This window comes from Streptomyces sp. NPDC044063, from assembly GCF_056434285.1.
In genome coordinates this window covers 119,060-176,730 of sequence record NZ_JBWKFM010000001.1, presented here as the reverse complement: position 1 = coordinate 176,730, position 57,671 = coordinate 119,060, and the positions used below count along the sequence as shown (strand labels likewise).

Here is a 57,671-nt window from a genome sequence, read left to right as displayed (position 1 = left end):
CTGGTTCGCCGGAGTGGACACGGCCTTCGGCGACAATGTCCGCCGCTACTACGAGAGGGCCCGCGAAGAGGACCTCCTGTGCAGTCACACGCTCATTCCGCCGCAGGTCAACCGTGCCGTCGCGGGCCCCCGGCAGGCCGCCGGGAACGTCTCCGCGCGCATCGTGCGGGAGGACGACAACGGCGTGGTGATCCGGGGCGCCCGGATGCTGGCCACCATCGCGCCCTTCGCCGACGAGCTCCTCGTCCTCCCCTCCACCCTGCTGCGCGGCACTCCCGAGGACAGGGCCTACTCGTACGCCTTCGCGGTCCCGATGGACGCCCCGGGGCTGCGGTGCGTCGCCCGCGAACCGCTCGATCACGGCCTGCCGCGCCACGACCACCCGCTCGCCTCGCGCTTCGAGGAGCCGGACTGCGTGGTCGTCTTCGACGACGTGCGCGTGCCGTACGAGCGGTGCTTCCTGCTGGGCGACGTCGAGCGGTGCAACGAGCTCTTCGCCCGTACGTCGGCCGTGGTGCACATGTCCCACCAGGTCGTCGCCCGCACGGTGGTGAAGACCGAGTACGTCCTGGGCCTGGTGTCGCTGCTGACGGAGGCCATCGGCATCGAGGGGTACCAGCACGTCCAGCAGGACGTCGCGGAAATCATCACCACTCTGGAGACGCTCCGGGCCTTCCTGCGCGCCGCCGAGGCCGACGCGCAGGTCAACGAGTACGGCGTGCTGACCCCGGCGTGGGCCCCGCTGAACGCCGCCCGCAATCTCTACCCACGCCTCTACCAGCGCTTTCCGGAGATCCTGCGCAAGCTCGGTGCCGGCGGTCTGATGGCCACGCCCACCGGTTTCGACGTGACCGGGCCGGCCGCCGCGGACATCGACGCGTACCTCCAGGCCGCGACGCTGACGGGAGCCGAGCGTGTGAAGCTGTTCCGGCTGGTGTGGGACACGTGCGTCTCGGCCTTCTCCGGCCGGCAGGCGCTGTACGAGTACTACTTCTTCGGCGATCCGGTACGCATGGCGGGCGCGTACGTCGCCTCGTACGACCGGGAGCCGTACAAGGCCAGGGTGCGGGCGTTCCTCGACGGATACGAAGCGGGGCGCGGGCCGGACGGGCAGGAGCCCGCATGAGCCCCTCCACGCCGCACCCGCCCTCCCTCATCCGGCACTGGATAGCGGGCGAACCCGCCGCCTCCGCCGACGGCCGCGCCCTCGACGTCACGGACCCCGCCTCCAACCGGCCCTACGCGCGGCTGGCCGCCGGCGGCCCGGCCGACGTCGGGCGTGCCGTGGAGGCAGCCCGCACCGCCTTCCCCGCCTGGTCGCGCACCACGCATCTGGAGCGCGCCCGTGTCCTGCACCGCATCGCGGAGGCCGTCGAGGAGCGGCACGAGGAGCTCGCCGCCTGCGAGTCGTACGACTCCGGGCTGCCCATCGGCCAGGCCCGGTGGCAGGCCCGGCGCGCGGCGGAGAACTTCCGTCACTTCGCCGGGGTGATCACCGCGCTCGGCGAGGAGGCCTTCCGGCAGGGCGACGAGCAGCTCAGCTACGTCGTCCGCCGCCCTGCCGGGGTCGCGGGGCTGATCACCCCGTGGAACACGCCGTTCATGCTCCAGGCGTGGAAGCTGGCCCCGGCGCTGGCCGCGGGCTGCACCGTCGTCCTCAAGCCGGCCGAGTGGACCCCGCTGTCGGCGTCGCTGTGGCCGGAGATCCTCGCGATGGCGGGTGTGCCGGCCGGTGCGGTGAACATCGTGCACGGTACGGGCGCGGAGGCCGGCCGTGCGCTCGTCGATCATCCCGAGGTGCCGCGGATCTCCTTCACGGGCTCCACCGCCACCGGCCGGGCCATCCTGCGTTCCTGTGCCGAGCACCTGAAGGCCACCTCCATGGAGCTGGGGGGCAAGTCCCCGGTCCTCGTCTTCGCCGACGCCGACGCCGAGGCGGCCGTCGACGCGGTCGTGTTCGGGGCGTTCTCCCTCAACGGGGAGCGCTGCACGGCCGGTTCCCGGGTGCTCGTCGAGCGACCGTTGTACGAGGAGTTCACCGGCCGTCTCGCCGAGCGGGCCGCCCGCGTACGCGTCGGGCCGCCGTGCGATCCGGCCACGGAGGTCGGTCCGCTGGTCCATGCCGAGCACTACCGGCGCGTCCTCGCGTACGTCCGCACCGGCCGCGAGGAGGCCCGCCTGCTCGTCGGCGGCGACCGGCCGGAGCATCTGCCCGAGGGCAACTACCTCCGGCCGGCCGTCTTCGCCGACGTGCCGCGCGGCGCCCGCGTCTTCCAGGAGGAGATCTTCGGGCCCGTGGTCGCCGCGGCTCCCTTCGAGGACGAGGACGAGGCCGTCGCTCTGGCCAACGCCACGTCCTACGGCTTGGCCGCGTACGTCTGGACCGCGGATCTGCGGCGCGGCCACCACATCGCCCACGCGGTCGAATCCGGCATGGTGTGGGTCAACTCCCACAACGTACGCGACCTGCGCGCCCCCTTCGGCGGAGTGAAGGCGTCCGGTCTCGGCCGCGAGGGCGGAGCCCGCAGCATCGACTTCTACACCGAGTCCACGGCCGTGCACGTCGCGCTCGGCGAGACGCACGCGCCGCGGCTGGGAGGAGGACCATGACCCCGAGCGCGCACCGCGCCCCGGATGTCGTCCGCGCCGCCTACGCCCAGCTCACGGTCACCGATATGGCCAGGGCCCGCTGGTTCTGGACGGAGGTGCTGGGGCTGCACGTGCAGTACGAGGACGGCGACACGCTCTGCCTGCGCGGCACGGACGAGCTGACCCACCACTCCGTCGTCCTGCGCGCGGACTCCCATGCCGCGCTGGACCACCTCGCCTACCGGGTCCGTACGGCCGAGGACGTGGACCGTGCCGAACGGTTCTTCGCCGGCCTCGGCCGCCCCACCCTGCGCGTGCCGGCGGGCCACGGGACACCGGGGGTGGGCGACGCCGTCCGCGTCGTCGACCCGCTGGGCTTCCCCGTCGAGTTCTTCCACGACATCGAGCGCGCCGAACGCCTCATCCAGCGCTACGACCTGCGGCACGGGGCCGAGGTCGCCCGGCTGGACCACTTCAACATCTGCACCCCGGACATCGGCGCGGCGTACGCGCACTACACCTCGCTCGGATTCGGCTGCTCCGAGACCATCGAGGGCGACGCCCACGAGCTGTACGCGGCGTGGATGTACCGCAAACCGACCGTCCACGACGTGGCCTTCACCGCCGGCCCCGGACCCCGGCTGCACCATCTGGGCCTGGCCACCCATGAGTCCCACCAGGTCCTGCGCACCGCCGACATCCTCGGCGCCCTCCACCAGGAGCACCACATCGAACGCGGCCCCGGCCGCCACGGCGTCTCCAACGCCTTCTACCTCTACCTGCGCGACCCCGACGGCCACCGCGTCGAGATCTACACCTCCGATTACTACACCGGCGACCCCGACTACGAGACCTACCGCTGGAACGTCCACGACGACCGCCGCCGCGACTTCTGGGGCAACGCGGTCATCGAGTCCTGGTACAAGGAGGCGTCCGCCGTGCGTGACCTCGCGGGCGCCCTTCAGCCGGTGTCCGAAGGCGTACTGGACGAGTCGAGGGCGCGGGTGGGGGCGGACGGGCTGGGCTGACGGCGTCAGTGCACGAGGAGAGAGACAGGCGACATGGCGTAACCCTATTGAGTGCTGTGCGCCATGGACGGCGCTTTCCGGTTGACGGAGTAGGTCCGTGCCGGCGGGGAAGGTAACGGCCGTCACTCCACCCGACGGGAGTCCGCATGACGATCAGCCACCGCACCATCGGCACCGGCCCGCACAAGGTCCTGGTCCTGCACGACTGGTTCGGCACCAGCGCGGCCTGGGGCCCGTTCCTCGACCATCTGGATCCCGAGGCCTTCGGTTACGCCTTCCTCGACTACCGCGGCTACGGCGACCGGCGGGACGTGGCGGGTGAGTACACGCTCGCCGAGATCGCGGCCGACGGGCTCGCCCTCGCCGACCAGCTGGGCTGGGACACGTTCTCCGTGGCCGGGCACTCGATGGGCGGCAAGGCCGCGCAGCGCATCCTGGCCGAGGTCCCGGGCCGGGTGCGCAAGCTGGTCGGCATCACGCCCGTCCCGGCGAGTGCCTATCCGCTCGAAGGCGACGCGTACGATCTCTTCCACGGCGCGGCGCACAGCCCCGCCAACCGGCGGGCCATCCTCGACATGGTCACCGGCCACCGGGCGTGCGACCGCTGGCTGGACGCCATGACGGACCGTTCCGTGGCCGGCTCCCGGCCCGAGGCATTCGCCGGCTACCTGACCGAGTGGAGCACCCAGGACTTCGCGGCCAAGGTGGCCGGCAACACGCTCCCGGTGAAGGTCTTCGTGGGTGAGCACGACCTGGCCCTGACCCCGGAGGCGATGCGTGGCACGTGGCTGGCCCACTACCCCCAGGCCGAGCTGGAGATCCTGCCCAACTCCGGCCACTACCCGATGCACGAGATCCCGGTCGCCTTCGCGACCGCTCTGGAGGCCTTCCTGCGCTCCTGAGCGGTGTGAGCGGGAGGGCCGGCCCGGGTAGAGGACGGTCATATGGTGCTAGGCACTAGGCATGGCGCAAAGCAGCCGGCCTTCGCGTCCTCGCGGAATCCGGCCCGACCTCGGGCAAGAAGCTGCGACGACGCCTCGGCCTCAGCTCCCTGCAGATCGCGGAGGAAGTGACCTTGCTGGTGGAGCAGGATTTGGTGGAGGTGCACCCAATCAACGGGGACGATGCCCTGCGGCTGACCGGAAGCAGCGCTATGACGCGCCGAACCGCGCACGCCCCTGACGCACTCCTAGCGCCTCCGTGACCGCGAGCAACCTTGGCTCAACGGATGGGAAGGGATGACGGCGGTCCGAACCCTTTGGAGGAGCTTCCATGATCCGTACCCGTCGCACCGTCCTCGCCATCACGGTGGGCACCGTTCTCGCCGTGCTGGGAGTCGTCGTCCCCGCCGCATCCGCCCAGGCAGCCCCTGCCGCTCCCGCGTCGACCGGTGGCGACGTGTGCCGGGGCGTGCAGAACGGGCTCAACAGCCTGGGCTTCGGCGTCGGCGGGACCTGCCCCGACTGAGGTCCTTCAACATGGCCCCCGGCGGGCGGGGCTCCTCGGCCGGGAGAGCGAAGCGTCTCACGCCTCAGCTCCCCGGCCAGGCGCCTCGCCTGTCGGTGCACTCAGCCCAGCACGAACGGCAGCCGCGCGGCGATATCGCCCAGCAGGGCCTTCTCCGCGTCGACCGGCGCCCGGCGGCCGGTGCCGATCAGCAGCGCGTCCTTGTCGGAGAACGAGGCGGGGAACGAGACCCCGGCGATCTTCTCCAGGGACGCGCGTGCCGCCGCGAGGGTCTCGGCGGGCGGCTCGGCGGTCGACGGCAGATGCGCGATCAGGTCCAGGTGGTGCAGGGTCCATTCGAGCACATACGCGGAGAGGTAGTCGCCTGCGGTCAGCACCTCGTCCTGGGTGCTGACGCGGGCGGCGGGATCGGCGAGTCCGGCGGCGCGGCCGGCGGCGGAACCGACGTCGTCCAGGTGGAACTTGAGCAGCCGCGGCTCGCCGTACGCGGCGGCCAGCCGGGGGATCAACGCGTCGAGCGGGTCCTCACCGGTCGGGGGTTCGACGAGCTTCCAGTACGTGACCGCGTCCACGGTCGGCTCGGCGTCGGCCGGCGTGACCAGGGTGATCAGAACGTCCTGGGCGTCGATGACCAGGTGGCACACCAGGTCCCGCACGAGCCAGCCGGCACAGCCGGAAGGCCGCTCGAAATCCCCGTCCGGGACATCCGCGACGGCCGTGCGCAGCGCCGTCCACGAGCGTGAGAAGAGATCCACCCGGGCACGGTAATGCCGGACCGGAACGACGGACAACCGTATTCCGGCGGCCGCCTCGATGTGGATCGGACCGCGTACCCTCGGCTCCGTGCCCCGCCACCCCAAGAAGCCTCGCCGACTGATCGCCGACGGTCGAACGTATCTGTGGACGCTCCGCCACGGTCACCGCGTGCTGGAGAGCGGCCGGTCCGCGGACTGCCACGAGACCCTCACGCTGTACCCGCAGCCGGCCGGCACCGGCGGCCCGCTGCGCATCGTCTTCACCGACGGCCCTGGGCGGTACGTCCCGGGCGGCTTCCCCATGGGCTCCGGAGACGTGGGATACGTACGGGGTGGCTCCCTGAACCTCCACGAACCGGGCGCCGTCCGGGCCCTGCTGGACGCGGCGACGGCCCGCGGGTGGGAACCCGGGGAGCGGCGGGCCGTGGAGGTGGACGGCTGGCCGCTGCTGGAGGTGGTCCAGCAGGCCGCACAGGAGGGGCGCCATCACCGCACCACCCGGCTGAGCCCAAGGGACGAATGAGGAAACCGTGAACAGGACGCCGTACTACACCACCCACTCCTGCACCGGATGCGGGGCCGCCGTCCACGGGCTCTACGCCCGATGGACATGCGGAGCCTGCGGCACGTGCTCGCCCTACTCCGAACCCCCCGAGGGGTGGGACAGCGAGATCACTCCCGACGAGCTCACTTCCGGCGTGATCGGATACGACGCCCCGGACGAGCTCGGGTAGCGACCACGTACCCAAGCGCTCATCTGAGCGCATCACCGCCAGGCGTGGGCAGGATCTTGCGCCAGCAAACCGGATCTACACTGTCCGTATGAACGAGAACCTTCCGCCGTGCCCCGAATGTGCTGGCGAGTACACCTATGAGATGGGCACGCTCCTGGTCTGCCCCGAGTGCGGCCACGAGTGGACGCCCGCGCCCGCCGAGGCCGCGGAGGAGACCGGCGACAAGGTGATCCGGGACGCGGTCGGCAATGTCCTCGCCGACGGCGACACCGTCACGGTGGTCAAGAGCCTGAAGGTCAAGGGCCACCCGACCGGCATCAAGGCGGGCACCAAGGTGCGTAACATCCGCCTGGTGGACGGTCCCGACGGCCACGACATCGACTGCAAGGTCGACGGATTCGGTCAGATGCACCTCAAGTCGAGTGTGGTCAAGAAGGCCTGACCACACCGCACTCTTCCGCGAACGGGGCTGCCCGGGCGATGCCCGGGGCCCTCGCACAGTCGACGTCCTCGACAGTCAGGTAGCGGCCGGACAGATCCGCGGCTGGGCCCGTGGCCAGGTGGAGGACAGCCGTGACCGCTCTAGAGAGCGGAACGGCCCGCCCTGCTTCGATCTGCTCGCGGAGCCAGCGGGCACGGCGTCGGCGCCAGGGATCGGTGGAGTCGACCTCGTCCAGCGCACTCGTGGTGAGTCCGGTCGCCACGATCCCGGGATGCAGGCTGAAGGCCAGGACTCCGTAGGGGCGGGCCTCGCTGGCGATGTTCTCGATGAACGTGATGCCGGCGGCTTTGGCGACGGAGTAGGAGGACAGAGTGGGCCAGCGGTGCCGCCCCGCGGCGCTGCTGATGCTGATGATGCGGCCACCGCCATGACGGATCATCAGGGGAATCACGGCGTGCGCGGTGGCGACAGTGCTCAGTGTGTTGATGCGCACCGCCTCCCACCATTGTTCGACGGGGAGCTCCCAGGTGAGACCGATGGGGCCTTCGACGCCGGCGTTGTCGATGAGAACGTCGATGCGCCCGAAGTCGGCATAGATCTTCTGCATGGCGGTGCCGGCCGCCGTCATGTCGCTGACATCGGCGCACACCGTTGTGACCGGACCTCCCGGCTGCGTGGGCAGTGCCGCGGCGAGGCGCTCGAGCGCCGGGCGGGTGCGCGCGACAAGAGCCAGCCGGAATCCCCGTTCGGCACAGGCGGTGGCGATGGCCGCGCCGAGTCCGCCGGTGGCACCCGTGATGACGGCGACGGGCGAATCATCACACGATGACATGGGGCGTGTCCTCCTGCTCGGGTGCGCCGTAACGGCCACGTAGCGCGGCACGGTCGAGTTTTCCGGTGGCCGACAGGGGCAGCCGCTCCACGAAGTCGAAGGAGCGCGGCACCTTGTACCGGGCGAGCAGGCCGCGGCAGTGGCTGAGCAGCTCCTCGGTGTCCGGTCGGCTGTCGCGCCGGGGAACGATCACGGCGTGCGGGACCTCGCCGCGCCGACGGTCGGCACGGGCGATCACGGCGGCGTCCTCGACCCCGGGATGAGCGCGCAGGACGTCTTCGATCTCGGCGGGCTGCACACTGTATCCGCCGGTCATGATGGTGTCCTTGGACCGCCCGACGATGCGGACACAGTCGTGCGCGTCGCGGACCACCAGGTCGCCCGTACGCAGCCAACCGTCATCGTCGGTGACGGGGGCCAGTCGCCGGGAGCTCGTACGGTAGCCAGGGGTGACCTGGGAGCCTCGCACCCACAGCTCGCCGACCGTACCGGTCGGCACGGGTTGCCCGGGGGCCTGGGGGTCGACGACGCTGACTTCCAGGCCCGGGACCGGGATACCGGCGCTGTCCCGGCATGAATCGTCGGTGGGGCTCAGTCCCGCGCCGGCGAGTTCGGTCATCCCCCAGCTCTGCAGCAGTTCCACGCCGGTGCGCCGGTGCCAGTCGTGGCGCAGGTCGTCGGGTGCCTGCTGCCCGGCACTCAGGCAGCGCCGCAGAGCGGCCGGCCGCCACCCCTGACCGGCGGCCTCCAGCAGCCTGCGGTAGACGGTCGGCACCGCCTCGATGACGGTGACGTCCCGAGCGACCAGCTGCTCCAGCCACCAGGCCGGATCGAAGGCACGGGAGGAGGCCAGCAGCGTCGCCCCGGCCAGCAGAGTGGAGATCGCCGCGAGATGGCCGTACGTGTGCGCGAGGGGGATGGGAACGGCCACCACGTCATCGGGGTTACGGTGGCGGCGGCGCCAGATGCCGGTCGCGAGGTGGAGCGCCTGTTCCGTCTGGACCACGGGACGGCAGACGCCCGTCGATCCCGATGTATGCATGATCATGGAAGGGGTGTCCGCCGCACTCTGGGCGGTCGCCCGCCGCTTCGCGGCCCCTGTCGCGACGCCTGGGCCGCATCCGATGTGCCGTTCCGGCGTCACCGCGATCACGTCCACGCTCAGCTGTTGCCGGGCGCACAGCTCCTCGATGTCATCCGATCGTTCCGGGCTGGTCAGCAGCGCCCGGGGGCGGACATGCTCCAGCACGCGGACGATCTCGTGCTCGGTGAGCACGGCGTTCATCGGTGCCACTGCCATGCCCGCCTTGTGGGCGGCGAAGTACGCGGCGAGCCACGAACCGCCGTTGGGCAGGAGGAGCGCGGCGCAGTCCTCCGGCGTATGCGCCAACGGGCGAAGCGTGGCGGCCAGGGAGGAGGACCAGGAGTCCAACTCGGCGTAGGAGTAGGCCGCGGTCTCGTCAAGGACGGCGACACGCGCGCCGCCGGCGGCGAGCGCGTCGATCAAAGCGTCACGGAACATCTCAGGCACGCTCTCCAGCCGGCACTGCCGCCTCGGCCCGCATCTCGGGTGGAACGACCCGGGGGTTGAACAGTTCACGGATGTACGCCCACGGTCTGTCGTCGGCGTTCAGGGTGTAGGCCTTGAACGCGCAACGCGTGTCCGGTGCCTGCGGCCAGCTTGTCAGGCCGATCCGGCTGACGTGGCGGTTCATCGGCAGGCCCGCCGCGGCGAACGCGAACCCGATGGGGCGCGTACGGTCCCGCATCGCCGCGTCGATCCGTCCGTCCTGACCGGCCCGCGCCATCACGATGTTCGCCGACACCACCTCACCGGAACGGCCGACCAACCGGGTACGACGCACCAGGCACACATCGTCCGCCGCCAGGCGCAGCAGCCCGCGCGCGGTCGCCTCCACATGCTGCCCCGGCGTCATCTCGATGCCGTCCACCCACGGTGTGAGGGTCGCTTGTGTGAGCGCCTGGAGCAGGACGGTGGTCAAACCGTCACTGGCGAGCAGTATGCGTGTGACAGGCGACCGGAAAGCCGAGAGGTCGCCGGCGGGCAACGCATCACGAGTGTCTGCGGGAACAGTGAGGTGGCGCGTCGTGTGCTCTCCGGAAGCCCGGTCCAGGAACGACGGCTCGATCCGCGCCCACCGCGCGTCAGTCAACGGCACAGCCAGCCCAACGACCGAGTGATCCAAACGAAACTGCCCAGTCCGTAGGAAGCCGTGCGGGGCTGTCGGGTTCCGGGCCGCGGCACACGCCTTCCACACGCCCGGAATCCCGACCCCGAACTCCACTGCCCTATCGGTGCACTTCGCGCCTCATGGCGCAACCTCGACCGGCAGAAGCCGGGAAGGACGTCGACTCAAGCGGCCCTGTCCAGGTCCGCCAGCAGCCCTGCCCGAACGGCGGCGGTGTCCGCCCCGAGCCGGCCCAGTACGTCCGCCATCCCCTCTCCCCCGGCATCCAGTACGCCCAGCACGACGTGTTCGGTCCCGATGGAACGGTCCTTGCGTTCCAGGGCGGCCCGCAGCGACTGCTCCAGCGCCTTCTTGGCCTCGCGCCCGAAGGGGATGTGCGGCTTACGGGCAACCGGCGAACCACTCTTGCGGCCGCGCATGAACCCACGGCCCCCCTCCGCCGCGGGCGACGGGGGCATGTCCAGTGCGCCCGGCCCGAACACCTTCTCCGCCTGCCCGCGCACAGCTTCCAGGTCGATACCCAAGGCGCGCAGCGCCTCCGTGTCCTCCTCGTCGAAGGCGGCCGCGGGTGCGCCTGCCGCCGCCAGCACGCCCCGCAGCGCCTCGGGCGTGATCCCCAACCGGTGCAGCGTCGCCGCGCCGACAGCCTCGGGACGTGTGACGACGCCCAGCAGCAGGTGCGCGGGACCGATGCGCCCATGGCCCAATGCGCGCGCTTCCTCCTGCGCGCACACGACGGCCGCGCGGGCGTCCTTGGTGAACCGTTCGAACATGCCTAACCCCTCCCGGCGTGCTTCTTGTGGACGGCCTGCCGGCTGACGCCCAGGGCGCCGCCGATCTCCTCCCAGGACCAGCCCATGTGCCGCGCCCTGCCGACCTGCAGGGCTTCCAAGTGCTCGACCAGTCGCCGCAGCGCGGCGACGGCCCGTAGTCCCACGCGGGGATCCGCGTGCAGGGCGGCCTCGGCGGTACCGGCCGCCTCCCTCGCATCCGCGTCCGTTCCTGCCATGCTGTCAATGATGGTTGACGGCATGAGGGTTGTCAACCATCATTGACAGCCATTGCTATAGCCGTGATGCCAATCATTCTTATTCCTGAATGGCGCATGGGTCGGATAACCCGGACGGGTGATGTCAGCGACCGACACTTCCAAAAATCTTGAAATCGGCGGACTCTCGCTTCAAGGACCTTCGCGCCGGCGAAGGACCGAGAACGGGGGACGTATCCATGAACACCTTGAGGCGCGCACTGCGGCGCACCGTGAGACCGGTCGCGGCCTTCGGCGTCGCGCTCGCCCTCGCCACCGGACTCTCCGCCGAGGCCCAGGCGGCCAACGGCACGCTGAGCTACCGGGATTCGAGCGGGATCGACCACGCGAAGGACAATCCGACCGACGGCGTCTGCTACAGCTTCACCTCGGAAGCGGTCAGCGTCGCCAACCTCACGGACACGGACGGCAGGCTCTTCACCGGCAGCCTGTGCGAGGAGAGCACCTTCCTCATCAACATCCACGCGGGATCGTCCCTGACCTTCGGTGGGACCAAGCCCCGCAGCGCCAAGTTGGGGGGCTGACCGGCCATGCGCGGCACACTGGGACGGGTGGGGCGGGTCGGGCGGGTGGCGCTGGCCCCTGCCATGTCGCTCGCTCTTCTCGTCGGCTTCCCGGGCGAGTCACCGGCGGCCATCGGCCTCCTGACGTACACGGACTCACAGGGAGTGGAACACCAGCGGCAGAATCCGCTGGACGGAGACTGCATCTTCTTCGAATCGCCGGCGGTGAAGGTCAGCAACGGCACCGGGACGGATGCCGCGCTGTACCGGGACCAGAATTGCACGGAATTCCTCGTGTTCGTGTTCAAGGGGACGAAACTGCAATTCGGCGGCGACCGGCCGCAGAGCATCAAGTTCGGCTGACGGCAAGGACGGTACGCACGTCATGAACGCGGTATTCTCGCGGGTCGGCCGTGCGGGCCTGGCCCTCGGCACGGCCGTCCTGGACGTCGGCAGCGATTCGCTCAACAGCGTGCAGTTCGTGCCCTGACCCTTCCCACCGCTCGGCGGGCCGCCTGCCCTGGAGGCACGGCCCGCCGTCCTGTGCGCGGAGACGGGCGGGTCCGGCCGGGTTGGTCCCGGGATGGTCACGCGCTTCGCCGGACCGGTTCTCGGACGAAGGCGACGACGTCGTCGATGGCCGGCTCGTAGCCGTCGGAGGTGTCGACCGTCAGGGTGGGAACGTCCAGGCGGGGCACCCGAGGTGGCGGGCGAGTTCGTGGGCGAGGGTCGTCTTGCCGGTACCGGGTGATCCGCTGACGACGGTCAGAGTCGGTGAGGTCATGGCCCTTTCCATGGACGGGTGTCGGTCATGGCAGAGGTGAAATTCGGTGGGCGGCCGCGATGAGACACCGCTAGCGTACGGACGATGACGAACCAGCAGCCCACCGACGGCTTCTACCTCCGCAACGCTGCCACCGGCCTCGTCGTCCGCGACGGGCACGTGCTCCTGGTCCGCGGGACCTGGCCCGACCCCGGCTCGGAGACCTACTGGCTCCCCGGCGGGGGCCAGCAACCCGGCGAGACGCTGGCCGCCTGTGCCGAGCGAGAGGTGCTCGAGGAGACCGGAGTCCGCGTCGCGGCCGGCCAGATGCTCCTGCTGCGCGAGCGCATCGCCGGCAATCACCCCGAGAGCAACATTGCGTCGGACACCGGTCACCACCGCGTCGAGGCCGTCTTCTGGTGCGAGATCCTGCGCGAACCCGACACCCTCGGCGGCACCCACCACGACGACGTCCAGACCGGTATCGATTGGATCCCGCTCGACAAGGTCGCCGACCTGCCGATGGTCCCGCCGTTCCTCCAGCGAATGCTCCCCGGGCTCGCCGCCCAGGCCGCGGCCGGCACTGCACACACGTTCTACGCCGGAGACATCGAATGACGCCCCGGCCCGCCGGCGTAGTCCCGGCCTGAACGAGGTGCCGCGCCGGACGCACGGCGGCGGCGCACGCTGGAGCGCGCCCTTGGCAACGCGTCCAGCCGGCCATCGGCCCCCGCGCTCAGGGCCTGATCTCCAGGTCCCGGGCCGGGAACGCGTCGTCGTCCGCTTGCGCGGCGGCCTCGTTGTAGACCTCGGCGAGTACGGCGGGCATGCCCGCGTAGTTCATCGCTCGCAGCACCCGGTCGCGCAGCCCTGGCCAGTCGACGTTCCTGTCGTCGACCGTCGACAGGCCGCACATCCGCTTCAGTCCTGCCCGGGCGGTAGTGGCCCGGTGGGTCCTGGTGTTTCCGTTCTTCGGGAACGCGTCGGCGAGCAGCTTGGCGAGGTGCTGGACGTGCCGCTTCTGGGCCGCGGCGGTGGGCATCTTGCCCTTGTCGAGCGGGAGCACCAGCCCAGGGCCGGCGGCGGGGCCGTACTCGGGGAAGTCCTGGAGGTCCGGCATGCCCAGCCGGCCCAGGAGGGTGCTCAGCGGCTCCACCCGGCCGTGCCGGGCGTCCTTCCGGAGCTCCGTCACGAGGCCGTCCGGAGCGTAGGTGACCAGGGTGTTCGGTACCGCTGTGGCGGCCACCTCCTTCATCCATACGCCGCGGACCTCGTACTGGTCCGAGTCCTTCGCCTTGTCCGTGCTCTGGTTCAGGTTCTTCGGATCGTGGGTGGAATTGATCTGCTGCTCGCTCACCGCGTGGCCGGTCACCCGCCTGTACGTCTCCAGGGGAACGAGGAAGGACCGCACCAGCGAGGTGGTCTGCGCCGTCGGTGCGGCGGGGCCGCTCGGTGCCGCGCGGTTCTTCTGGTCCTGGTACGTGCGCATGTAGTGCATCGACCGCCAGGGACGGCCCATGTTGAGCCAGGCGGAATCCGTCTGGTTGCGGAAGTCGATGGCCCCGGCCCCTCCCTGGTGCACGTCCTTGTGCCGGCCGGCACCCATGACCGGCGCGAAGACCGTCTGATAGACGCGGACGCAGGTCTCGCCACCGTGCTCCTCGACGTCGATGTCGCCGCGATTGGTGAGGGAGGTCCTGCCTCCCGCCTCCACGGCGTAGCTGGCTTCCTGGTGGATCATCCTCTGTACGGTGACGGCAGCGCCGGATACGGGTGTCCGCCCGCTCGTCGCCCGGATCGCGTTCTCCTCGGCGGCGCGTTCGTCGCGGTCGTGCGGATCGCTGATCCGGAGCCCCGCCCCGTTGTCCGTCCCGGCGACCGGGCCCTGCCGTTGCTGGACGACGTGGGTGAGCTCATGCGCGAGGGTGCGCTGGTCCAGCGGGCCGTCCCCGATGACGACGTGGTCGCCCGAGGTGTAGGCAAGGGCGCCCAGTTCGGTGGCGGAGCGCCGGGCGGCGGCGTCGGTGTGCAGCCGCACGTCGGAGAAGTCGGCACCGAGGCGGGCCTCCATCTCCGACCTCAGCGGACCGGCCAGGGGCCGTCCCGGGGACGCCAGGGCCTGTTGGACGTGGCGGGCGACGGCCGCGTTCCCGGCGGTGCGCTGCCGGGCGAGGAGGTCGCCCGGCGCCAGCGGCAGCGGCAGCGGCTGCGGCTGCGGCTGCGAGACCGGGATGGCGCGGGCCTCGGCCTTCTTCTCGATGGGGCCGGCATTGCCGGTGGGGCGGTGCGCACGCATGGTGGGACCTCTCCGTGTGGCCTTCCTTCGAGCATCGTCTGCTGAGCGGCAGGATCTGCTTCGACTCCGTCGCATACGCGCTGCACCTGGCGGGAGCCGTCAGCGCGGCGGCGTACGAGGCGTGGCCCCACGACGTGGCCGGAGCGCTGCGGAACCTGGTGAACCGGTTGCCTGGGCGGGCGTCCCGACTGGTCGGTGCACGTGCTGCGCGACCTGCTCGACTCGCCGGAGGACGCCGGGCGGCCGCCCCAGGTGCGCGGGGAGAAGGGCCCCGAGTGGGCCCTGGAGAGCCACGTGTTCTGCCGGCCGGTGGGGGAGGCGGTGGCGCGGTTCGCCACCGGGTGAGGATGACGGGCAACGGGCATGTCGATCAGAGCAGTTCGGCCGGGAAGCCCGCCGGGACGGTCGCCCCGGCCAATGTCAACGTGCCGGTCCGCTTGTCCTTCCTGATGTAGCGCGCCTCGTGGTCGAACTCCTCCGCCACGTGGTGGTCCGGATCGCCCTTCGTGACCGACCGCCGGCCCTCCGCCGTCACGTGGAAGCGCACCCCGTACCAGTGATCGGCCGTCGGGTTGTCCTGGGCGTGCCGCATGCACGCCCAGAGCATCTTCTTGAGAGGTTCCTCGAAGGCCTTGTTGAACTGGCTGTTCGTCGCCGACGACATGGGCGTGAGGTTGCACGATGTGCCGGGACCGCCGAGGTGGTCGTTCCAGAGGTGACCGCGGACCCAGACCCTGCCGTCGCGGGCGATGAGGGCGTCGACGACGGTGCACTCCAAGGGGTTGGGCGGTGAGCCGCCGTAGCTGCGCTCCGGGGCCCGGGACCCCGGCCCCAGCGTGACGTGCACCGACCGGCCGCCGCCGACACGGTCGAAGGGGCCCCAGACGGGGCTCTCCCACACGACCTCGTTCTCCCAGCGGCCCAGCGTCGCCGTGCGTACGGGCCGGGGCGTGCGCTGGACGACGAGCGGACCGAGCGGCGCCCCGGCGATCAGCCTGCTGACGGCCGCGTTGCCCGCCCTGGGCTGCAACGCGGCCACGATCCGTGCGGACGACGGGGCTTCCGCCGCCGCGGACCGGCGCGACGACCCGACGGAATGCTCGTCTAAGTGGGCGTGATCGCTCCGGCGCATGATTCCTCACCATCTCGAGGCGATGCTCGAAGACTGGCCGATCCATTTTCTTCACGCAATGGACAACCGGCTATTTCTCGCCATGTCGTCGGCGCCTCGTGAAAAAACGTTCCCACGCGACGGAATATCGAATTCCAGATTTCCGCGGGATGGTACGCCTACCCAGCACCCCTGGTGAAGTAGCCCGAAAGAGTGAATCCCCTTGCGCTTGCGGCCTGTTGACGAGTCATGTCGAGCCGCTAGCATCGGTTTCCACGCACCGCCGTTCTGGCAAGTGCTTCCGGCACAGTCCAGCCCGATCATTTCACCGTCGGCGGCGCGGTGCGACGCGAACAGCCGTGAACCGCAATCGCAACGGATCCGGAGGATCGCACATGCCCATCGACGAATTCCCGATCGACCAGAGTGGCGGCACCAAAGTCCCTCACTCCATCACGGTCGGTCCGAACCGCTGGCTGTGGGTGACGACCGACAACAACGCCCTCGTGCAGATCAGCAGGAGCGATCCGACCGCCCAGACCGCGCACACCGATCTCATTCCGCAGTACACCGCCGGAATCATCAAGGATCCGACGGACCGGAAGGTCGTCTGGTTCGCCTCGCCGGCGGGCCCGCAGGATTACGACCCCATCTACGAGTTCGACGTCGAACAGCGCAGGGTCATCAACAAGCACAATCTCCAGCCCGACGCCCGGGCGCAGACCATCTCCAGCGTACGGTTCAAAACCGGCGAGGACCCGTCGTCCCCGGTCAAGGACTACATCCTGTTCGCCGAGCCCGTGTACACCAACGTGGGCTTCGTCGAGGTCGGCCAGAACGGTGCGAATTACCATTCGCTCCCCACGGGTACCGACGAATTCAACACATGGCTCTGGTCGGTGGCGGCCACCGTCAACGACCCGGACAAGCCGACGAAGTACACCTACTGGGTCACCGGGCAGGCGCACGACAGGCCCTACAGGAAGACCAACGGCCTGTACTGGTACACCCCGGCCGACGAGGGCGCGCAATGGAGGCGGATCCCGCTCCCCGGCAGCAACACCCAGGTGCCGATTCACGTCGTCTCCGGCCTCATCCAGGAAGGCTCGAGCAAGAATCCGTACCTCTGGATCAGTGCGCGCAACCCCAACCAGATCCTGCGGTACGACATCAAGAACAAGTCGTGGAAAACGAGCTCCAACATCAACGGTGAGCCACGTCAGTTGCTGTTCGGCCCCGATGGAAACATCTGGGTGGCCGGAACCGACAAGATCTACTGCTTCGAGAAGGACGTCTCCCGTCCGCCCATCCCGACCCCCCCGCTTCCGGGCGGCGAGGCCTACGGGATCTGCGTCGATGAGAACGACAAGGTCATCTGGTACACCAACCGCAAGACGAGCAAGATCGGCAAGTACCCGATGCCGACCGAAGGCAAGAGCTCCTTCGGCAAGACCCAGATGCTGGTCCAGTCGGTCAAGAACATCACCCCGGGCTCCGTGGCCGAAGTTCCCTTCGTCGCCGAATTCATGGCCGACGCCAGCCCGACCCCGGGAATCCCGCTCACCTGCCGGATCATTTCCGAGGAGGCGACGTTCCTCGACGGCCGCCGCGAATGCGTCATCGAGACGGACTGGACCGGCCAGGTCTCCTTCCCCGCCGTGCAGGCGGGCAAGGTGGAGGAGGAGGTCGTCCTGAAGATCGGCTGGGGTGACAACGAACCGCCCACCAGCGTGGTCCTCCACGTGCGCGACGAGCCTGACGACGACGAGGCGTAACCCTCGCACTCCCCCATCGCGACACGAGAGGAGCCCGGCCGTGCCGTCCGCAACCGGCAACATCCACGACCTCGCAGGCAACGCCAAGCCCGTGGCGCTCGCCTACAACCCCACCGACAGGAACATCTGGTTCATCACCCCCGAAGCGAAGATCGGCAGCTTCACACCCCGCGCCCCCTACGAGAGCAGGGTCTTCGACCCGATCTACTCGGGGAAGAGCGCGGAGGACCTGGTGCTCGGGGACCAGGCCGTCTGGACCTACATCCACGACACCGCGAGCGGACACGCCCTCTCGTGCGCCAGTGACGGCCGCTACGCGGTGCACAGTTCCGGGCAGGCGGCCGCCACCCGCGCCATGGCCATGGGATCGGACAGCAGCGGCGCGCGGCGCGTCGTCGCGACACTCGAGGGCAGGGGGGCTCTGCTCTTCATCGACGCCCAGGGCGGGGTCTCCTACTCGACCGACCACGGCAAGCCGCTGCACGGGCTGGCCGTCGACGACAGCAATCCCCAGGAGTACTGGGTCAGCTGCCCCGACCGTCACCACGTGGTCCGTTTCGACGCCTCGGTCGGGGACTTCGACCTGTCCCCCATCGACTTCGGTGGGCAGCTGAAGCCGCAGTCCGTCGCGCTCACCGGGACAGGCGGCAAGATCCTCTGGGCGACCACACCGGACGCCAAGATCATCCGCTACGACTTCGACACCAAGTCGCACAGGACCATCGACATCCCCGCGGTCGCGCACCGCGTCTACGGCCTTCCCGACGGCTCCGCGTGGTTCACGATGCCCACGGGCGACGCGGTCGGCTACTTCGCCCCTGGCGCGGCGACCCTGACCGGGACCATCCCGACCGGCAAGGGCACGGGGCCGTCGAGCCTCGCCGTGGACCGGGACGGGACGCTGTGGATCGGGCTCGCCGGGACCGGGCAGATGTTCCGCGTCTCGAAGGTCCAGCTGAACCCGGTCTCAGGACAGGGACAACAGGCCGTCGTCGGCACCTCGTTCCCCAACCCGCTGAAGGTCAAGGCGACCAGGCTGGACGGCAGCCCGGTGCAGGGAGCCACGATCACCTTCACGATCAAGGGCGACCAGGCCAGGTTCGACGGCGACAGGACCACCGACATCCGGACCACCCTGGCCGACGGCACCGCCACCAGCGCCCTGCTCCACGCCAAGCAGGTCGGACCGTGCGACATCTCGGCTCTGTGGGAGGAGGAAAGCGCCTTCACCCGCTTCGAGAACATCACCGTCACCCCGGCCGTGGGACCCGCCGACCACACCCGTTACCTCTCGGGCGCCGGCCAGGAGACGGTGCGTGGCGCGGAGTTCCCCGAGCGGCTCAAGGTCACCGTGGTGGACGCCAACGGCGCACCCGTACCGGCCGTCGACGTCATCTTCAGGATCGTGGACGACGACCTGGCCTCGTTCGACGGCGGCCCGATCGCCGTCGTCCCGAGTGACGACACCGGCGTGGCCGCCTCCCCCGCCCTGACGGCCGGCTCCGAGGCCGGGCGCGTCCGGGTCGAGGCCTGGGCGGCGGACACCTCCGCCGGAACGGTGTTCCGCGAGCGCGTTCTCTGACGACGACGGACCGGTGCGGGTAGGAAACAGACAGGAGAACCGATGACGCAGCAGACCCCCGGGTTACAGACCGAGTTCGACTTCGAACTGCCCTGTGGGTACGTCGACGGCGAGGGCACCGTCCACCGCCGGGGCCGCATGCGCCTGGCCACGGCACGGGACGAACTGGCGCCGCTGATCGACCTGAGGGTGAAGGAAAACCCGGCGTACCTGGGGGTCGTGCTGCTCAGCCTCGTCATCACCCGGCTGGGAAAGGTACCCGAGATCCACGCCGGCGTGGTGGAGTCGCTCTTCGCCACCGACCTGGCCTACCTCCAGGACTTCTACCGCCGCATCAACGGGCTGGAGGGCGACCGCGCGGTCGCCTGCCCGTCGTGCGGCTCGGCGTTCACCGTCCCCGAGCCCGTGCCCGGTGAACGCCTGGGGGAATCATGACGCACCCCGCCGACCGGCTCCGGGAGGAGGTCGCGTACATCGCCTACCACTTCCACTGGGCGTACGCGGACCTGCTGGCCCTCCCGCACGGGGAACGGCACGCGTGGGTGCGCGAGATCGCCCGGATCAACATGAGGCTGTCCGGGGACGGGGGCCAGTGATGTTCCCCTGGCCGTCCTGGCGCCGGCGGTCACCGCGCCCGGAGCGTGCCGCGTCGCAGCCGTCCCCGTACCCCCCGTTGCGGCCCACGACGACGGTGCCGCGGCCTGTGCCGCCGTCGTGGGCCCAGCGGGCGACGCTGCCGGGCAGTCCGCTGCCCGGCTTCCGGCGGTCGCTCGCGGCGTGGCGGCCGGTGCCGGCCGTGGCCCTGCACGGGCGGCTGCTGCCGCGTGGCGTGCGGGTGGGGTGCGGGAGGGCGGGCTTCTCCCGCGGGCCGACGTGGCGCCCGTACGGGGTGGGGGCGGCCCTGCCGTTCGTCGTACCGCCCGAGCCGCTTCCGGTTCCGGAGGAGCCGGTGCGTGTGTGGCACAGGGTGGTACGCGTGGTGGGAGGTGCCGTACGCGGCCGGGGCGCCGCCGTCCAGCGGTCCGCGGGTGGCGGGGGCACCGAAGCGGGCGGGGTCTTATGGACGTCGTACGGGGGCGAGCGCACGGCCCGTCGCGCCGAGCGCGGCGTGGATGTGGCGCGGGTGTCGGGCGCGAGGCCCGTGTCCGGGCTCCTGGGAGGCGTGGTGGGCGTGTTGTCCGTGTCTTCGCCTCCCGGGGCACCTCCCCGGCCTGCGAGGCTGACGGCGGCCCCGGCACGGACCGGGACCCGTCCCGGCACCGGCCTGCCCCGGGCCCTGCCCTTCGTGCAGGTGCACAGCCCGGGCGGCGTCCCTCCGTCAGCGCTGCCGCCGGCTCTTCGGCCGCCCGCCACCGCGCCGAGCCCCTCCGCATCCGCCCCTTGGCCAACGACCGCTTCGGAGACCCCTGTGGCGGCCGATCCCTCCGGGAACGCTCGTCGGGCCGCCACCCAGGTGGGCATGCCGGCGCCCACTCCTGACACGACTGTCGTCCTCCCAGTGACACCCACCCCCACCCGCCGCTGGGCTGTGCCCAAGGCGACGCCCGCGCGGGTTCTCGACCGGGCTGTCGCCCGGACGCTCCGCGCACCGGCTCCCCAGGCGCCCACGGCTCCCCCTAATGCCCTCGCCGGCCCTGTGCCGATCCCCGAGTCGACCGCTTCCTCCCCCTCTTCCGCACCACCCCGGCGACTGAGCGCCGCCATTCCCCCGGCACCCGCCGTACCGATTCCACGGCCCGGGCCCGGACGCGGGCCCGTCGCCTCCAGCACGTCCCACGAGCCCGCATACCCCACGTCCCGCTTCCCGGCGGTCGATCGAAGGCCGGGAGGCGCTACCGGAATCCGTCCCGCCCTTGAGGCACCGGACGGGCCGGGCAGGGCCGGAACTCCACTGCCCGGCACCCTCCACACCCCGTACGCCCCGGTCCCGTCCGACGACCGGATGGGGACAACACCCCGGCCTCGCATCGGGCTGCCCCTGCCCCATACACCCCCGACCGCCGTGCGCGTATCCCTCTCGCCCCACCCTCAGGGGCGCGAGGGCTCACCACCGGCCTCCGCCCCACCCCCGACCCCAGCGCCACCAGGGGTTCCCCCACCCCCCGATCCCGCCCTCCTCGCCCGCCGGATCGCCGAGTCCCACGCCGATGTGATCGCCCGCGCCGTCCTGCCCACGCTCGACGTGCCAAAGCGCACCAGCCTCACGGAGCACACCGGCCCCCCGGAACGCGGCGTCGACTGGCCGGCGCCGTACTGCCCGACCCCCGGCCACGCCCACCGTTGACGACATCGACGCCTTCCCTAACGGAGCCTCCATGCCGGACCAGGTCCAGCCGTTCGCCGTCAGTTCGTTGTTCCAGTTGACGATCGGCGGCAGTGAGCTCGGTTCGTTCACCTCGTGCGAGGGGCTGGGCTGTTCCATGGACGTCGAGGAGCGGACCGAAGGCGGGATGAACGGGCGGGTGTGGCATCTGCCGACCCGGATCCGTTACTCGAACGTCGTGCTCGGCAGACCGCTGACCAAGGACACCGTGCTCATCTGGGCGTGGATCCAGCAGCAGGTCCGTGAACCGCTCCGGCTGCCCGGGCAGTTGGTGGCACTCGGGCCGGACCGCAAGCCGATCGTCCGGTGGCTGCTGGACGGCGTGCTGCCGGTCCGGTGGAGCGGCCCGTCCTTCGACACCGAACAGTCCCTCCCCGCCCGGGAAACGCTGGAGATCGCGCACGACGGATTCCTCGGGATCACGCTCTGACCCTCCCCGACAGCGCGCGACCGCATGACAGAAGGGACCGCCGTCGATGGCCGTTCTGCCCCTGGGAGGCACCCCCGTACGGGCCTCTCTGGTGATCTACGACCCGCCCGCGGGCACCGGCGGCAACCCGGGGCCCGAGCGCGCCCGGGTCAAGCTGCACTTCAACCCGGATCGCCTGTCCGTCGGCAAGCAGGCCCGCTGGGACCGCAGCCGGGCGCCGTCCAACGCGGCTGCCGCCAGACCGCAGTTCATCGGCGCCGAGCCGCGGACGATGTCGCTCGACGTGTTCCTCGACGCGCCCGGGAGCGGCTCCGGTGTCCAGGGTGAGGTGGAGACGTTGCTGGGGTGCTGCGCGCCGACGGCGCGGAGCGCCGCCGCGAAGCCGGCCTCCGCGCCCTGGGTGCGCCTGGAGTGGGGGCGCTCCCGTACCACCGCCTTCCTGGCCGTCGTCACTCAGGTGAACGCCGTCTACACGCGGTTCGGGACGGACGGGACGCCGCTGCGCGCGGAGTGTTCGCTGACGCTGGAGGAGGTCGGCGGCTCGACTCGGCGGCAGAATCCGACCTCGGGCGCGGACGGACCGGTGGGCACGCACACGGTGGTGGCCGGTGACACGCTGCCGGGGATCGCGTGGCGCGCGTACGGGGACGCCGGGTCCTGGCGGGCGATCGCCCGCGCCAACGGGATCGACGACCCGGACCGGCTACGCGCCGGAAGCGAGTTGCTGCTGCCCGTGCTGGAGGACGGCCGGTGACGGAGCGGGCGTACGCGGCCGAGCCGGTGGTCGCCTTCGACGGGGTCGCGCTGACGGAGCAGTGGAGCGAGCGCCTGGCGGCGGCGGGGGTGGCGACGGCGACCGGGATGCCGGCCACGGCGTGGCTGCGGTTCCGCGATCCGGAGCACCGGCTGCTGTCGGAGGCGCGCGTCGCCGTCGGCACGGCCGTGACCGTCTCGGTGACCGCCGCCCGGCAGCGGGCCCGCACGTCCCTCTTCGACGGCGAGGTCACCGGGCTGGAGAAGGAGGTCGGGCCGGACGGCGCCTTCACCACCGTCCGGGCGGCGGACCGGGGGCACCGGCTGACGCGCGGCCGACAGGTGGCGGCGTACGTCGAGACGACCGTCGCGGAGGTCGTCGCGCAGGCAGCCGCCCGGCACGGTCTGCGGGCCGGCCGCGTCGAGGCCGGTGGCGGCCGGGTCCGGCATCTGTCGCAGCCCAACCTCACGGACTGGGAGCTGCTGACCCACCTCGCCGACCAGCAGGGCCTTCATCTCGCCGTCGAGGGCCGGACGGTGGAGCTGCGCAGGCTCGCCCCCGCCGCGCGGGCCCCCGCACCGTCGACGGGCGCCGACCGCAGCCCGTACGTGCTCCAGTACGGGGTGAACCTGCTGTCCCTGCGGACGGGTGTCTCCTGCGCCGGGCAGGTCGGCGAGGTGGAGGTGCGCGGCTGGGACCAGGCGGCCAAGTCCCCGGTGACGTCCCGGGCCCCGGCCTCCGCCAGCGAGCGGCTGCGGCTGGGCACGACGCCCGCGGAGCTGGGCAAGCCCTTCGGCGACCGGCCGGGGCTGCTGGTGGCGGGCCGTCCGTACACCACCGCCGCGCAGGTGGACGCCGCCGCCCGCGCGCTGGCCGACGAGACGGCCGCCACGATGGCGGATCTGGAGGCCATGGTCGCGGGCACTCCGGAGCTGCGCGCGGGGGTGCCGTTCACGGTGAGCGGCACCGGCGCTCCGTTCGCCGGGCAGTACACGGCGACGGCCTGTCTGCACACGTTCGACGGCGAGCGCGGCTTCCTGACCCGCGTCCGGGTCGGGGCGCTGCCCCCACCGGTCGTGCCGCCTCCGGCGCCGCTGTGCGGGTCGGGTGTCGCGGTGGGGATCGTGACGGACGTCCGCGAGCCGGGGCAGGGTCAGCGTGGTGCCGTACGGCTGAGGCTGCCGTGGCTGTCGCAGGAGTACGTCACCGACTGGGTGCGTACGGTGCAGTGGGGTGGCGCGGGCGGCGGGGGCGTGGTCGCGCCGGAGACCGGGGACGAGGTGCTCGTCGGCTTCGAGCACGGCCGGCTGGACCGGCCGTACGTGCTGGGCGGCCTCTACAACGGGGTCGACGCCCCGACGGACCACGGTCTGCCCCTGGTCGACGCCGGTACGGGCCGGCTGAACCGGCGCTCGGTCACCTCCCGGGCGGGCGACCGGCTGGAGCTGCTGAGCGCGACCGAGGGCCCCCAGGGCGTACGGCTGAGGTCCGGCGACGGGAAGCTGACCGCGCACCTCGACCGCAAGGAGACCGCGATCTCGCTGGAGGCCGGCGAGCTGCGCCTGCGGCTCGACGCGCGCTCGGGGACGGTCACCGTCGACGCCGGTACGTCGGGCACGGTGGTCGTCAAGGCGGGCACCGTGCGGATCGAGGCGGACGGACCGGGCGACCTGACGCTCACGGGCAAGAACGTGACCGTCGAGGGAACCGCCCAACTCACCCTCAAGGGCGGCAAGACGCAGATCACCGGTACTCCGGTCGACATCAACTGAAGGCAGGTGAGCGAAGTGGACCCCCTTGAGAGCCGCATCGGCGACATCATCGGCGCGGGCTGGGCCTTCCCCGGCGCCCTCACCCCCTCCGGCGAGGTGGCTCTGGCCACCGGCGGCGACGACGTGGCACAGGCCATCGGCCTGGTGCTCGGCACCGCGCCGGGCGAGCGGCCGATGCGGCCGGAGTTCGGCTGCGGCATCCATCAGCTGGTCTTCGACCCGCTGGACGCCGCGACGGTGGCGCGCGCCGACCTGGAGGTGCGTCGGGCCCTGGAGCGCTGGGAGCCGCGGATCGAGCTGGACGATCTGCTGTTCAGCACCGACTCCGACGACGAGGGTGTGCTCTACATCGACGTCCGCTACCGGCTGCGGACCACCAACGAGCCGCGCAACCTCGTCTTCCCGTTCTACACGCTGCCGCGGGAGGGGTGACGGCCCGTATGCAGGAGGCCCGTATGCAGGAGCTGCCGGTCCCCGACCTCGACGACCTCCGCTTCCAGCCGATGGTGGACGCGGCCAAGCGCGCCCTGCCGTCCCGGTCACCGTCCTGGACCGACCACAACGTCTCCGACCCCGGAGTCACACTGCTGGAGGCGTGCGCCGGACGGGTGGACGCCCTCGTCTACCGCGCCAACCGGATGACACCGGAACAGCGGTCCCGGCTGCTGGCGCTGATGGGCATCACACCGATGGCGGCGGTGCCGTGCCGCGTCGTCGTCCGCTTCACCGCCTCGGGCTCCGAGCGGGACATCCCCGCGGGGACCGAGCTGACCGTTCCCCGGGAGCGTCCGTTCGTGCTGCGCACGACGGCTCCGGTCCACGTTCCCGCCAACGGTTCCGCGACGGTCTCGGCCGTCGAGTGGCCGGAGGCGGTCACCGAGGACCTGGGGACGTCCGACGGCGCCCCCGGGCAGCGGTTCACCCCGTCCCGTCGGCCCTGGAGTCCGGCCGCGCCCATGGCGGTTCCCGCGCTCTCCCCGATCGGCGAAGTGACGGTGGACGGCCGCGCGTGGCCGGCGGCCGCGTCCTTCGCCGGGGCCGACCGGGACACCCCCTGCTACTGGTGGGACGACGCGGTGGGAGAGATCGTGTTCGGCCCGCTCGTCCCCTTCGCCGACGGGGAACGGCAGCTGGGGGCCGTCCCCGGGCCCGGGCTGACCGTACGCGTCACGTACACGGCCTGCCGGGGCGCGCGGGACACCGTCTCCCCCGGCACGGAGTTGCTCGGGGACACCCCGGCGGCCGTGGTCGAGGAGGTGGTCGCGCCCGGCCGGGACGCGGAGGACTGGCGGCAGGCGCTGGAGCGGGCGGCGCTCGGGCTGGCGCCGCCACGGCGGGCGGTGACCGCCGCCGACCACGAACGGATCCTCACCGAGCAGGCGTTCACCGTCGCCCGTGCCCTGGTGCTGGACAGCGTACGGCCGGAGGACCCCCGGGTACCGGCCGGGCTGTGCCCGCCGGCGCGGCCGGAGACCGTCACCGCGTGCGCCGTGGCCATCGGCGATCCGGATCGCGCCGTGCACTATTACCTGGACGCGGACGACAACGTCGCCCACTGGACGGTGTCCCTGGAGACCGGCCTGGCACTCCCCGGTGAACCCGCGGACGACCCGCCGGGGTTCGCGGCCAAGCGCCTCGACGCCGTGCTGGAGCCGGCGCGGGGCGTGCCGAGGCTGTGGTTCTCCGGTGACCTGTGCGCATGGACCGGGGACCCCGGCACGGCCAAGATCGCCGACGAGTTCCCGGGGCTGCCCGACCCGTTCCGCACGGGCGTGGACGCCGTGGCTGCCCTCGCGTACGGCGACAGTGACGAGAGCGACGACAACAGTGGCAGCGGCAGCGACTACGAGGTGTTCTTCTTCCGCGACGACAGCTTCTACCACCGGCGATTCACCTATCAGGACGGCAGGCTGCGTGCCTCGGGAGGACGCGGGGTGCGGTCCCTGATCTCGGAGTCGTTCCCCCACCTGTCCCCGCACTGCGCGCGCGAGCCCGACACGGTGGTGACCGTGAACGGGGTCTTCTCCTTCCTCAAGGGCGCCCGGACCGAGTCCACCCTGTGGCTCCCCGAGGACGCGGCGCTGCGCGTCCTGCTCGTCCCCCACCTTCCCGCCGACCCCGCGATCCCGCTGCGGGACGCGGATCTCGGCGTGACCCACGCCATGCTCGCGGAGGTCGGCGCCCTGCTGGACGGCGCCCGGCTGCTCGGCGACCGCCTCCAGGTGGCCCGCCCCGACTACCGGCCCTTCACCGCGCACGCCCGGATCCGTTCGTGGGCCTACACCGACCACAGCGTCGAGGAGACGAAAGCGGCCGCCGGACGTGCGCTGTACCGGTACTTCCACCCCACCTCCGGCGGCCCGGACGGCGGCGGCTGGCCCTGGGGCCGCCGCGTCCACGCCAGTGACGTCCTCACCGCCCTGGAGGCGGTGCCGGAGGTCCGTACGGTCCTCGACGCGTCGGTGGTGAGCGACCGGGACGCACCGGTCGTCGAGGTGCCCGACAACGGGCTGGTGCGGCTGACGTCCTGCGTGATCGACGTGACGGACTGAACCCCGGAAGGAGCAGGAACCGTGCTCGATGTGCCCGATGCCCCCCGGCCGCCGGCGCTGCCCGCCGTGTACGCCGGCGACCGCGTCGCCCACGCCTTCGCCGCCGGCATCGGAGCGGCCCTCGCGCCCTCGCAGGAGCGCCTGGACCGGCTCGCCGAGGTCCTCGACCCGTGGACGGCTCCCGCCTCCTTCCTGGACTGGCTGGCGCACATCACCGGCGCCCGCGTCGAACCCGATTGGACCGAGCTCCAGCTCAGGACGGCCATCGCCCTCGCGCCCCGGCTGGCCGCGCACCGCGGCACCCGGCACGCGCTGCTGCGCGAGGCCCGGGAGATCTACGGCTGGGACCTCGACGTCCAGGACCTCGGAGGCGTCTTCACGGGCGACCGGCGGCCGCCCGCGGGCCGGATGCTGACGGTGACGCTCGCCCTCGGCCACGGGGAGGACCGCCTGACGGCGGAACGCCGGCTGACCCGGCTGGTGGCCGCCCACTGCCCCGCGCACCTGCCGTTCAAGACCGTGGTCACCGCGGACCACTGACCCGTTCCCAGGGAGCCGTGAAGGATGACACCGTCACCCCCCGCCCATGACGGGCGCGACCGCGCGGGCATCGTCGCCGACGCGGTCCGCGCGGTGCGCGCCGACCTGCCCGCGTGGACGGGACGCGACCCCGCCGACCCGGGCCGGGCGCTGATCGAGTCGTGCGCCGACATGGCCGAGGCGTTACGGGACCGGGTCGACCGCGCCCCCGACCGGCACCGGCTGGAGCTGCTGGGCCTGCTGGGGCCGCGGCCCTATCCGGCGGCGCCGGCCCGTACCGACGTGCTGTTCCAGCTCGCGGCGCCCGCGCCCGAACCCGTGCGCGTCCCCGTGGGGCTGGAGGTGTCCACCAGTCCCCCGGCGGGGGCCGGCGAGCCGGTGGTCTTCAGCACCGTGGCCGAGGCCGTGATCAATCCGTGCGTCCAGGTCGTGGCGGGACGGTTCACGCAGCGGGGCGCGGCGGGCGGCGCGGTGGAGGGGACCCTCGTGCCGTTCGCCGAGGAAACGGGCGGTGGCGGCACGTTCGCGGGGCCGCCCTTCCACCTCAACCTCCCCTCCTACGAGGACGTGGCGCCGGGTGGCGACCGGCCGCCACCGGACCACCCCGCCACCTACGCTCTGGTCGCCCTGTCGGTCGCCGTCCCCGGCACGCGCATCGCCTTCGACATCACGCCGGACGGGGTCCTGGGCGACCAGGACGTCTGGGAGGCGTGGCAGGGAACGCACTGGTCGGCCTGCCGGACCGTCACCCGGGCCGTCGGCCCGGACGGCCGGATCCGGGTCACGCTCGACGTACCCGCCACGCACGCCCCCGCCAGGCTGCTCCTCGACCCCTCGGAGGGCGGGGGCGAGGGCGACGCGCGGACCCGGCAGCTGCGCGACGTCGGCCTCGTCCGGCTCGCACCACCGGGGACCGGTATCCGGGCACTCGCCCTGGATCCGGCCCTGTCGGTGACCGTTCCCGTGGTGCAGGCCCGGGTCGTGCTGGACGAGGAGCTGGGCACCGCGACCGGCGCGTGCGGCGAACGGCTGCGCTTCGCCCACCCGCCCATGCTGCGCGCCACCGACACCCTCGCCGTCGAGGCCGTCGACGCGGGACGGGCGTCGCGCTGGACGTACGTGCCCTCGCTCGCCGGATCGGGGCCCGGCGACCGGCACTTCACCCTGGACGCCCGCAGCGGGGAGGCCGTGTTCGCGCCGGTCGTCGGAACCGGCCGGGGCGCCCTGCGGCACGGCGCGCCCCTGCCCGCGGGAGCCACCGTGCGGGCCCCGCGCTATCTGACGGGCGGCGGGGCCGGGGGCAACGTCCCCGCGCGTACGATCACCGTCCTGCGGACCCCGCTGCCGTACGTGTCCGCCGTCACCAACCCCGCGCCCGCCACCGGTGGCACCGACGCCGAGACGCCCGCCGAGTGCGCCGAGCGGCTGCCGCTGGGTTCGCCGTTCCCGGAACGGGCCGTGACGCCGCGCGACTACGAGCAGCTCGCCCTGGCCGCCTCGGCCGGGATGGCGCGCATCCACCACGTGCGCACGGACGACGACGGGAGTCTGGATCCGGCGCGCAACTACGCCCTGGCCCGGCCTGCCGTCATCACGCTCCGCCTCGTCCTCGACCCGGGGACGCCGTCCCTGCCCAAGTTCACCGAGGTCACCACGCGGGACGGCGGCGTCGTGTTCACCACGCAGGACGAGGCCACGCGGGCCACCACCCGGATCGCCGGCGTGGCCCGGCTGTCCCCCGACCCCCACGTGACCGGGGCCCGTGACGTCCTGGCCGCCGGCGACTACCTGGGGGACGGGCCGGTCAGCGGTCCGTACCGTACCGGTGCCGGTGCCGGCGTCACCCTGGTGCTCGTCCGTCTTCCCGCCGACGCCGAGCTCGCCCAGCTGACCCTGTGGGTGCGGCCGGACCGGGCGGTCGAGGCCACGGACCGGATCGCGCTGTCGGCCTTCCTCCCGCGCAAGGGTGTCCCGTGGTGGGACCCCGACACCCCGGCGGCCTACGCGTGCGCGACCCCCGCCTCGGTGACCATCGGTGGCGCCTCCGCGCTCTCGCACCCCCTGCGGCTGGGCGGCTCCCCTCGCTGGAGGCCCACGATCGACCATCCCGCCACGCGCGTGGACGACGCCGTGGCCCGCCACGGCACCAACTACCCCACAGAGGACGGTGTCTGGCTCGCCCTTCAGATCCGCGACCCGAAGGCCACGGACTCCACCGCCTACACGATCGCCGTCGACGACGGCGCGACCGGCCCCGTCAAGGCCTCGCAGTACGCGACGCGCACCGACGCCTCGGCCTCGACCGGCGAGAAGGAGCCGGGCCAGGTGATCGCTCTGATGACCCCGCAGCTGTGCGATCCCCTCCCCACGACCGTCTCGGTCGGCGGCGAGGACTGGGACGTGCGGACCTCCTTCGAGTCCTCCGGGGAGACGGACCGGCACGTGGTGCTGAACGCCGCCACCGGCCAGGTCCACTTCGGCCCGGCCGTCGCCGACGGCTCGGGGCGCAAGGTCCAGCACGGCAGGATTCCCGAGCGGAACTCTCCGGTGACCGTTGCTTCCTACCTCTGCACCGCGGGCGGAAAGGGCAACGGCATCCCCGCGGACACGGCCTGGCACCTCCCCCCGGGTGTCGTGTCGGTCCGCAACACCGCCTCCGGCGAGGGCGCGGACGGTTTCACCGACACCAGCGGCGGCACCTTCCAGGCCGGCGTACGGCTGAAGGTCGTCCCGTTCGTCACCGCCGACGAGCGCGGCTGGTTCCCCTTCCCGATGCTCACCCCCACCCAGGACGCGTGCGACACCGTGCAGCGCTCCTTGCGCGCCCTGCACCCTGCGGGCGTCCCGGTGTGGCTGGAGACACCGCACTACGTGGGCATCCGCGGCGAGGCCCGCGTCGTGCCCGCCGACTATCTGACCACGACGGAACGCGCCGCCCTGGCCATGGCGGCCGAACGCGCCCTGTACCGCTGGTTCAACCCGGTCGACGGAGGGCCCGGCGGCAAGGGCTGGCCGCTGGGGCGACCGGTGTACACCGGCGAGGCGTACCGCGTCCTGGAACGCGTACAGGGCATCGCCCGCGTCGACTCCGTGATGCTGCACGGCTACGACATGGACACGGGGGCGGCGGTCGGGTCCCCCCTGCGCATCGGCTGCGGCGACGAACAGACCGTGTACTCCGTCGAGCACCACGTCACCGTGGCCGAAACCCCCTGAGCAGGAAGGGCCCTTCATGAGCAGGAAGACCGGAGCATGAACGGGACGACCGGAGCCGGCCCATGGCTCCTCACCCTCGACCGGGCCCTGGACCACGTCGTCGTGGCGGAGCTCGGGGCGGACGGCACGCCGGGCACGCCGGTCCAGGTGCCCGCGGGCAAAGACCCGCGTGCGCTCGCGCTCGGCACGGACGGGGCTCGTGCCTATGTCGCCGGATACGACGAGGGCACCCTGTCCGTCCTCGTACCCGGCGGCGGCTCCCCCACCACGGTGCCGTTGTCCGGTGCCGTGTGCGCGGTGGCCGCCGGGCTCTTCGGCGAGCAGGTCTGTGCGGCCTCCTGGACCGACGACGTGGTGCACGTCCTGGACAAGGACGGCGCCGGCGGTCACGCCGTACAGGTGGCCGGTGGCCCGTTCGCGCTGGCGGGCGCGCCCGGGGGCCGGTGGGTGTGCGTCGCGCACGACAAGGACGAGGCGGCGGCGCGCCGGCTGCACGTGGTCGATGTCGGCACACCCGGTTCGCCGACGACGGCGCCCGTCGCCATGCCGGCGTCCGTCCGCGCGGTGGCCGTCTCCCCGGACGGGAAGTTCGGTTACGCGTTGTGCGACGGGACCGGTGTCGTGGTCGTGGATCTCGCCCACGCCACGGCGACGACACCCCACGCCGTGGGCCCGGGCCCCGCCACGGTCGTCGCCGCGCACGACCGGCTGTGGATCGCCGACCAGGAGTGCGCCGAGCTGTGGGTGGCCGCGCTCGACGCCGGCACCGGGGAGCCGGGTGCCTTCACCACGCTCCCGGTCGCCCGGCGCCCCTCGGCGGTGCTCCTGTCCCCGGACGGCACGGTGGCCCATGTCCTCAGCCGGACGACGGGCGTGCTCAGCGCGGTCTCCCCGGCCGCGCCCGCCGCCCGTAGCGACCTCCCCGTCGGCGTGCTGCCCTCGGCCCTGGCGACCGGCCCCGACGCGCGGTTCGTGTATGTCACCGACCAGGCCACCGGGAAGCTCCTCACCCTCCGCGTGGGGCCGGCCGTCACGGGCCGGATCGACACCGGCGACGTCACCAAGCCCTTCGCCACGGGGGTCACCCCCGACGGGCTGTGGGCCTGCACCACCGACACGTCCGGCAACCGCGTCGCCGTCACCGATCTCCAGGCCGGCACGCACCGGGGCACCGTCGCCCTGCCGCCCGGGACCACGGCGTGGGGCATCGCCATGGGCCCCGCCCTCGCCTGCGTCACCAGCCCGGACACCGACCAGCTCATCACCCTGCGTCCGGCCGACGGCCACGACTTCGGGGACACGGCCACGGTGACGTTCAAACCCACCGCCCTGGCGAAGGACGCGAAGCCGCACGGCGTGGCCGTCACCCCGGACGGCCGGTACGCCGTGACCGCCGACTCCGGTACGGGGACCGCGTCCCGGGTGGATCTGAGGGGCGGGTCGTACACCCTCGGCAAGGACGTCGTGAAGTGCGAGATCCCCCTCGGCCTGGCGATCCGGAACGACACCCTCTACGTCGCGGACTACGTGGGCCAGCAGATGGACGTCCCCAAGGGCCGGATCAGCGTTCTCCGGCGTGCTCCCTCGGGGTGGACGTTCGACCACGCCATCGACAAGGACCAGGGACACTTCACCGGACCGCACGAAATCGCCCTCTCGGCGCGCGGCGACCATCTGTACGTCACCAACTACGACAGCCGCGGCAACCGGCCCACGAAGGTCTCCATCCTGCGGTGGAACGGCAGCGCCTGGGAGTTCCAGCAGGGCATCGAGCGGAGCGATCTGCCCCATCCGCACGGGCTGGCGCTGTCGGGTGAGGACGCGGAGAAGAAGGCGAAGCTGTACGTATCGAGTGCCGGTACGGGCAAAGTCGCCCAGTTCACGGTGACGGACAACTCCGACGTGGCGTTCGACTGTTGGCTCACCATCGAACAGAGCAACGACCTGCCCGCATCCCTCGCCCTGTCCCCGGACGGCGCCTATCTGTACGCGACCCACGCCTGGAAGGGCCTGGTGTACGGAATCGCCGTCCCTCAGAGCTCCAACACCACCATGACCGCGCTGGGCAATCTGACGATCAACGGCGTACGCGGCATCGCGTGCCGTGGGACCGACACCCTGTACGTGATCAACGAGAAGCGCTCGAACGCGGCCGGCCTGACCACCGTCACGCTGGACGGCACCCGGCTCGGGGCGGCCTCCGTATCCGAGCCCCAGCCCCTGACCGATCACCCCTGGACCATCGTCGCCGACGACGACGCGCTCTACATCGCGGACTACCAGCGCCAGGAGGTCGCCGTGCGAGGCAGCGGCGTCACGCCCATCGCCGTCACGTCCTCCGACGACTCCCGCCCCTGGGAGGTGGCCTGCGCCCCGGACGGCGGACACGCGTACGTCACCGACCGCTCGCCCAAGGCCCCTTCCGTGCACTGGGTCCACCTCGCCACCGCGCGGAAGACGGACACGCTGCCCGTCGGCGCGGACCCTGTGGGCGTGGCCTGTGCCCCGGACGGGCTTCGCGCGTACGTGGCCTGCGCCGGCGGCCGGTCCGTCTCCGTCCTGCGCCGACGCCCCGAACTCGCCGCCGACTCCCTCACCACCTCCGACCCCGCCGTCCCCCTGTCCCTGGCGGTCCACCCCACGGCCCCGTACGCCTACCGCGTGCACCAGGACGCGCTCTGTCCCGTCCGGCTGACCGGTGCCGACGACGGTCAGCGCCTCGCCGTCGCGGGAGGGCTGTGCGATGTGGCGATCCACCCGGACGGCGCCTTCGCCTACCTCCCCGGCACCGGGGACCAGGGCGCGCCCGTGCTCCACGTCGTACGCCTGGAGAACCCCGCGGCACCCGCCCTGGGGCGGGCGGTTCCCCTGCCCGGGGCGCAGACGCCCACCGCCGTCGCCCCGCACCCGCACGGCACCCACGCCTACGTGACGGGTGTCCTGAACGGCGCGGTGGCGCTGTGGGCCCTCGCGCTCGCCACCCCCGATGAGCCCGCAGCGGCCGATGTCTTCCCCCTGAGCCTTCCCTCCGTCCGGAGCATGGCCGTCGGCCCCGCCCACCTCTACGCGCTCACCGGCGAGGGCGCGGACGGCGCGGCCCTGCACATACTCGAACGGTCCGGACCGTCCGAGGCGCCCGTCGAACGCCCACGCGCCAGGCTGTCCCTGCCCGGCCGTCCCCGATCGGTCCGCGTGCACCCGCTCGGCGGCCACGCCTATGTCAGCACGGACGACCAGGGTGTCCACCTCCTCGACCTCACCGACCGGGGCCGGCCGCGGCTCACGGGAACGGTGTCCGCCGACGCCGGGGCCGTCGCCTTCCGGGCCGACGGCCGGGGAGCGTTCCTGGCGCAGAAGGACCGGATCCGTGGTCTCGGCCTGGGCGCCCCGCAGGTGCTGCCGGATGCCTGGCCGCTGTCCGGAACCACCGCGCCCCGGCGGCTGCTCGTCTCCGCGGACGGCAGGTCGGTGTACGTCACCGACGAGAACGGCGGTGACCTGCGCGTTCTCGACGCCGCCAGTGGCACAGTCCTTCACGCCCTCCCCGCGGGCACGGCGCTCGCGGGCCTCGCCCTGCGGCCAGGGACGACTCCGGTTCGGCAGCTGTACGTCGTGGACGAGGGCGCCCCGGCGCTCGTCGTGGCCGACATGGCCGAGCACGTACCCGTCGGCGCCGCCCTGGACGCCGGCCTCGACCTGCGGCAGGTCCACCTCGCGAAGGGGACGTCCTCGTGATCGACATCGTCGACAAGGCGCTGGAGAAGCGCGTCAAGCAGGACCTCGCGCCCATCGAATGCGCCATCGACTTCCGCCCCCCGTCCGGTGGCAAGGAACCCGGCCGGACCGTGGGCACGGAGAGCATCGGCATCTACCTCCACGACATCCGCGAGGACCTCGACCGCCGGCAGACGGGACTCGTCCAGCACTACGTCACGCTGCCCGACTCCGGTACCGACAAGCCGGTGAAGGCGGCCCACCACGACCCGCCCCGCTACGCCCGGCTGTCGTACCTGATCACGGCCTGGGCCCCGGACCCGAGGGCCTCCCACCACCTGCTGGGCAAGCTGCTGACCGGGCTGTCCACGGACCGGGAGTTCGAGCTCGACCTGCCCGGGGAACTCGAGGACATGGGTTTGGGCGCGCTCCTCGAGGTCGGCCGGCCGCCGGTGCACGACCGGGCCCTCCAGGAGCTGTGGTCCGCCGTCGGCCACGCGCTCGTCCCCGCCCTCCACGTCACCGTGACCGTCCCCCTGCTGAACTTCGTCGTCGAGGACTACGCGCACTGGGTCACCGAGCCGCTCGTCCCGGACGTGGAGCTGCCCCGAGCGGACCCGCCCCCGATCTGGGAGAAGTGGCCGCCGCGGAAGGACGGGGACTCGCCGTCATGACGACGACCCCGCTCCGGCCGCCCGCCCCCGCCGACGCCCTCCTCGCCCGGCTCGGCCTCCTCCGCGACCGGGTCCGGCGGGCGGTCGCGGCCCGGGCGCAGGACGATCCGCAGCCGCTGGACGACCCGTTCCGCGGCCTCTACGTCTCGGACGCGATGGCACCGCACCTCCTGCGGACCGTTCCCGGGCCGCTGCCGCCGGACGACGACGAGCGGCGTGCCGCCGACGACCTGGACGCCGCCGAACGGGCGGCCGAAGAGACCGGGGCCGTCCTGCCGCTGCGGGCCCTGGGTCTGTCCCCGCTGGAGACCGACCTCCTGCTGGTGGCCCTCGCCCCCGACCTCGACGCGGGCTACGAGCGCTGCTACGGCTATCTCAACGACGACGTCTCCCTGCGCCGGGCCACCGTCGGCCTCGCCCTGCACCTGTGCGGTCTGCACCCCGGCGAGCCACGCGGGCGCGCGGCCCTGGATCCGGCCGGGCCGCTGCGCTCGGGCGGTCTGCTGGAGGTCGAGAACGCCGACCGGCCGTACCTCACCCGCTCGTTGCGCGTCCCCGACCACGTGACGGACCACCTCCTCGGCCTCGCCGGGCCACCGCCCCCGCCCGCCGCTCCCGAGGACCCCGCGCACCGGCTGGCGCGTCGCGTCCTGCCGGCCGTCGGCTGGGACGACCTGGTTCTCCCCGACCGTCCCCGCGCCCTGCTGCGCGACCTCGTCCGCCGGGTCCGGCACCGCGAGCGCGTCCTCGGCGAGTGGAGGATGCGTCCCGGAGGCGGGCGGGGCCGGGGCGTCAGCGCCCTGTTCAGCGGTCCGTCCGGTACGGGCAAGACGCTCGCCGCCGAGGTCGTCGCCGCCGACCTGGGGCTGGAGCTGCGCGTCGTCGATCTCTCCGCCGTCGTCGACAAGTACATCGGGGAGACCGAGAAGCACCTCGAACTCCTCTTCTCCGCCGCCGATCCCGCCCGTGTGGCGCTCCTCTTCGACGAGGCCGACGGCGTCTTCGGCAAGCGGTCCCGGCCCGTGGACGCGCACGACCGGTACGCCAACACCACGACCGCCTATCTGCTCCAGCGCCTGGAGTCCTTCGACGGGCTCGCCGTCCTGACGACCAATGTGCACGACCACATCGACTCCGCGTTCCTGCGCCGGCTCGACCTCGTGGTGCCCTTCGGCCCGCCCGCGGCGGAGCAGCGCCGGGCGCTGTGGGACCGCTGTCTCGGGGCGTTCGTGCCGCGCGCGCCGGAGCTGGACCTGGGGCCGCTGGCGGAGGCGTTCGACCTGCCCGGGGGTGCCATCCGCTGCTGCGCGCTGACCGCGGCCTACCGGGCGGCGGAGACGGGCCGCCCGGTGGGCACCGGCGATCTGCTGGACGCGGTGCGGGACGAGTACGTCAAGCTGGGTCGGTACTTCGACGAGTCGGTGCTGCCGGGCTGAGTCAGGCCTTGGATCCGGCCCGTACGGGGCGGACGCGCGGGCAGGAGAGGGTGGCCCGGCCGGCGTATTCCTTCGACGGGTCGTTGGGTACGGCCGTGTTGGCCGGGTTCGAGGCGGGGAGCTTGGGTACGAGCACCAGGTCCAGCGGGCCGCCGTCGAGGGCGACCTCGGTGCCCCGCCGGGTGCGTGCGTGGTGTGACCGGTGGCGTGGCGAGACGGTCAGTCGTATTTCACCGATGCCGAGCACGGGGTAGTCGGGGGTGGAGTAGAAGACGTTGATCTTCAGTTGCTCGATGTCCTCGGGTACGCACGCGGTCATGTGTTCCACGGTGAACGCCGCCGAGCCGGGGAGCGGTGTCGGCACGGGGATGAGCGTTCCCTGGAGGCCGGGTACGGGTTTGGTCGAGGTGATCTGTGGCAGGGGGGTGACGGTGTCCCCCGCCCGTAGGACGAGTCGCAGCATACGGGCCCCTCGCGCCGGGGCGGTCCCGCCGGCCCCGCGGGTGTGCGGGGCCGGCGGGGCGCCGTCAGCCGGTCGAGCCGGGCTGGCCGGCGATCTGGGTGATGGTGAAGTGCACGAACTCGGCGGGACGCACGGGAGCCACACCGATGTCGCAGATGACCTTGCCCTCGTCCATCGTGTCGGGCTTGTTGTTGGTGTCGTCGCAGATCACATAGAACGCCTCGTCGGGCTTGCGGCCGACAAGGGCACCCTGACGCCATTGGTCGGTCAGGAACGACGTCACCGCATGTCGCAAAGCTGCCCACAACCGCTCGTCGTTGGGCTCGAACACCGCCCACGTCGACGACTGACGGATCGAATCCGAGAGATAGGACACCAACCGCCGCACATTCAGATACTTCCAGTCACGCGTCGACGACCGCGTCCGTGCCCCCCACACCAGCAGACCCCGGTCGGGGAAGACCCGCAGGCAGTTGACGCCCTCCCCGTTCAGCTCCCCGTGTTCGTCGTCGGTGAGGAGGGTTTCGAGCGCGAGGGCGCCGCGGAGGTTCTGGTTGGCGGGGGCCTTGAAGATGCCGCGTTCGGCGTCGGTACGGGCCCATACGCCGGCGATGTGGCCGCACGGCGGCATGGTGCGCTCGTTGGCGTCGACGCCCGGCACCGTGATCCACGGGTAGTAGAGGGTGGTGAAGGCGGCGTCGTCGGTGTCGGGCGAGGCGAGCTTTCCGGCGAAGGTCTTGACGTCGCCCGCCGTCAGGTCCGGGGGCGGGTCGAGGATCGCCAGCCGGTTGCGCTGCTGGGTGCAGTGCTTGAGGACCTCGCCCATCCTGCTGATGCCCTGGTCCTGGTCGGGCGGGGGCGCGTCGTCGACGATCACGTCGGCGGTCATGTCCCAGAGGCTGGGTACGGCGACCATGGTGACCTCGGGGACGGTCTCCAGTCCGGCGAGGCCTGTGCGGTCGTCCACGTTCCCCTTGAGGTTCTGGACGCTCACGGCGCTCGCGGGGCTGGTGAAGCCCACCACGTAACAAGTCCGTCCGCCGTTGGCGAAGAAGCCGTAGACGGCTTCGGCCAGCGGGAAGCACCTGCCCAGCGTCAGGGCGGTGGCCGGGTCGGACGTCGCGGCGAGCTCCTTGGCGATCTTCTCCATGCTGTAGCGCGCGGCGAACTCGCGCCAGCTTCCGATCTTCTGCGGGACCTTGCGCGCGGCCTCGTCGAACGGCGCGGGCGTGGCGTTCGGGTCGTCCGCCGGGAAGAACTTCGTGTAGCCGAGGAACGCCGGGACGGAGGTACTGGCCCCGGTGATGGTGCGCACTCCGCTGGGGAGCTCCTTGACGAAGACTCCCGGAGGATTCGGATCGGGCATCTGCGCTCCTTGGGACGGTGCGGGCCGGCTACTCGACGGTGATGTCCTCGTAGGTGATGGTCACCTGTTCCGTGGCGGGCCCGGACTCCGAGGCGCCCAGCGACGGACCCTCCCAGCGGGATGCCCAGGCGTTGCTGAGATGGATGCGGCGGACGGTCTGCTTCTTGGCGTCCTTCAGGGCGATGGTGATGTTCTGCCGCGCGGAGTCGAGGTCGGCGTTGACGAGCGTCGCCTTGATCCAGTCGGTGAAGGCGGTGCTCTTGTCCATGCCCCGGGTGATGGTGATCTCACCGGTCTTCCGGGCGCCGGGTTGTTTACGGATGATGAGTTCCCCGGTCGCGGACACCTGGCGGACCTCGACGACGTCCTGCTCCAGCTGGAGCCCCGACACGCTCTGGACGGTCTCCACCTGGAACTTGCCGAGTTCGACGGCGAAGGTGCTGCTGCTGAAGCTGTCACCGGTCAACATGTGGTGTGCCTCCTCCGGCTCGTTCAGCTGCTCTGACCGGGCTGGCCGGCGATCTGGGTGATGGTGAAGTGCACGAACTCGGCGGGACGCACGGGAGCCACACCGATGTCGCAGATGACCTTGCCCTCGTCCATCGTGTCGGGCTTGTTGTTGGTGTCGTCGCAGATCACATAGAACGCCTCGTCGGGCTTGCGGCCGACAAGGGCACCCTGACGCCATTGGTCGGTCAGGAACGACGTCACCGCATGTCGCAAAGCTGCCCACAACCGCTCGTCGTTGGGCTCGAACACCGCCCACGTCGACGACTGACGGATCGAATCCGACAGGAACGACACCAAGCGGCGGACGTTCAGATACTTCCAGTCACGCGTCGACGACCTCGTCCGCGCGCCCCACACCAGCAGCCCCCGGTCGGGGAAGACGCGCAGGCAGTTGACGCCCTTCGCGTTCAGTTCCCCGTTCTGTCCGTCCGTGAGAATGGTCGGGACGGAGAGGACACCGCGGAGGTTCTGGTTGGCGGGGGCCTTGAACACGCCGCGTTCGGCATCGGTGCGGGCCCACACGCCGGCGAGGTGGCCGCACGGCGGCACGGTGCGGGCTGTTCCGTCGAGCCCGGGGACGGTGATCCAGGGGTAGTACAGGGTCGTGAACGCGGCGTCGTCCGTGTCGGGGGATGCCAGCGCACCGGCGAAGGAGAGGGCCTCGGAGGGCTTCTTGCCGGGCGGTGGTTCCGCGATCGCCAGCCGGTTGCGCATCGTGGTGCAGTGCGCCACGACGGAGGCGATGACCGTCCGGGCGGCCGCCGCGTCCTGGCTCTTCGTCCAGAGGTCCGGTACGGCGACCATGTGGACGTCCGGGACGGTCAGCAGCCCGGCCAGTCCGGCGCCGACCTCCGGCCCGAGATCGTTCCCCGGGTCGAGCGGGACGACGTAGCACTTGGTGCCGCCGTTGGCGAAGAAGCCGTAGACCGCTTCGGCGAGCGCGTAGTTCCGCCCGTCCGTCAGCTTGCTCTTGAGGTCGGTGAGCTCGTGGTGTCGTGCGGCGACGGGCCACCAGGAGGTGCCCGCCTTCTCCCAGGCCGCGTAGCCCGCGAGATCCTTGACCCTCGCCTTGATTCCGTCGGCGAACGTCCTGTCCTCGTCGGAGACGTGCTGGCCGGCCCCCAGGGCCGCCGTCACCGAGCCGAAGCGCTGGTAGTCGTCCTCGGTGACTCCCGCCGCGACGGCTTGGCCCTTGAGGGTGCCGTCCGCGGCCGTGAACGTGGCCCGGAGCTGGTCCAAAGGCTCCAACGCCTTCGTCACCTGCTCCAGCGTGAGCGTGGAACGGAAGTGGAACGCGTCCACGTACTCGTTCCAGCTCCGCACGGGCTGTGGTGATCCGGCGGAGGGCCGGGTGACCGAATAACCGAGGAACGCGGGTGTGGACGTGCCCGCTCCGGTGATGATCCGTAATCCGCTGGGGACTTCCTTGACGTAGACCCCTGGCGCTGAGGCATCCAAGGCCATATGGCTCTGCCCTTCGTGAGGTGTCGGGTACACCTCAGACCAGAAATACCTGAATCCGCGCAGCATGCCATGCAGTCACCCGAAGAGCGCCGTAAACCACCCCTGAGCATGAAATCGTGACTTGTCTACTCGCGCGGGAGAGGATGTCTCTTTCCGGACGTGGCGCAATACGTTCCTTGACGCGCCCGCCCCTTCGGTAAATCGTGTGACCGCCGCGCCCGCAGGGGGAGCGGCGCAGGTCAGCGAGGGTTTTCTCGCTGCTTCCCATGGTCCTTTCCCGAGGAGATTCCAGCCCTTGTCCGGCGAACAGCACCTGCTCAAGGTCTACAGCGACCGCACCTACGTACACACCACCACCGTGCGCCATCAAGGCACGACCGTGGCCCTGGCCATGGACGACCAGCGGCGCCTGGTCTACTCGGTCCTGGACCTGTCGCGCCATGACGAGACCAAGGGCGAGCTGGACGCCGCCTACTGGTCGGAGAACCCGCTGCCGCTGCGTTTCCCGTCCGAGATCACGGACACCGGCTTCGCGGCCGCCGGGTCCACCGCGTTACCGGTGGTGAAGAACGGCGGGCGCATCGAGGCGGCCTCCGGCGAGCGGCTGGACGAGGACGAGGTGGACCCGTTCCTGTCCACCACGGCCAGGCTCACGGCCGCGGCCCCCTTCCATGTCCTGTCGGACGGTACGCACATCGTCGTGCTGCGCCAGTCCATCGGCGCGGACCACCCCGACGCCGTCCACCAGCTGGCCGGTGGCGGGTCCTCCGGTGATCCGGGACGCGGGGACTACGTCACGGACAGCGCGGGCGCCAAGGTGCCGCTGGTCGCGGACACCCTGCTGTGCGACCGGTTCCTCCTCGTCGGCGGTGAGCTGAAGCCCGTTCTGGAGGCGCGCTACCGCCGCAGCCGGCACCGGACCCGCCCGGACTCGGCCAAGGACAGCCTGGGCACGACCGACATGGACGGTCGCCCCTTCCACGAGCCCACGCAGGAGCTGTCGTTCGTCCGCCATCTGAACGGCGGACGGTTCACCGCCCTGCTCGTGCCCACCGCGGTCCACGGGCAGCAGCGCTGGCAGATCTTCGCGCACAACGACGCCAGCGGGCGCATCGACTCCTTCAACGTCGAGCAGGGCCGTGACGGGCTGTTCAACCTCCAGGGCACCCAGGCGTGGACCAGCCCGGACCCGGCGCACCGCGACGCCGTCTACGAGCTCTCCCCCGGCGTCTGCCCCTTCACCGGGCAGCCACTGGTCCCTGTGGTGAGCGCCGAGGGTCACGCGGAGACCGCGCTGGCCTTCGGCGAGGGCGACGCCCATGTGCGCGTCGCCGACGGGCCGGAGCTGGCCGGCCGTGACTTCACCGTCGAGTTCTGGGCCCGGCGCACGGCGACGGGTCGTCAGGAGTTCCTCGTCGGCCACGGCGACGAGGCCGGCAGTCCCCGCGCGTCCCTGCACATCGGCTTCCGCGAGGACGACCGCTTCACCTTCGCCTTCTACGCCGACGATCTCAACGCCGAGGTGCCGACGACCGACACCGACTGGCACCACTGGGCCTGCGTCCACGACCACGCCGCCCGTCGCCAGACCGTCTACCGGGACGGTGAGGAGGCCGGCAGCCGCTTCACGGGCGGCGACTACACCGGCGGCGGCGCCCTGCTGCTGGGACGTGCGCTCTCCCAGGGCGCCCGCGCCGAGCTGGACGAGGTACGGGTCTGGGACCGCGCCCGCACCGCCGAGGAGCTCAAGCGCGACAAGGGCGTCCGCCTCATCGGCAACGACCCCGGCCTCGTCGCGTACTACCGCTTCGACGAGGGCTCCGGCACCCGCCTGCACGACCAGACCGACCACGCCCGCCACGGCGAACTCCTCGGCGGCGCCCGGTGGGTGACCTCCGAGGCCCCCATCGGCGACCACCCGGGCGTGCGCCGCGACAGCTTCGCCGTCGCCGGACGTACGACGGTCTCAGGGCTCTCCGCCGTCCTCTACCACCAGCAGGAGGCCACCACCACGGGCTACGACCGGGAGCCCAGGCCCGCCAAGCGGCAGGCCCGCGTCCTGCTGTCGTACGCCACCTCCGGCCCCGACCCGCGGACGGGCGCGGCCACCGACGAGTCGTACCTGGCCACGGTCGACTTCGGCGTGGGTCGTGACGGCCGGCTCGCCCAGATCCCGGACGAGGTCGAGCTGCCGGTGCTCGCCGCGCCGGACGGCAGCGCCGACGTCGAGACGATCAGCGAGCTGGATGCCCGGATCCGGCAGCTGGTCCAGGACCTCGCGGCGAAGGAGACCGAGGTCGCCGACCTCGCCCGGCAGACCGCCGACATACCGGATCTGGAGCAGCTGCGCGAGGCGTTCTACACCAGGTGGCAGGACATCGCCGGCTGGACGTGCCGGCTCCGCTTCAAGAACACCCGCGACGGCAAACCGCAGTACCTCGCCGTGAAGGACGACGGTGCCGGGAGCGAGCCTCCGCTGATCAGGACCTCCGACAAGGAGGCGAAGTCGGCGCTGTGGTCCGTCCTGATCCCCCCGGGCGCCAGCTGGAGCGGCCCCACGCCCTACCACCTGTACAACCCGCACACCGGCAAGGACATGAACGTCGCCGGTGACCGCCAGGACGACGACGCGCCCCTGATCGTGTGGCCGCGGAAGACCACGGCCTGGAACACCCACTTCTACATCGAGGAGCGGGGCGACGGCTGCAGCACGCTCGTCAACCGGCACAGCGGCAAGGCGGTCTGCGCCCCCGACCGGCTCGGCGACCGCGTCGTCCAGTACGACACCGCCACGGTCACCGGGTCCGGCGAAGGGCTGATCGTCTTCGAGCGGGTCGCCCTCCACGAGTTCGGGCACCCCGACATCCGCGACGCGGGCAAGCGCGTGGAGGCGCTCGACGCGCAGCTCGCCGAGCTGCGCCCCCAGCGCGAGCTGCTGGAGCGGCGCCGCCGCGAGATCGAGGCCCAGCAGGCCGAACTGGCGGCCGGGCGCGACGAGCTCGCCCGCCTCACCGGCGGCCTCAAGGGCGCCGACGACATCGCGCTGCCCGTCCCCCAGCTCTCCCTCGACCGCACCGGTCTGAGCACCACCGGCGCCCTGCTGGCCTTCGCCCGCTCGGCCGACCGGCCGTACCTGCTGGACAGCGCCACCGGCAACGTCGTGCTGTACTTCCGCGGCGCCAACGGGCAGTTCTTCGCCACCTACTACGACACCACGGTCGTACGCTCCTCCCGCCGGCTGACGGCGGGCGACGGCAAGGGCGTCACCTTCACCGCCCGCGACTCCGGCACCGGCCTGGACTCGGTGACGATCCGCATCACGGCGGGTGACGGCCCCGGGCTGTGCGACGTGACCATCGAGCGGGGCGAGGAGCGCGAGACCTGGCAGCGCCTCCCGCGCAAGGCCACGGACTTCGCCGCGATCATCAACGGAACGCCGGAGACGCCGGTCGTTCTCGGCGCGGTGAAGTCGTTCGACGCGACGACGAGGCTGCTGTCGGGCGGCCGGGACGGTGACGTCGCCGGTGGTGTGCTCCAGCTCGCCGAACCCCTCTCCGGCGCCCTGCCCGCCCGTACGCCCGTCACCGTCGGCGGCCATCTGTACCTCACGGAGACCGCTCACGCGTCCGGGGCCACGTCGCTCCGGCTGGACGCCGGTGAGGGCGGCCCCGAGCCGCAGCCCGGCGAGCAGGTGCGGCGGCTGCGCCACGACCCCCGCCTCGCCTCCTCCAACCGCCCCGGCGTCCCGCTCTCCGCGGGCTCCCGGCTGGTGCTCGCCGACCCCGGCACGGCACAGGAGGTCCCCCTCGGCGAGGTGCCGGACCTCGTCGCCGGTCACGGCTGCCGCTGGCGCGCGGACCAGCCCGGCCGGGCGTACGCCTTCGACGGGCGGGAGAACGTCCTCACCCTGCCGCAGGAGCGGCTGGAGCGCGCCACGGCGAGCGGTGATCTGACCGTCGAGGCGTGGGTCAACCCCGAGCAGGTCTCCGGCGCGGCCAGGGTCGTCCACGCCGGCGCCGGCGAGGTCCCGTACACCCTCGGGCTGCTCGCCCCGGCCTCCGTGGCCGTGCCCGCCCTGGCCTTCGACGGCAAGAGTGGCGTGGCCATGACCGAGAGCGGCTTCAGCCTCGCCGACCGGTCCTTCACGATCGAGTTCTGGGCACGCCGCACCACGGAATGGAACGGCAAGGCCCAGTTCGTCATCGGCCACGGCACGTCGCACGACAGCACCCGGGGCTCCCTGCACATCGGCTGGCGCCAGGACAGCAGCTTTACCTTCGCCTTCTACGGTGACGACGTCACCACCAACCACGGCCAGCACACCACCGACTGGCACCACTGGGCCTGCGTCTTCGACGCGACGACCCGGGACCAGGTGATCTACAAGGACGGTGTCGAGGAGGCCCGGCGCACCGCTTCGGGCGCCTACCAGGGCAACGGTCTCTTCAGCTTCGGCAGCCACTTCGGCGGCTGGGTGCCCGACTACGCCGCCGTGGAGATGGACGAGGTGCGGCTGTGGGAGACCGCCCGCACGGCGGCCGAGGTCCGGCAGGCGAAGAACAAGCGGCTGACCGGCGACGAGCCCGGACTGGCGGGCTACTGGCCGGCCGGCGACCCCCTCGCCCAGGTGGGCGGCAAGCCGGGCGTCCTGGACCGCTCCGGCCACGACCGGCACGTCTATCTGCGCGGTGGCGTCACCACCGCGACCGCTCCCGCCGCCGTCGAGCGGGCCGCGGAGACGACGTACCGGATCGTCGCCGGGGCCGGTGACCAGCTGGTGGTCAGCCGCGCGGCCTTCCCGCCGCACGAGTGGTCCCACCTCGCCGCCGCTCACGAGCAGTCCTGGGCCGTCGAGCTGACCGGTGACGCGTACCTGGAAGTGCCCGACAACGACGCGCTCGACATCGCCGACGACCTCACCCTGGAGGTCTTCTGCCGCGTCGACTCCCTCGGCGCCACGCAGGGCCTGGTGTCCAAGGGCCGCGCGGCCGACGGAGCCGGCGGCAGCGTTCCGTACCGGCTGCTGGTGCTGCCGGACGGCAAGCTGGAGTTCGGCTTCGAGGAGCCCGACGGCCGGCTCGTGCGCTTCACCTCCTCCGAGGCCGTCCGCGCCGGAACGTTCCACCGCCTCGCCGTCGTCCGCAAGAGCGGCCGGTCGATGCAGGAGCGCAAGGGCAGCAAGGAGATCACCACGACGGGCCCCGACGGCAAGCCCGTCAAGCAGAACGTCGAGCTGGTGGAGTCGGTCGACGTCCAGGAGTGGCAGGACATCCGCTTCTTCGTCGACGGCCGCGAGGCCGGCACCGCCCGCTACGAGGGCCCCGGCGCCCGGGGCAACTCCGGCACCCTCGACATCGGCCGGGCCCGCGAGGGCCTCCAGACGCATCTCCTGACCGGCATCGTCTCCGAGGTCCGGCTGTGGGGCCTCGCCCGGGACGCCGCCCGGCTCGGCACGCCTGTCTCCGCACGCGACCGCGGCCTGACCGCGCACTGGCGCTTCGAGGAGAACGCCGGCAACACCGCCGCCGACACCACGGGCTCGCACGCGGCCCGGCTGCGCGGCGCGCGCTGGACCCGGAACCCCGACCCGCGCGGCAGCCTCCTCCGCCTGTACCGCAACGGCGTCTCCGTGGCGTGCGACCCGCTGGAGAACGCCGACTTCGCCGACCACGGTGACCGCGCCCTCGCACTGGGCGCTCGGATCCAGGACGGCCGGGTCACCCAGCCGTTCCAGGGCGTACTGGAGGAGGTCCGCCTCTGGCGCACGGCCCGCACCCAGGAGCAGGTCCTCGACAACCTCTTCACCCGGCTCAGGGGCGAGAAGGAGGATCTGATCGCCTACTGGTCCTTCGACCGCGCCTCCACCGACGAGGGCGCCGGCCTCGTCCAGGACGAGGGGCTGCGCGGCAACCACCTCACCCTCGCCGAAGCGCCGCGCCGCCCGGCGGCCGTGCTGTCGACCGCGCCCGTCTCCAGCGACACCGCCCAGGTCCGCTCGGCCCTGGCGGCGATGCGCACGCCCTTCCACGAGACGATCTCCGGCGCCCCGGCCGTCGGCGAGTACGCGGACATGCAGTACACCGCCAAGGGCGAGGCGTTCGGCGTGCTGAAGCGGGCCTACGGCTACCTGCGCGACGGCCGCTGGCACCTGGTCACCGGCTACAAGGTGGGCGACCTGGTCAGCGAATGGGTCAGCCAGGTGCAGTTCGACCCGCAGCTGGTCGGCTACGTGGAGGGCGCGCCGCCCGTACCGTCGGAGAATCTCACGCCCAACACCGTCGATCCCGACCGGGCGACGTACGACGGCGTCGCCTCGGTGGAGTTCGCCGAGGCCGAGGAGGTCGTCCACTCGCTGTCGTCGGCCAAGGAACGCAGCGTCGACGCGGCGTTCGACTTCGCCCTCTCCAACGAGGTCGACGTCGACATGTGGATGATCGCCGCCCCGCTGGGCTTCGGCGTCGCCAAGTCCATGGCGAAGGCCAAGGTGTCGGTGGGCGTGCGCGGCAGCCTGGAGTTCTCCAACAGCTGGGCCGACGAGACCTCGGTCTCACAGGGCGAGAACACCGCCCGCGCGATGAAGGTCGACCTCTCGGGCAGCTGGGAGGACCCGCTCAAGCCCCTGAACGCCGCGCTGGGCCGGCGCTACCTCCCCGTCAACACCGGTTTCGCCGTCGTCCAGTCGCAGACGGCCGACGTCTTCGCGCTGCGCCTGGCGCACAGCGGGGCTCTGGTGGCCTACCGCATCCAGCCCAACCCGGACGTCCCCAAGGACTGGAACGTCGTCCCCTTCCCGCTCAATCCCCGCTACACCAAGCAGGGCACGCTGGACGGCACCATCGGCTACGACGAGCGCGGCCGGGTCCTGGACCCCGACTACGCCTCGGCCCGCGAGCGGGGCGAGTACAGCTACTACAAGCCGCGCGAGGCCTATGCCATCAAGCGGCGCATCCAGCGCGAGCAGCAGCGGCTGCGCAGCTACTACGAGACGGTCTCCACCGAGACCCACACGCCCGATCCCACCGCCGAGCGGGCGGGCCGCGTGCTGGGCGGTGCCATCGGCGGCGACACCGCGCCCGGCAAGGGTCGCGACACCGCCGGCAACTCCACCGGCGACGGCTTCTCACGGCGCGACCTGGTCAACACCTATGTCTGGACGGCGGACGGCGGGTTCTTCGCGGAGACCACCGAGAACACGGACGCCGTCAGCGAGACGACGGCCGGTTCGTACTCCCTCTCCGGCTCGGTGGGAGCCTCCGTCGGCACATCCTTCGACGTCATGGGCGTGGGGATCAACGCCCAGCTGGACGCGTCCATCGGCGGTGGCATGACCGTCACGCGGGCGCGCGGCAAGCAGGCCACCCGTTCCTTCGGTCTGAACGTCACCTGCGCGCCGTCCGGCAACGTCCAGCAGTACGACGCCAACCGCAAGCCCGTCTTCGACGCCGACGGCAATCCGGTCAACGCCCCGGGCAAGGTCGACGCATACCGGTTCCTCAGCTTCTACCTCGGCGAGGACACCGAGCACTTCGACACCTTCTTCCACAAGGTCGTCGACCCGAAGTGGCTGGAGAACGCCTCCGACCCCAACGCCACGGCCCTGCGCCAGGCCCGCCAGTCCGACCGCAAGCCGCCGTGCTGGCGGGTGATGCACCGCGTCACCTTCGTCAGCCGGCTCCTGCCGCCCGTGACGCCCACCGGCGCGCTGCCGCTGGAGCGCACGATGCGGGAGCTGGACGTGGCGAGCAACTACGAGCTCGTCCGCCGCCTCGACCCCTACGTCAAGGCCGCGGCCACCGGCCACGACGAACTCGCCGCCGCCGTGCGCAGCGCCCTGTCCACACACCTGCCGGAACTGCTGCCGCACGCGACGGAGGTGACCGGCTTCCTCGCGCAGTACTACGGCGTGGAGGGCTGACGAGGGGAGCACTGACGAGGGCGACCGGCCGGGATGCCGGCCGGTCGTCCGGAAGGGTGAGATCGAGCTCGCCGATTTCCTCGCCATGGCCGGCCTGCGACGCCGATGCGGGATTCAGCGTGCCGAGGTCGGCGGCCGAGGTGAGGCCCTCGGCGAACGTCCTGAAATCCGCCCACGTCACCGACGGATCGCCCTGCCCACCGCACGTGTGGGCAACTGTTCACCATGAGCTCGTTTCACCCTCGGCCGCACGCCGCCGCAGCGGCTGAGGCCGCGGGAATGCGGGGAGAACGGACCCGTGCGAGCTTTGAGTGAAGGACCACGTTGCGCACCAGGCCCGGCCGCCGGCAGCAGACGCCGACCGGGTCGGACAAAAGGTGGTGCCGTCACTGGCCCGTGCCGCCCGCCGGCGGTCCGGCCATGGGCGGGAGCCGCCGGTGGTCCGGCTCGTGAACAGGAGAGTGCTGTGGAGCTGTCGTTCCTCGACCGGTTGTACGAACAGCCGGGGCCGTGGGCCAGCGTCTACCTGGACACCTCCCAGGACATCGACGACCCCGAACGGGCTACCGCCTTGCGGTGGCGGCACCTGCGGGACGATCTTGTCACCGCCGGCGCGGACAGCGCGACCGTCGACGCCCTCGCGGACGTGGTCGGCGCCGATCGCGAGGTGGCGGGGCGGCACGGACAGGCCCTGTTCGCGGCACATGGCCGGCTGGTGCTGGTCGCGGAACTGCCCGAGCCGCCGCGGCGCGATGTCGCGCGATTCGGGAGACTTCCGCATGCCCTGCCCCTGGCGGTGCAGTGCGCGCCCGACATCCCGTACGCGGCCGTGGCCCTGGAGCGTGTCGTCGCCGATGATGCCGAGGGTCCAGAGGGCTCGGAGCAGGTGACCGTCGAGGTGGAGAGCGGGCGCTGGCCCACCAGCCGGGTCCTTCCCGGCCCCTGTGACGTCCACCGGGTGCCTGCCGGTTCCTGGCAGCAGGAGGCTCCGCGCATCGCTCGGCATCTTCAGGAGCTGGCCGACCGGGGTGACGCGGAGATGATCGTCGTGTGGGCCGACACCGACGCCGACGAGGCACGCGGGGTGCTGGTCAACGGCCTCCCGCGGCGAGTGCGCGACGTGCTGATCACCGTACGGAGCATCGCCGCGGCGGACGAGGTGCCACCCCGGCCCGGCGACGGGCGGGCGCTGCTGGAACCGGAACTCGTCGGCTTGCTGACCGGGCGTCTGAGCGCGTCCGACCACCGCCGGCTGAACCGCTACCAGACGCAGCGGGCACAACGTCCCCAGGCATCCGACGGGATGACCGCCGTGGTCGTGGCCCTGCAGCAGGGCCAGGCGGAAGCCGTGCTCGTCAATGAGCCCGTGCGGTTCACCGCGCACCTGTGGGCCGGCGCCGAGCCCACGCAGATCGCGCTGTCCGCGGAGGAGCTCCATGCCTTCCGGGCCACCGACGTCCGGGAAGAAGCGGCCGAGGACGCTCTGCTGTGGTCCACCATGGGCACGGGGGCGGAACTCGTCGTCGTTCCTCATGAGACGTTGCCCCTGAGCGAAGGCGTCGGCGTGCTGCTGCGCTGCTGAAGGCGTCGTGCGCCGCGTGCTGTTCGCCGCGCCGAATCCTCAGCGCGTTCCCGCGACCAGCAGGAGGGCCTCACGGTCGTCGGCGTTGAGCGTCTCCTCCGGCAGAGTGTCGTCATCGAGCAGCGCGTGCACCAGGTGCGCGTGTTCGGCGAACGCGGCTCTGCACCGCTCGTGCTCCGCCTGATCGCCATCAGCGCCGAACAGGGCTGACCACTCGTCCGGATCGACGGGGCGGGACAGCTCGGCGGCGAAGGCCAGGAAGCCGAGCAGGCGTCCCCGCTCCGGGACCTCCGGGTCGGCCGCGAGCCTCAGCAGGAACGGCAACACTGCCGGCGTCGCCGGGCTCAGCAGGAACATGTGGCTCATCAGAACGTTGGTGAGCACCCTCTCGGCCTCCGGCGCGGCCACCGGATCGAGCAGCGCGCGCAGCAGAGCCGGCATCTCGGAGGCACATCCGGAGATCCCGGACCAGGGGATCTCCTCACAGCCCCGCAGCGCGGGATGCTCGTCGCCCTCAGCACGCCCCGCTTGCGGGTGCTCCTCCAGAAAACGCGCCACCATGGCCTCTTTGACCTCGGCACTCATCTTGCACATCGTCTGCCTCCTCTTCGCCGACAGCATCGCACGGAGCCCGTTGTCAGTGGCGACCCATAACGTGGGGCCACCCGACGACAGACCGCTCTTTCAGGGGGAACCGTGCTGCCACGCGACGAAGACACCTTCACCATGCCCGACGCGTGGCGACGCGAGCTGCATCCGCGCAGGGGCGGCCTGCCCGCGCGGGTGCCCCCGGTGGCGGCGGACGCCGCGGAGCAGGCCTCGCTCCTGGCCGAAGGCGCCGCGGAGTGGACCGAGAAGGTCCTCTCCCACCCCCGGAGCGACCGGCGGCTCGTCGCCGCCGCCCGGGCCCGGCAGGGCGGTGACGCGAGCCCCCTGGGTGCCGCGGTGCTGGCCCTGGCCGACGGAGGGCGGGCCGTCGCACCCGCTCCGCAAGTCGACGCATGGGTCCGGGCCCATGGTCTGCCGTTCGCCGCCGAGGCCGTCGTGGAGCTCTTCGACATGCGCTTGAGCTCCTTCAGCGGCGGCCCCGGCCTCGGGGTCACGGGCTGTACCGATCAGGGCTCCTCTGTCTCCCGGCAGCACAGAGCCTTCGCCGATCGCGTCCGCGCCCTGCTGGCGGTGGCCGAAGAGGAGACCTGCGCGAGAACCGTGGCCGCCCTGTCCGAGCACCGGACGAACGCACGGCGCCGGGCCGTCGTGTCGTATCTCGTGCCCGGCGAGGCGGGGTGGATGGCCGAGTGCTGCGCGGACGAAGACCCCCACATCACAGGGGACACAACCCTCCTCCGCATGATGCTGTGCTCGGTCTCCACCACCGAGCAGGTCGTGCGGCTGGGCGGGCGGGACGGGTACATGTGGAGCTGGGACCTGGCCACGATCGCCAGTCTCACGGAGGTCATCGGCACGGAGATCGTCCCGCTCCTCGCGGAGGACCTCAAGGCGCCCTACCTCCCCACCGACACGCGCCGGCTTCTCTGCGGCGCCCTGGCCGAGCTGCCGTCCGACGAGGCGTTCCGCATCCTGGTGGCCGGGGCCGGTATCGCGGCCGCCCGCCCCGCGCTGCTCGACGCCGCCCTCCGCCACCCCGCCCGGGCCGTACGGCTGCTCGGCGAGGCATGCGCAGTCGGCCCCGCGGAACCGCCCTCTCTGGTCCGGCGGTTGTTCACCGCTCACGTCCGCTCCCATCGCCCGCTCGCCGTGTCCCTCCTGCCCGGGCTCCCCGAGCGGGTCGCGGCGCTCGTCGCGCCCCTCGCCCACGGTGACGACCTGATCCCGGAGGCTCCCGCCGAATCCGTGCCGGGGCTGCTGACGAGCCCGCCGTGGACGGCTACCACGCCGCGCAGGGCGACCTTGGTGAAGGTACCGGCTCCGGCCGCGGAATCGCGGGTCGCCTGGCTTCCGGGCGAGCGCGAGGCGTGGGCGGCCACGGAGTCCTGGTGGACCGGGCGGGCCGTGGCGGCGAACTGGTCGAGGGAGCCGAGTCCGGAGGCGCTGCGGAGCGGGACGCTCCTGACATCGGTGCACGCGGCGGGGGTGTTCCTCCATCTCCCGGCCGAGACGGTGCGTCCCCTGCTGGACGAGTGGGCGCCGGACGACGTGTGGGACGCGGAGGCCACCTACAGGCCGATCGCGGCCCGGTTCGAACTCGCGGCGCTGACCCCGGTGTTGCACGCGGCGTCACGTCATCCGGTCAGCGCGGGGCCCCTGCTGCTCCCGTTCGTCGACCTCGGCGTCGCCCGGCTGATGGCCGACTGGCTGATCCGGCTCAGGTCGGCGTCGGCCGTCGCTCGCGCCTGGTTCCTCCGGCACGGTACCGAGGCGGCCGCGCTGCTGGTGCCCGACGCGGTGGGCAGGCCCGGCGCCGCCCGGCGCGGCGCCGAGCAGGCGCTGCGGCTGATCGCCACGGAACACGGCGACCAGGCCGTACGGGACGCCGCAGCGGCGTTCGGCCCCGCGGCGGCCGAGGCCGTCCGTGAGCTTCTGACGACAGACCCGCTGGTGAGCGCCCTGCCCGCCCGGATGCCCGCGATCCCCGTCTGGGCGGACCCGGCGGTGCTCTCGCAGATCGTGCTGCGGAAGGGCGGCGCGCTGCCCTCGGAAGCCGTGCGGAACGCGATCACCATGCTGGCCGTCTCCGCGCCCGGCGAGGCGTACCCCGGGCTCTCCGTACTCCAGGAATCCTGCGAGCCGGAGTCGCTGGCACGGTTCGCGTGGAGTCTCTTCCAGCAGTGGCGGCTCCACGGCATGCCCGCCAAGGAGAACTGGGCCCTGCACGCGCTCGGGGTGCTCGGTGACGACATGACCGTCCGCGAGCTCACTCCCGTCATCATGGCCTGGCCGGGCGAGAACGCGCACCACAGTGCGGTCGCGGGCCTGGACGTCCTGGCCCGCATCGGCACGGACACCGCGCTGCTCCACCTGACGCGCGTCGCCGACCGGGTGGCGTTCAAAGCGCTCAAGGCCCGGGCCCGGCAGAAGATCGACGAGGTGGCCGAGGAGCTCGGCCTGACCGGTGACCGGCTCGCGGACCGCCTGGTGCCCACCCTCGACCTCGACGCGACGGGCGCCACGGTCATCGACTACGGCACCCGCCGCTTCACGGTCGGCTTCGACGAGCGGCTTCAGCCGTACGTCCGCGACGAGGCGGGCAAGCTCCGCAAGTCGCTGCCCGCGCCCGCCGCGCAGGACGACGCGGAGCGGGCCGCCACCGGGCGCAAGCGCTTCACCGCCCTGAAGAAGGAGGTACGGGCCCTCGCCTCGACGCAGGTGGGGCGCCTGGAGTCGGCGATGCTGGCGGGAAGGACATGGGAGGCACCGGAGTTCGTACGGCATCTGGTGCGGCACCCGCTGCTGGGGCATCTTGTGCGGCGTCTGGTGTGGCAGGACGGCGCCGGCACGGCGTTCCGGGTGCGCGAGGACGGAACGGTGCGCGACCTCACCGGACGTGAGGTGCCTCTGCCCGATGCGGAGACCGTACGGCTCCCCCACTCGTCGCACCTGGGCGACGAACTTGCCGCGTGGCGGGAGCACTTCGCGGATGCCGGGACGGACCAGCCGTTCCCGCAGCTCCACCGCGCGGTCCACCACCTGACGGCCGAGGAGGCGGACGGTTGGCGGCTGCGCCGCTTCGAGGGGATCATCGTGCCCACGGGCAAGGTGCTCGGCCTCCAGCGCCGCGGCTGGGAGCGGGGCGAACCGATGGACGCCGGTGTCGAGCGCTGGATCTCCAAGCGGCTGGGGGCGCGGCGCTTCCTGGTCATAGCCCTGCGCGAGGGCATACCGGTGGGCCAGGTCGACTTCGCTCCGGAGCAGACCCTCGAGACCGTCTGGCTCGACACGAGGCCGGCCGACTACCTCCCCCGCCGCGAGCACTCGCTCCGGCTCGGGGAACTCGACCCTGTCGAGGTGTCCGAACTCCTCGCGGATCTCACGGAGCTCACGGAGTGACGGGGTGACGGATCGCGAGTCACCGTGCTCGCCGCATCGTGCGGCACTACCGCTCGTTCCCCCACGGCACCACGACAATTGGCGTGCCCCCGCGTCGTATCGATCTTTGACTGATATCCGGAGTTCGTCAGCAGTGCCGGCACCGGGCGGTGACGCGTGAATCCTGGACCTGCCGCATCCGTCGCGCGGCGGTTCGCGCCGCCCACGGAGAAGCCGGCGTCGCGACTGAACTACCCGCTGCGGTGCGGTAGATGATGCCTCGCGTCGCTCATCTTCTTTCCACGGAGGGTGGGTGCGACGGCGGCGCCGCACCGCGTATCCGCTACGGCTCGAAGTCCGGGTTCCGCGGTCGCCCCGGTGTGCGGGCGGCGCCAAGATCAGGTCATTGCCCGTCAAGAGGCTGTCAAGCATCCTTGCTTTCGATTAGTGTCCAGCTTTAGATCAAGGCATTCGGTTCTCGGACCGCAATGCTGAATTTCAATGATGACGCGGACACCGTCGTTCCACCGTGTCCGCAATCCCGGAAATGGAGCAGTCATGAAGATGATCAAGGCGTTCATGAAGAAGTTCACGAAGGACGAGAACCTCGCCAACCACTCCTGGATCGAGCACGTGATCTGACGTGCCGTCGTCGGCGGAGGACGCGGCCGTGCCATGCCCTCCGCCGACCCCTTCCCGGAGTTCTCCGCCTGCCATGGGGAACGCATTTCATCACCATTCCAATGGAGGCGGGAATCTCGTGGAAGAAATAGCATCGACAGCGGTCCGCGACCATTCCGTCGTGTACGCCCCTCGGATTCAGGAACTGCTGGACCGGGAAGAGAAGGTGTTCCGGATCGACGCGACCACGGTCGGCGTCTCCGACTGCCGTCTGATCGCCGAAATCGTCGCGGCGCGCCCCGTGCTGGCGACGGAGCGCTCGGTCTACAAGCCCGCCGCGGGAGCCGAGATCCACCACGACAGCGCGACACGGACGATCCGCGCGCTGGGACAGGACGTCATGGCGGGCATCCGGACCCCGCCGCCCCCGGCGCGCGGGCTCTCGGGCGCCTGGCCCTACGCGGCCACTACCTACCTGCGCCAGTGGCTCTTCGCGTCCGACCCGCTGCCCGTCTCCCTGTTGTCGAAACGCGGCGTCACACGCTCCGACACCCTCTCCCGGCTCGTCGACCGCGCCGTCACCGTCTGGCCGGGCTACGGTGCCGACGACAGGCGCACCGCGCTGGCCGGACAGATCCGCGACGCTTCCAGCACCCGGGACAGGCGGCAGGCCATCGCGCTGTACCGGCGAGCGACGGCCACCCTCTGCGACGGCGTGGCCGCACTGGCCGGCAACGCCCTGTGGCTCATGGGACAGACGCGAGAACAGCGGGGAGCCCGCGCCGACCTCACCCCGGTCCTGTGGGAGACGCTGCGGCTGCTCCCTCCCGCGTGGATGCTGTACCGCAAGGGCGGGGCCGCGTACACCGCGCTGCACCCCGAGATCCGCCCCGAGGACAACGTCGCTCTCTTCCCGCTCCTGATGCACCGGCACCCGGACTACTGGTCCGAACCGCTGGCCTTCCGGCCCGAGCGGTGGGCCGGGGTCGTGGACCCGGAGAAGACGCCCGCGTTCATGCCGTTCGGCTTCGAGGGTGCCCGCTGCTGGGCCAAGCACCTCGTCGTGCCCCTGGCCGAACGTCTGCTGACCGTCGCCTTCGACAACCGCCTCGTCATCCGCAGCCCTCAGCAGCAGACGCACGTCCCGCTGCGCTCTCTGCTCTCCGTACGGTTCGAAGCGAAAACCGGGGCCTGATCCATGGAATCACCCACGCTGGCCGGCTGGGTCGGCGACGTCGAGAGCTTCGCCGGCCGCCAGTGGCAGCGCGAGCCCGCCGTCTTCACGCCGGAGACCCTCGCCTCGCCGTTCGATCTCGACGAGCTGGACGCCGCCTTCGACGGAGGGCTGCTGCGCACCCCCTACCTGGAGATGGTCCGCTCCAACAAGGTCACCGTCCCGCCCGACGCCTACACCACGTCACGCGTGATCAACGGCGTGACGCACGACGGCTTCGCCGACCGCGGGAAAGTCGTCGCACTCCTGCGCGCCGGGGCGACGCTGCTCCTTCGCCGCGTCGACCAGTGGCACCGCCCGACGGCCGATCTGCTGGCGCGCCTGTCCGAGGAGATCGACCGGCGCGTGGAGGCGTTCTTCTTCGTCACGCCGGCCGGCGGTCAGGGGCTCGCGGTGCACCGTGACGACGCCGACGTGTTCGTCCTCCAGGTGGCCGGACGCAAGACCTGGTACGTGCACGACGCGCCGGCGGTGGTGGACTGGGCGCCGGGCGAGCTCCGGGACGGCGAGCGCTCCCCCCGGCTCCTGCACAGCGTCCTCGAGCCCGGCAGCGTGCTCTACATCCCGCGCGGCTTCGCGCACCGCGCGGTGGGTGCCGCCGGACTGTCCGCCCACCTGTCGCTGACGATCCGCGACATCTCCCTGCAGGACCTGCGGACGGCCCTGGAGCGGCTGTTGTCCGACGGACTGGATCTCCCGGCCCGGCCGCTGGGCGAGGCCGCGATCGGCGACGCCTGCGCCACGCTGCTCGGCCACGTCCGGGCGAAGCTGGACACCATCGCACCGGATGACCTGCGGCTCGCCGCGCGGGCCGCGCAGGCGCGGCGACCGGTCACGACGACGCCGGCGGAGACATTCGCCGGGACGGCCCGGACCTGGGACACCGGCGGACCCGGCGCGGGGCGCACCGGCCGGGCGCCAGTCAGCCGTACGTGGCACAGGCTGCGCGAGGCGGCACGGGCAGCGCGCTGACGTACAGCCACAACGCCCCACAGGCCCCTTGAGGGAAGCGCCTCGCGGTCGGGCCAGCCCTCCCCTGATGCCTGGTCAGGGTCTGATCAGGGTCGGACCGGGGTGATCCCCGTCGAGCCGGCGCGGTGCGGGCGGACACACTCGGAAGGACTTGATCTTCGTCACCGACTTCCGAGTGGAGCTCTTCTCCTATGCGTCGTTTCCCGGCCCTGTCCCTGGCCGCCGCCACAGCCGCCACCGTGGCGTTCGGTGCCACCACCGCCGAGGCCTCGACCGGCCTCGACCCCGCCGCCCTGCGCGAGGCGATCGCCCTGCGTCCCGGCGACGGTGGCTCCGGGGTCGTGGCCGAGGTGCACAAGAACGGGCAGACGTGGCGGGGTACCTCCGGGGACGCCGTCACCGGCAAGCGCATCAGCCCCGACGCGCACTTCCGGATCGGCAGCATCAGCAAGCCGATGGAGGCGGTGATACTCCTCCAGCTGTCCGCCGAGGGCCGGGTCGACCTGGACCAGAGCGTTCAGCACTACCTGCCCGGACTGCTGCCCAAGGAGCGTTTCACCGAGCCGATCAGCGTGCGGCAGCTGCTCAACCACACCAGCGGCCTGCCCCAGGACTTCGAGGGTGCCCCCGCCACCTCCCCGGACGAGGACATCGAGCACCGCTTCGACTACGTCACCTTCGACGAGATCATCCAGCAGACGCTGCGCCCCGAGGGCAGGCCCGCTCCCGGCCCGCGCTTCAGCCCCGGTACCCGGCAGGAGTACAACTCCTTCGGCTACCGCGTCGCCGGCAAGCTGATCGAGGACATCACCGGGCACTCGTACCAGGACGAGGTGAGCGCCCGCATCCTCAAGCCCCTGAAGATGCGGGAGACCAAGGCCGCCACGCCGGGCCGCGGCACCCCCGTGCCCCGCCCCTACCTCCCCGGCTACATGCCGAGGAGCAACGGCCAACTGGTCGACGTCAACGTGCAGGGCGGGCTGCCCGCCAGCATGACCTCCACCACGGGTG

General features: G+C 71.9%; 46 protein-coding genes and 1 pseudogene (2 of these 47 running past the window's edge). 33 read left to right on the top strand and 14 right to left on the bottom strand.

Translation table 11 applies throughout. The annotated features are described in order from the left end of the window. From hpaB to AC07BS_RS00730, 5 genes are all read left to right on the top strand, one after another. Positions 1 to 1,126, top strand: the 3' portion of a protein-coding gene (hpaB, locus tag AC07BS_RS00750) for a 4-hydroxyphenylacetate 3-monooxygenase, oxygenase component (RefSeq protein ID WP_478929108.1). The gene continues 362 nt to the left of window position 1, outside the view; only the last 1,126 of its 1,488 coding nucleotides appear in the window; the start codon falls outside the window, past its left edge; its stop codon occupies positions 1,124 to 1,126. Next, positions 1,123 to 2,610, top strand: coding sequence for an aldehyde dehydrogenase (locus AC07BS_RS00745; protein ID WP_478929107.1), 1,488 nt, complete (start codon positions 1,123 to 1,125; stop codon positions 2,608 to 2,610). The genes hpaB and AC07BS_RS00745 overlap by 4 nt, the downstream gene beginning before the upstream one ends. Next, positions 2,607 to 3,617 carry a 3,4-dihydroxyphenylacetate 2,3-dioxygenase gene (gene hpaD, locus AC07BS_RS00740; RefSeq protein ID WP_478929105.1) on the top strand — a complete coding sequence of 337 codons (1,011 nt, stop codon included), beginning with the start codon at positions 2,607 to 2,609 and terminating at the stop codon, positions 3,615 to 3,617. Before AC07BS_RS00745 ends, hpaD begins: the two co-directional genes overlap by 4 nt. 146 nt (positions 3,618 to 3,763) lie before the next feature. Next, on the top strand, positions 3,764 to 4,519 hold the full coding sequence (locus tag AC07BS_RS00735) for an alpha/beta fold hydrolase (RefSeq protein ID WP_478929103.1): 756 nt from the start codon (positions 3,764 to 3,766) through the stop codon (positions 4,517 to 4,519). Positions 4,520 to 4,889: 370 nt separating this feature from the next. Continuing rightward, complete coding sequence (locus AC07BS_RS00730; protein WP_478639004.1) at positions 4,890 to 5,084, top strand: hypothetical protein; 195 nt, start codon at positions 4,890 to 4,892, stop codon at positions 5,082 to 5,084. Positions 5,085 to 5,185: 101 nt separating this feature from the next. On the opposite strand, the gene AC07BS_RS00725 is transcribed toward AC07BS_RS00730, so the two are convergent. Then, complete coding sequence (locus AC07BS_RS00725) at positions 5,186 to 5,839, bottom strand: maleylpyruvate isomerase N-terminal domain-containing protein (RefSeq protein ID WP_478929101.1); 654 nt, start codon at positions 5,837 to 5,839, stop codon at positions 5,186 to 5,188. Between the two features lie 88 nt (positions 5,840 to 5,927). On the opposite strand from AC07BS_RS00725, the gene AC07BS_RS00720 reads away from it, so the two are divergent. The 3 genes from AC07BS_RS00720 (at position 5,928) to AC07BS_RS00710 (ending at position 7,015) form a co-directional block, all read left to right on the top strand. After that, positions 5,928 to 6,362: a hypothetical protein gene (locus AC07BS_RS00720; protein ID WP_478929099.1), complete on the top strand. Its 435-nt coding sequence runs from the start codon at positions 5,928 to 5,930 to the stop codon at positions 6,360 to 6,362. A gap of 7 nt (positions 6,363 to 6,369) precedes the next feature. Next, positions 6,370 to 6,573, top strand: coding sequence for a hypothetical protein (locus AC07BS_RS00715; protein ID WP_478639009.1), 204 nt, complete (start codon positions 6,370 to 6,372; stop codon positions 6,571 to 6,573). Between the two features lie 88 nt (positions 6,574 to 6,661). Next, entirely contained in the window at positions 6,662 to 7,015 is a 354-nt protein-coding gene (locus AC07BS_RS00710; protein ID WP_478929096.1) for a zinc ribbon domain-containing protein YjdM, read from the top strand. On the opposite strand, the gene AC07BS_RS00705 is transcribed toward AC07BS_RS00710, so the two are convergent. The 5 genes from AC07BS_RS00705 to AC07BS_RS00685 all read right to left on the bottom strand — a co-directional run bounded on the left by AC07BS_RS00705 (position 7,002) and on the right by AC07BS_RS00685 (position 11,066). After that, entirely contained in the window at positions 7,002 to 7,847 is an 846-nt protein-coding gene (locus AC07BS_RS00705; protein WP_478929094.1) for an SDR family NAD(P)-dependent oxidoreductase, read from the bottom strand. The genes AC07BS_RS00710 and AC07BS_RS00705 overlap by 14 nt on opposite strands. After that, positions 7,834 to 9,369, bottom strand: coding sequence for a class I adenylate-forming enzyme family protein (locus AC07BS_RS00700; protein ID WP_478929092.1), 1,536 nt, complete (start codon positions 9,367 to 9,369; stop codon positions 7,834 to 7,836). Before AC07BS_RS00700 ends, AC07BS_RS00705 begins: the two co-directional genes overlap by 14 nt. Position 9,370: 1 nt before the next feature. After that, a complete protein-coding gene (locus tag AC07BS_RS00695; protein WP_478929090.1) occupies positions 9,371 to 9,850 on the bottom strand; it encodes a hypothetical protein in 480 nt (159 codons plus the stop codon). Positions 9,851 to 10,221: 371 nt separating this feature from the next. Continuing rightward, the gene (locus AC07BS_RS00690; protein ID WP_478929088.1) at positions 10,222 to 10,830 is read right to left on the bottom strand and encodes a Clp protease N-terminal domain-containing protein; all 609 of its coding nucleotides are present in this window, start codon (positions 10,828 to 10,830) and stop codon (positions 10,222 to 10,224) included. Between the two features lie 2 nt (positions 10,831 to 10,832). Next, positions 10,833 to 11,066, bottom strand: a complete 234-nt coding sequence (locus tag AC07BS_RS00685) for a hypothetical protein (RefSeq protein WP_478639020.1) — start codon at positions 11,064 to 11,066, stop codon at positions 10,833 to 10,835. 218 nt (positions 11,067 to 11,284) lie between these two features. Here AC07BS_RS00685 and AC07BS_RS00680 point away from each other — a divergent pair, with 218 nt between their 5' ends. Beyond that, positions 11,285 to 11,629 (top strand): hypothetical protein, encoded by a 345-nt coding sequence (locus AC07BS_RS00680; RefSeq protein WP_478929086.1) that lies wholly within the window; start codon positions 11,285 to 11,287, stop codon positions 11,627 to 11,629. A gap of 6 nt (positions 11,630 to 11,635) precedes the next feature. Next, positions 11,636 to 11,971, top strand: a complete 336-nt coding sequence (locus AC07BS_RS00675) for a hypothetical protein (protein ID WP_478929084.1) — start codon at positions 11,636 to 11,638, stop codon at positions 11,969 to 11,971. Between the two features lie 307 nt (positions 11,972 to 12,278). Here AC07BS_RS00675 and AC07BS_RS00670 read toward each other — a convergent pair whose 3' ends face one another. After that, positions 12,279 to 12,392: an AAA family ATPase gene (locus tag AC07BS_RS00670; protein ID WP_478929082.1), complete on the bottom strand. Its 114-nt coding sequence runs from the start codon at positions 12,390 to 12,392 to the stop codon at positions 12,279 to 12,281. 84 nt (positions 12,393 to 12,476) lie between these two features. On the opposite strand from AC07BS_RS00670, the gene AC07BS_RS00665 reads away from it, so the two are divergent. After that, positions 12,477 to 12,989: an NUDIX domain-containing protein gene (locus AC07BS_RS00665; RefSeq protein WP_478639027.1), complete on the top strand. Its 513-nt coding sequence runs from the start codon at positions 12,477 to 12,479 to the stop codon at positions 12,987 to 12,989. A gap of 118 nt (positions 12,990 to 13,107) precedes the next feature. On the opposite strand, the gene AC07BS_RS00660 is transcribed toward AC07BS_RS00665, so the two are convergent. Next, entirely contained in the window at positions 13,108 to 14,667 is a 1,560-nt protein-coding gene (locus tag AC07BS_RS00660) for an eCIS core domain-containing protein (RefSeq protein ID WP_478929080.1), read from the bottom strand. A 195-nt stretch (positions 14,668 to 14,862) separates the two neighbouring features. On the opposite strand from AC07BS_RS00660, the gene AC07BS_RS00655 reads away from it, so the two are divergent. After that, a complete protein-coding gene (locus tag AC07BS_RS00655) occupies positions 14,863 to 15,012 on the top strand; it encodes a hypothetical protein (protein ID WP_478929078.1) in 150 nt (49 codons plus the stop codon). A 25-nt stretch (positions 15,013 to 15,037) separates the two neighbouring features. Here the strand turns inward: AC07BS_RS00655 and AC07BS_RS00650 are convergent, their stop codons facing one another. Continuing rightward, on the bottom strand, positions 15,038 to 15,706 hold the full coding sequence (locus tag AC07BS_RS00650) for a hypothetical protein (RefSeq protein WP_478929076.1): 669 nt from the start codon (positions 15,704 to 15,706) through the stop codon (positions 15,038 to 15,040). 431 nt (positions 15,707 to 16,137) lie between these two features. Between AC07BS_RS00650 and AC07BS_RS00645 the strand changes: the two genes are divergently transcribed. From AC07BS_RS00645 to AC07BS_RS00580, 14 genes and pseudogenes are all read left to right on the top strand, one after another. Next, positions 16,138 to 17,553 carry an NHL repeat-containing protein gene (locus AC07BS_RS00645; protein ID WP_478929074.1) on the top strand — a complete coding sequence of 472 codons (1,416 nt, stop codon included), beginning with the start codon at positions 16,138 to 16,140 and terminating at the stop codon, positions 17,551 to 17,553. Between the two features lie 40 nt (positions 17,554 to 17,593). Continuing rightward, a complete protein-coding gene (locus AC07BS_RS00640; protein ID WP_478929072.1) occupies positions 17,594 to 19,135 on the top strand; it encodes an NHL repeat-containing protein in 1,542 nt (513 codons plus the stop codon). A gap of 39 nt (positions 19,136 to 19,174) precedes the next feature. Next, positions 19,175 to 19,570 (top strand): annotated as a pseudogene (locus AC07BS_RS00635) (hypothetical protein); the annotation flags it as partial. After that, positions 19,567 to 19,731, top strand: coding sequence for a DUF6760 family protein (locus AC07BS_RS00630; RefSeq protein WP_478929071.1), 165 nt, complete (start codon positions 19,567 to 19,569; stop codon positions 19,729 to 19,731). The pseudogene AC07BS_RS00635 and the gene AC07BS_RS00630, both read left to right, overlap by 4 nt. A gap of 1,719 nt (positions 19,732 to 21,450) precedes the next feature. Further along, entirely contained in the window at positions 21,451 to 21,888 is a 438-nt protein-coding gene (locus AC07BS_RS00625) for a phage tail protein (RefSeq protein ID WP_478639041.1), read from the top strand. A gap of 46 nt (positions 21,889 to 21,934) precedes the next feature. Beyond that, positions 21,935 to 22,642 (top strand): CIS tube protein, encoded by a 708-nt coding sequence (locus tag AC07BS_RS00620; RefSeq protein ID WP_478929068.1) that lies wholly within the window; start codon positions 21,935 to 21,937, stop codon positions 22,640 to 22,642. Then, positions 22,639 to 24,414 carry a VgrG-related protein gene (locus tag AC07BS_RS00615; protein ID WP_478639044.1) on the top strand — a complete coding sequence of 592 codons (1,776 nt, stop codon included), beginning with the start codon at positions 22,639 to 22,641 and terminating at the stop codon, positions 24,412 to 24,414. Before AC07BS_RS00620 ends, AC07BS_RS00615 begins: the two co-directional genes overlap by 4 nt. A gap of 15 nt (positions 24,415 to 24,429) precedes the next feature. Then, entirely contained in the window at positions 24,430 to 24,846 is a 417-nt protein-coding gene (locus AC07BS_RS00610) for a GPW/gp25 family protein (protein ID WP_478639046.1), read from the top strand. A 23-nt stretch (positions 24,847 to 24,869) separates the two neighbouring features. Further along, positions 24,870 to 26,966, top strand: coding sequence for a baseplate J/gp47 family protein (locus tag AC07BS_RS00605; RefSeq protein WP_478929065.1), 2,097 nt, complete (start codon positions 24,870 to 24,872; stop codon positions 26,964 to 26,966). A 21-nt stretch (positions 26,967 to 26,987) separates the two neighbouring features. After that, the gene (locus tag AC07BS_RS00600) at positions 26,988 to 27,506 is read left to right on the top strand and encodes a phage tail protein (protein WP_478639049.1); all 519 of its coding nucleotides are present in this window, start codon (positions 26,988 to 26,990) and stop codon (positions 27,504 to 27,506) included. Positions 27,507 to 27,530: 24 nt separating this feature from the next. Then, a complete protein-coding gene (locus AC07BS_RS00595; protein ID WP_478929063.1) occupies positions 27,531 to 30,722 on the top strand; it encodes a baseplate J/gp47 family protein in 3,192 nt (1,063 codons plus the stop codon). Positions 30,723 to 30,758: 36 nt separating this feature from the next. Then, positions 30,759 to 34,457, top strand: a complete 3,699-nt coding sequence (locus AC07BS_RS00590; protein WP_478929061.1) for a hypothetical protein — start codon at positions 30,759 to 30,761, stop codon at positions 34,455 to 34,457. Beyond that, entirely contained in the window at positions 34,454 to 35,110 is a 657-nt protein-coding gene (locus AC07BS_RS00585; protein WP_478929059.1) for a Pvc16 family protein, read from the top strand. Before AC07BS_RS00590 ends, AC07BS_RS00585 begins: the two co-directional genes overlap by 4 nt. After that, a complete protein-coding gene (locus AC07BS_RS00580) occupies positions 35,107 to 36,546 on the top strand; it encodes an ATP-binding protein (RefSeq protein ID WP_478929057.1) in 1,440 nt (479 codons plus the stop codon). Before AC07BS_RS00585 ends, AC07BS_RS00580 begins: the two co-directional genes overlap by 4 nt. A 1-nt stretch (position 36,547) precedes the next feature. Here AC07BS_RS00580 and AC07BS_RS00575 read toward each other — a convergent pair whose 3' ends face one another. The 4 genes from AC07BS_RS00575 to AC07BS_RS00560 all read right to left on the bottom strand — a co-directional run bounded on the left by AC07BS_RS00575 (position 36,548) and on the right by AC07BS_RS00560 (position 40,208). Then, positions 36,548 to 37,009 carry a hypothetical protein gene (locus AC07BS_RS00575; RefSeq protein WP_478929055.1) on the bottom strand — a complete coding sequence of 154 codons (462 nt, stop codon included), beginning with the start codon at positions 37,007 to 37,009 and terminating at the stop codon, positions 36,548 to 36,550. A gap of 64 nt (positions 37,010 to 37,073) precedes the next feature. Further along, on the bottom strand, positions 37,074 to 38,375 hold the full coding sequence (locus tag AC07BS_RS00570; RefSeq protein ID WP_478929053.1) for a phage tail sheath family protein: 1,302 nt from the start codon (positions 38,373 to 38,375) through the stop codon (positions 37,074 to 37,076). A gap of 28 nt (positions 38,376 to 38,403) precedes the next feature. Beyond that, entirely contained in the window at positions 38,404 to 38,844 is a 441-nt protein-coding gene (locus AC07BS_RS00565; RefSeq protein ID WP_478639061.1) for a phage tail protein, read from the bottom strand. A 23-nt stretch (positions 38,845 to 38,867) separates the two neighbouring features. Beyond that, positions 38,868 to 40,208 (bottom strand): phage tail sheath family protein, encoded by a 1,341-nt coding sequence (locus AC07BS_RS00560; RefSeq protein ID WP_478929051.1) that lies wholly within the window; start codon positions 40,206 to 40,208, stop codon positions 38,868 to 38,870. A gap of 436 nt (positions 40,209 to 40,644) precedes the next feature. Here AC07BS_RS00560 and AC07BS_RS00555 point away from each other — a divergent pair, with 436 nt between their 5' ends. Further along, positions 40,645 to 48,264 carry a LamG-like jellyroll fold domain-containing protein gene (locus AC07BS_RS00555; RefSeq protein ID WP_478929049.1) on the top strand — a complete coding sequence of 2,540 codons (7,620 nt, stop codon included), beginning with the start codon at positions 40,645 to 40,647 and terminating at the stop codon, positions 48,262 to 48,264. A gap of 466 nt (positions 48,265 to 48,730) precedes the next feature. Further along, a complete protein-coding gene (locus AC07BS_RS00550; RefSeq protein ID WP_478929048.1) occupies positions 48,731 to 49,846 on the top strand; it encodes a baeRF2 domain-containing protein in 1,116 nt (371 codons plus the stop codon). A 39-nt stretch (positions 49,847 to 49,885) separates the two neighbouring features. Here the strand turns inward: AC07BS_RS00550 and AC07BS_RS00545 are convergent, their stop codons facing one another. Next, positions 49,886 to 50,431, bottom strand: a complete 546-nt coding sequence (locus tag AC07BS_RS00545) for a hypothetical protein (RefSeq protein WP_478929047.1) — start codon at positions 50,429 to 50,431, stop codon at positions 49,886 to 49,888. A gap of 111 nt (positions 50,432 to 50,542) precedes the next feature. Here AC07BS_RS00545 and AC07BS_RS00540 point away from each other — a divergent pair, with 111 nt between their 5' ends. From AC07BS_RS00540 to AC07BS_RS00520, 5 genes are all read left to right on the top strand, one after another. Next, positions 50,543 to 53,854, top strand: a complete 3,312-nt coding sequence (locus tag AC07BS_RS00540; protein ID WP_478929045.1) for a DUF4132 domain-containing protein — start codon at positions 50,543 to 50,545, stop codon at positions 53,852 to 53,854. A 483-nt stretch (positions 53,855 to 54,337) separates the two neighbouring features. Next, positions 54,338 to 54,475: a hypothetical protein gene (locus AC07BS_RS00535; protein WP_478929043.1), complete on the top strand. Its 138-nt coding sequence runs from the start codon at positions 54,338 to 54,340 to the stop codon at positions 54,473 to 54,475. 160 nt (positions 54,476 to 54,635) lie between these two features. Further along, positions 54,636 to 55,649 (top strand): cytochrome P450, encoded by a 1,014-nt coding sequence (locus AC07BS_RS00530; protein ID WP_478929042.1) that lies wholly within the window; start codon positions 54,636 to 54,638, stop codon positions 55,647 to 55,649. A gap of 3 nt (positions 55,650 to 55,652) precedes the next feature. Beyond that, positions 55,653 to 56,660 carry a JmjC domain-containing protein gene (locus AC07BS_RS00525; RefSeq protein WP_478929040.1) on the top strand — a complete coding sequence of 336 codons (1,008 nt, stop codon included), beginning with the start codon at positions 55,653 to 55,655 and terminating at the stop codon, positions 56,658 to 56,660. 191 nt (positions 56,661 to 56,851) lie between these two features. Beyond that, positions 56,852 to 57,671, top strand: partial view of a serine hydrolase domain-containing protein gene (locus tag AC07BS_RS00520; RefSeq protein ID WP_478929038.1) — the 5' portion only. 365 nt of this gene lie beyond the right edge of the window; the window shows 820 of its 1,185 coding nt (coding positions 1–820); it begins with the start codon at positions 56,852 to 56,854; the stop codon falls past the right edge of the window.

Coding starts and splice junctions, on each gene's coding strand:
- AC07BS_RS00595 (WP_478929063.1), top strand. CDS start 27,531: ATGACACCGTCACCCCCCGCCCATGACGGGCGCGACCGCGCGGGCATC.
- AC07BS_RS00575 (WP_478929055.1), bottom strand. CDS start 37,009: ATGCTGCGACTCGTCCTACGGGCGGGGGACACCGTCACCCCCCTGCCA.
- AC07BS_RS00730 (WP_478639004.1), top strand. CDS start 4,890: ATGATCCGTACCCGTCGCACCGTCCTCGCCATCACGGTGGGCACCGTT.
- AC07BS_RS00745 (WP_478929107.1), top strand. CDS start 1,123: ATGAGCCCCTCCACGCCGCACCCGCCCTCCCTCATCCGGCACTGGATA.
- AC07BS_RS00535 (WP_478929043.1), top strand. CDS start 54,338: ATGACGCGGACACCGTCGTTCCACCGTGTCCGCAATCCCGGAAATGGA.
- AC07BS_RS00625 (WP_478639041.1), top strand. CDS start 21,451: ATGCCGGACCAGGTCCAGCCGTTCGCCGTCAGTTCGTTGTTCCAGTTG.
- AC07BS_RS00705 (WP_478929094.1), bottom strand. CDS start 7,847: ATGTCATCGTGTGATGATTCGCCCGTCGCCGTCATCACGGGTGCCACC.
- AC07BS_RS00605 (WP_478929065.1), top strand. CDS start 24,870: ATGCAGGAGCTGCCGGTCCCCGACCTCGACGACCTCCGCTTCCAGCCG.
- hpaD (WP_478929105.1), top strand. CDS start 2,607: ATGACCCCGAGCGCGCACCGCGCCCCGGATGTCGTCCGCGCCGCCTAC.
- AC07BS_RS00700 (WP_478929092.1), bottom strand. CDS start 9,369: ATGTTCCGTGACGCTTTGATCGACGCGCTCGCCGCCGGCGGCGCGCGT.
- AC07BS_RS00580 (WP_478929057.1), top strand. CDS start 35,107: ATGACGACGACCCCGCTCCGGCCGCCCGCCCCCGCCGACGCCCTCCTC.
- AC07BS_RS00685 (WP_478639020.1), bottom strand. CDS start 11,066: ATGGCAGGAACGGACGCGGATGCGAGGGAGGCGGCCGGTACCGCCGAG.
- AC07BS_RS00590 (WP_478929061.1), top strand. CDS start 30,759: ATGAACGGGACGACCGGAGCCGGCCCATGGCTCCTCACCCTCGACCGG.
- AC07BS_RS00545 (WP_478929047.1), bottom strand. CDS start 50,431: ATGAGTGCCGAGGTCAAAGAGGCCATGGTGGCGCGTTTTCTGGAGGAG.
- AC07BS_RS00665 (WP_478639027.1), top strand. CDS start 12,477: ATGACGAACCAGCAGCCCACCGACGGCTTCTACCTCCGCAACGCTGCC.
- AC07BS_RS00735 (WP_478929103.1), top strand. CDS start 3,764: ATGACGATCAGCCACCGCACCATCGGCACCGGCCCGCACAAGGTCCTG.
- AC07BS_RS00675 (WP_478929084.1), top strand. CDS start 11,636: ATGCGCGGCACACTGGGACGGGTGGGGCGGGTCGGGCGGGTGGCGCTG.
- AC07BS_RS00670 (WP_478929082.1), bottom strand. CDS start 12,392: ATGACCTCACCGACTCTGACCGTCGTCAGCGGATCACCCGGTACCGGC.
- AC07BS_RS00630 (WP_478929071.1), top strand. CDS start 19,567: ATGACGCACCCCGCCGACCGGCTCCGGGAGGAGGTCGCGTACATCGCC.
- AC07BS_RS00690 (WP_478929088.1), bottom strand. CDS start 10,830: ATGTTCGAACGGTTCACCAAGGACGCCCGCGCGGCCGTCGTGTGCGCG.
- AC07BS_RS00565 (WP_478639061.1), bottom strand. CDS start 38,844: ATGTTGACCGGTGACAGCTTCAGCAGCAGCACCTTCGCCGTCGAACTC.
- AC07BS_RS00680 (WP_478929086.1), top strand. CDS start 11,285: ATGAACACCTTGAGGCGCGCACTGCGGCGCACCGTGAGACCGGTCGCG.
- AC07BS_RS00525 (WP_478929040.1), top strand. CDS start 55,653: ATGGAATCACCCACGCTGGCCGGCTGGGTCGGCGACGTCGAGAGCTTC.
- AC07BS_RS00660 (WP_478929080.1), bottom strand. CDS start 14,667: ATGCGTGCGCACCGCCCCACCGGCAATGCCGGCCCCATCGAGAAGAAG.
- AC07BS_RS00620 (WP_478929068.1), top strand. CDS start 21,935: ATGGCCGTTCTGCCCCTGGGAGGCACCCCCGTACGGGCCTCTCTGGTG.
- AC07BS_RS00570 (WP_478929053.1), bottom strand. CDS start 38,375: ATGCCCGATCCGAATCCTCCGGGAGTCTTCGTCAAGGAGCTCCCCAGC.
- AC07BS_RS00710 (WP_478929096.1), top strand. CDS start 6,662: ATGAACGAGAACCTTCCGCCGTGCCCCGAATGTGCTGGCGAGTACACC.